Annotated in this window: 39 protein-coding genes, 1 tRNA gene, 2 pseudogenes and 1 riboswitch; of the genes and pseudogenes, 15 read left to right on the top strand and 27 right to left on the bottom strand. The window is 70.2% G+C overall.

Annotated features, from left to right (window positions below; genetic code table 11):
• Positions 1 to 224 precede the first annotated feature (224 nt).
• A complete protein-coding gene (locus AC061S_RS17800; protein ID WP_478686967.1) occupies positions 225 to 1,610 on the bottom strand; it encodes a cystathionine beta-synthase in 1,386 nt (461 codons plus the stop codon).
• A 168-nt stretch (positions 1,611 to 1,778) separates the two neighbouring features.
• Between AC061S_RS17800 and AC061S_RS17795 the strand changes: the two genes are divergently transcribed.
• The 3 genes from AC061S_RS17795 to AC061S_RS17785 all read left to right on the top strand — a co-directional run bounded on the left by AC061S_RS17795 (position 1,779) and on the right by AC061S_RS17785 (position 5,364).
• The gene (locus tag AC061S_RS17795) at positions 1,779 to 2,849 is read left to right on the top strand and encodes an SGNH/GDSL hydrolase family protein (RefSeq protein ID WP_478686922.1); all 1,071 of its coding nucleotides are present in this window, start codon (positions 1,779 to 1,781) and stop codon (positions 2,847 to 2,849) included.
• A gap of 67 nt (positions 2,850 to 2,916) precedes the next feature.
• The gene (locus AC061S_RS17790) at positions 2,917 to 4,137 is read left to right on the top strand and encodes an acetyl-CoA C-acetyltransferase (protein WP_403718934.1); all 1,221 of its coding nucleotides are present in this window, start codon (positions 2,917 to 2,919) and stop codon (positions 4,135 to 4,137) included.
• Positions 4,138 to 4,554: 417 nt separating this feature from the next.
• Positions 4,555 to 5,364 (top strand): hypothetical protein, encoded by an 810-nt coding sequence (locus AC061S_RS17785; RefSeq protein WP_478686921.1) that lies wholly within the window; start codon positions 4,555 to 4,557, stop codon positions 5,362 to 5,364.
• A 1-nt stretch (position 5,365) separates the two neighbouring features.
• Here AC061S_RS17785 and AC061S_RS17780 read toward each other — a convergent pair whose 3' ends face one another.
• Complete coding sequence (locus tag AC061S_RS17780; RefSeq protein WP_478686920.1) at positions 5,366 to 5,755, bottom strand: hypothetical protein; 390 nt, start codon at positions 5,753 to 5,755, stop codon at positions 5,366 to 5,368.
• A gap of 101 nt (positions 5,756 to 5,856) precedes the next feature.
• Here AC061S_RS17780 and AC061S_RS17775 point away from each other — a divergent pair, with 101 nt between their 5' ends.
• Positions 5,857 to 6,087: a DUF4287 domain-containing protein gene (locus AC061S_RS17775; protein WP_243335202.1), complete on the top strand. Its 231-nt coding sequence runs from the start codon at positions 5,857 to 5,859 to the stop codon at positions 6,085 to 6,087.
• A gap of 131 nt (positions 6,088 to 6,218) precedes the next feature.
• Here the strand turns inward: AC061S_RS17775 and AC061S_RS17770 are convergent, their stop codons facing one another.
• The gene (locus AC061S_RS17770) at positions 6,219 to 7,076 is read right to left on the bottom strand and encodes a Bax inhibitor-1/YccA family protein (RefSeq protein WP_478686919.1); all 858 of its coding nucleotides are present in this window, start codon (positions 7,074 to 7,076) and stop codon (positions 6,219 to 6,221) included.
• 190 nt (positions 7,077 to 7,266) lie between these two features.
• Positions 7,267 to 7,348: transfer RNA gene (locus AC061S_RS17765), tRNA-Leu, on the bottom strand.
• 484 nt (positions 7,349 to 7,832) lie between these two features.
• Here AC061S_RS17765 and AC061S_RS17760 point away from each other — a divergent pair.
• Together AC061S_RS17760 and AC061S_RS17755 are read left to right on the top strand one after the other, a co-directional pair.
• Positions 7,833 to 8,597 carry an ABC transporter ATP-binding protein gene (locus AC061S_RS17760; RefSeq protein WP_327257504.1) on the top strand — a complete coding sequence of 255 codons (765 nt, stop codon included), beginning with the start codon at positions 7,833 to 7,835 and terminating at the stop codon, positions 8,595 to 8,597.
• 63 nt (positions 8,598 to 8,660) lie between these two features.
• A complete protein-coding gene (locus AC061S_RS17755) occupies positions 8,661 to 11,213 on the top strand; it encodes an ABC transporter permease (RefSeq protein ID WP_478686918.1) in 2,553 nt (850 codons plus the stop codon).
• 38 nt (positions 11,214 to 11,251) lie between these two features.
• Here the strand turns inward: AC061S_RS17755 and AC061S_RS17750 are convergent, their stop codons facing one another.
• The 3 genes from AC061S_RS17750 to AC061S_RS17740 all read right to left on the bottom strand — a co-directional run bounded on the left by AC061S_RS17750 (position 11,252) and on the right by AC061S_RS17740 (position 15,651).
• The gene (locus tag AC061S_RS17750) at positions 11,252 to 12,694 is read right to left on the bottom strand and encodes an RNA-guided endonuclease InsQ/TnpB family protein (RefSeq protein WP_478686966.1); all 1,443 of its coding nucleotides are present in this window, start codon (positions 12,692 to 12,694) and stop codon (positions 11,252 to 11,254) included.
• A gap of 69 nt (positions 12,695 to 12,763) precedes the next feature.
• Positions 12,764 to 14,083 (bottom strand): class I SAM-dependent methyltransferase, encoded by a 1,320-nt coding sequence (locus AC061S_RS17745; RefSeq protein ID WP_478686917.1) that lies wholly within the window; start codon positions 14,081 to 14,083, stop codon positions 12,764 to 12,766.
• 185 nt (positions 14,084 to 14,268) lie between these two features.
• Positions 14,269 to 15,651, bottom strand: coding sequence for an NAD(P)/FAD-dependent oxidoreductase (locus tag AC061S_RS17740; protein WP_478686916.1), 1,383 nt, complete (start codon positions 15,649 to 15,651; stop codon positions 14,269 to 14,271).
• A 441-nt stretch (positions 15,652 to 16,092) separates the two neighbouring features.
• Between AC061S_RS17740 and AC061S_RS17735 the strand changes: the two genes are divergently transcribed.
• Complete coding sequence (locus tag AC061S_RS17735) at positions 16,093 to 17,250, top strand: DNA polymerase III subunit beta family protein (protein ID WP_478686915.1); 1,158 nt, start codon at positions 16,093 to 16,095, stop codon at positions 17,248 to 17,250.
• Between the two features lie 68 nt (positions 17,251 to 17,318).
• Complete coding sequence (locus tag AC061S_RS17730; RefSeq protein WP_478686914.1) at positions 17,319 to 17,483, top strand: hypothetical protein; 165 nt, start codon at positions 17,319 to 17,321, stop codon at positions 17,481 to 17,483.
• A 74-nt stretch (positions 17,484 to 17,557) separates the two neighbouring features.
• On the opposite strand, the gene AC061S_RS17725 is transcribed toward AC061S_RS17730, so the two are convergent.
• From AC061S_RS17725 to AC061S_RS17685, 9 genes and pseudogenes are all read right to left on the bottom strand, one after another.
• Positions 17,558 to 18,499 carry a Ppx/GppA phosphatase family protein gene (locus AC061S_RS17725; protein ID WP_478686913.1) on the bottom strand — a complete coding sequence of 314 codons (942 nt, stop codon included), beginning with the start codon at positions 18,497 to 18,499 and terminating at the stop codon, positions 17,558 to 17,560.
• On the bottom strand, positions 18,496 to 19,056 hold the full coding sequence (locus AC061S_RS17720; RefSeq protein ID WP_478686912.1) for a DUF501 domain-containing protein: 561 nt from the start codon (positions 19,054 to 19,056) through the stop codon (positions 18,496 to 18,498). Before AC061S_RS17720 ends, AC061S_RS17725 begins: the two co-directional genes overlap by 4 nt.
• Before the next feature lie 40 nt (positions 19,057 to 19,096).
• Positions 19,097 to 19,585: an FtsB family cell division protein gene (locus tag AC061S_RS17715; RefSeq protein ID WP_478686911.1), complete on the bottom strand. Its 489-nt coding sequence runs from the start codon at positions 19,583 to 19,585 to the stop codon at positions 19,097 to 19,099.
• Between the two features lie 119 nt (positions 19,586 to 19,704).
• On the bottom strand, positions 19,705 to 20,997 hold the full coding sequence (eno, locus tag AC061S_RS17710) for a phosphopyruvate hydratase (RefSeq protein ID WP_478686910.1): 1,293 nt from the start codon (positions 20,995 to 20,997) through the stop codon (positions 19,705 to 19,707).
• A gap of 367 nt (positions 20,998 to 21,364) precedes the next feature.
• Positions 21,365 to 22,069 carry a transglycosylase family protein gene (locus AC061S_RS17705; protein WP_478686909.1) on the bottom strand — a complete coding sequence of 235 codons (705 nt, stop codon included), beginning with the start codon at positions 22,067 to 22,069 and terminating at the stop codon, positions 21,365 to 21,367.
• 2 nt (positions 22,070 to 22,071) lie between these two features.
• Positions 22,072 to 22,243: riboswitch (cyclic di-AMP (ydaO/yuaA leader) on the bottom strand.
• A 276-nt stretch (positions 22,244 to 22,519) separates the two neighbouring features.
• Positions 22,520 to 23,650: a LysM peptidoglycan-binding domain-containing protein gene (locus AC061S_RS17700; RefSeq protein ID WP_478686908.1), complete on the bottom strand. Its 1,131-nt coding sequence runs from the start codon at positions 23,648 to 23,650 to the stop codon at positions 22,520 to 22,522.
• A 143-nt stretch (positions 23,651 to 23,793) separates the two neighbouring features.
• Positions 23,794 to 23,937 (bottom strand): annotated as a pseudogene (locus tag AC061S_RS17695) (cytochrome P450); the annotation flags it as partial.
• A complete protein-coding gene (locus AC061S_RS17690; RefSeq protein WP_478686907.1) occupies positions 23,922 to 25,604 on the bottom strand; it encodes a recombinase family protein in 1,683 nt (560 codons plus the stop codon). The gene AC061S_RS17690 and the pseudogene AC061S_RS17695, both read right to left, overlap by 16 nt.
• Positions 25,605 to 25,787: 183 nt before the next feature.
• Positions 25,788 to 27,077: a cytochrome P450 family protein gene (locus AC061S_RS17685; protein ID WP_478686965.1), complete on the bottom strand. Its 1,290-nt coding sequence runs from the start codon at positions 27,075 to 27,077 to the stop codon at positions 25,788 to 25,790.
• 223 nt (positions 27,078 to 27,300) lie between these two features.
• On the opposite strand from AC061S_RS17685, the gene AC061S_RS17680 reads away from it, so the two are divergent.
• Entirely contained in the window at positions 27,301 to 28,485 is a 1,185-nt protein-coding gene (locus AC061S_RS17680) for a globin domain-containing protein (protein WP_478686906.1), read from the top strand.
• Positions 28,486 to 28,513: 28 nt separating this feature from the next.
• On the opposite strand, the gene AC061S_RS17675 is transcribed toward AC061S_RS17680, so the two are convergent.
• Both AC061S_RS17675 and AC061S_RS17670 read right to left on the bottom strand, forming a co-directional pair.
• A complete protein-coding gene (locus AC061S_RS17675) occupies positions 28,514 to 29,512 on the bottom strand; it encodes a nucleoside triphosphate pyrophosphohydrolase (protein WP_478686905.1) in 999 nt (332 codons plus the stop codon).
• A 45-nt stretch (positions 29,513 to 29,557) separates the two neighbouring features.
• Positions 29,558 to 30,178 carry a SurA N-terminal domain-containing protein gene (locus tag AC061S_RS17670; protein ID WP_478686904.1) on the bottom strand — a complete coding sequence of 207 codons (621 nt, stop codon included), beginning with the start codon at positions 30,176 to 30,178 and terminating at the stop codon, positions 29,558 to 29,560.
• A gap of 176 nt (positions 30,179 to 30,354) precedes the next feature.
• On the opposite strand from AC061S_RS17670, the gene AC061S_RS17665 reads away from it, so the two are divergent.
• Positions 30,355 to 32,847: a YfhO family protein gene (locus tag AC061S_RS17665; protein WP_478686903.1), complete on the top strand. Its 2,493-nt coding sequence runs from the start codon at positions 30,355 to 30,357 to the stop codon at positions 32,845 to 32,847.
• A 66-nt stretch (positions 32,848 to 32,913) separates the two neighbouring features.
• On the opposite strand, the gene AC061S_RS17660 is transcribed toward AC061S_RS17665, so the two are convergent.
• From AC061S_RS17660 to AC061S_RS17630, 7 genes are all read right to left on the bottom strand, one after another.
• Positions 32,914 to 33,387 carry a hypothetical protein gene (locus AC061S_RS17660; RefSeq protein WP_478686902.1) on the bottom strand — a complete coding sequence of 158 codons (474 nt, stop codon included), beginning with the start codon at positions 33,385 to 33,387 and terminating at the stop codon, positions 32,914 to 32,916.
• Positions 33,388 to 33,459: 72 nt separating this feature from the next.
• Positions 33,460 to 44,055 carry a LamG-like jellyroll fold domain-containing protein gene (locus tag AC061S_RS17655; RefSeq protein ID WP_478686901.1) on the bottom strand — a complete coding sequence of 3,532 codons (10,596 nt, stop codon included), beginning with the start codon at positions 44,053 to 44,055 and terminating at the stop codon, positions 33,460 to 33,462.
• Positions 44,056 to 44,313: 258 nt separating this feature from the next.
• Positions 44,314 to 44,928, bottom strand: a complete 615-nt coding sequence (locus AC061S_RS17650; protein ID WP_478686900.1) for a BMP family ABC transporter substrate-binding protein — start codon at positions 44,926 to 44,928, stop codon at positions 44,314 to 44,316.
• Positions 44,925 to 45,293 (bottom strand): hypothetical protein, encoded by a 369-nt coding sequence (locus AC061S_RS17645; RefSeq protein WP_478686899.1) that lies wholly within the window; start codon positions 45,291 to 45,293, stop codon positions 44,925 to 44,927. Before AC061S_RS17645 ends, AC061S_RS17650 begins: the two co-directional genes overlap by 4 nt.
• A gap of 116 nt (positions 45,294 to 45,409) precedes the next feature.
• Complete coding sequence (locus AC061S_RS17640; RefSeq protein WP_478686898.1) at positions 45,410 to 46,918, bottom strand: protein kinase domain-containing protein; 1,509 nt, start codon at positions 46,916 to 46,918, stop codon at positions 45,410 to 45,412.
• Positions 46,915 to 47,496: a hypothetical protein gene (locus AC061S_RS17635; protein WP_478686897.1), complete on the bottom strand. Its 582-nt coding sequence runs from the start codon at positions 47,494 to 47,496 to the stop codon at positions 46,915 to 46,917. The genes AC061S_RS17640 and AC061S_RS17635 overlap by 4 nt, the downstream gene beginning before the upstream one ends.
• A 164-nt stretch (positions 47,497 to 47,660) precedes the next feature.
• On the bottom strand, positions 47,661 to 49,862 hold the full coding sequence (locus AC061S_RS17630) for an N-6 DNA methylase (RefSeq protein WP_478686896.1): 2,202 nt from the start codon (positions 49,860 to 49,862) through the stop codon (positions 47,661 to 47,663).
• Positions 49,863 to 50,008: 146 nt separating this feature from the next.
• On the opposite strand from AC061S_RS17630, the gene AC061S_RS17625 reads away from it, so the two are divergent.
• Positions 50,009 to 50,713, top strand: a complete 705-nt coding sequence (locus tag AC061S_RS17625) for a hypothetical protein (RefSeq protein ID WP_478686895.1) — start codon at positions 50,009 to 50,011, stop codon at positions 50,711 to 50,713.
• 82 nt (positions 50,714 to 50,795) lie between these two features.
• Here the strand turns inward: AC061S_RS17625 and AC061S_RS17620 are convergent.
• Positions 50,796 to 51,053: pseudogene (locus AC061S_RS17620) on the bottom strand (HNH endonuclease family protein); the annotation flags it as partial.
• 77 nt (positions 51,054 to 51,130) lie between these two features.
• Here AC061S_RS17620 and AC061S_RS17615 point away from each other — a divergent pair.
• The 4 genes from AC061S_RS17615 to AC061S_RS17600 are packed head-to-tail and all read left to right on the top strand — an operon-like array spanning position 51,131 to position 57,091.
• Positions 51,131 to 52,624 carry a tyrosine-type recombinase/integrase gene (locus AC061S_RS17615; RefSeq protein ID WP_478686894.1) on the top strand — a complete coding sequence of 498 codons (1,494 nt, stop codon included), beginning with the start codon at positions 51,131 to 51,133 and terminating at the stop codon, positions 52,622 to 52,624.
• Positions 52,621 to 54,429, top strand: coding sequence for a hypothetical protein (locus AC061S_RS17610; RefSeq protein ID WP_478686893.1), 1,809 nt, complete (start codon positions 52,621 to 52,623; stop codon positions 54,427 to 54,429). Before AC061S_RS17615 ends, AC061S_RS17610 begins: the two co-directional genes overlap by 4 nt.
• On the top strand, positions 54,426 to 56,561 hold the full coding sequence (locus tag AC061S_RS17605; protein ID WP_478686892.1) for a hypothetical protein: 2,136 nt from the start codon (positions 54,426 to 54,428) through the stop codon (positions 56,559 to 56,561). Before AC061S_RS17610 ends, AC061S_RS17605 begins: the two co-directional genes overlap by 4 nt.
• Positions 56,558 to 57,091: a hypothetical protein gene (locus AC061S_RS17600; protein WP_478686891.1), complete on the top strand. Its 534-nt coding sequence runs from the start codon at positions 56,558 to 56,560 to the stop codon at positions 57,089 to 57,091. The genes AC061S_RS17605 and AC061S_RS17600 overlap by 4 nt, the downstream gene beginning before the upstream one ends.
• A gap of 26 nt (positions 57,092 to 57,117) precedes the next feature.
• Here AC061S_RS17600 and AC061S_RS17595 read toward each other — a convergent pair whose 3' ends face one another.
• Complete coding sequence (locus tag AC061S_RS17595; protein WP_478686964.1) at positions 57,118 to 57,606, bottom strand: hypothetical protein; 489 nt, start codon at positions 57,604 to 57,606, stop codon at positions 57,118 to 57,120.
• Positions 57,607 to 57,671: the final 65 nt, after the last annotated feature.

Genomic DNA, 57,671 nt, shown 5'->3' with positions numbered 1-57,671 from the left:
GCGGTCCGGGAGCCGCTCCGGAGGTGCGCCGACGCCGTTCGTGTCGCCGGCCGGGTTCCCGGTTTCCCGGGCTTCCCTGCCGACAACCACCACTGTGCCGGAGCCGTGTTAAGCGGGTGCTGCCGTCACGTGTCGGGCCCGTACCGTTTGCGCGTCGCCCGCGCACGCACCCGTACGGCCCGCACGCCCCGTACCGACTGCACGGGCCGTACGGGCCGCAGCGGCTACTTGGCGCCCTTGGCCAGGAACGCCAGCAGGTCCTGACGGCTCACCACACCGGTCGGCTTGCCCTCGACCAGCACGATCGCCGCGTCGGCCTCGCCGAGCACCGCCATCAGCTCGGAGACCGGCTCGCCCGAACCGACCTGCGGCAGCGGCGCGCTCATGTGCTTCTCCAGCGGGTCGCCGAGCGAGGCGCGCTGCGCGAACAGCGCCGCCAGCAGCTCCTTCTCGACCACCGAGCCGATGACCTCGGCCGCCATCACGTCAGGGTGACCGGCGCCCGGCTTGACGATCGGCATCTGCGAGACGCCGTACTCGCGCAGCACCTCGATGGCCTCGCCGACGGTCTCCTCGGGGTGCATGTGCACCAGGGAGGGGATGCCGCCCGACTTGTCCGCGAGCACGTCCCGGATGCGGGCGGAGGGGCCCGCGTCCTCCAGGAAGCCGTGTCCGGCCATCCACTCGTCGTTGAAGATCTTGCTGATGTAGCCGCGCCCGCTGTCCGGGAGCAGGACGACCACCACGTCGTCCGGGCCGAGGCCCTCGGCCGCCCGCAGCGCGGCGACGACCGCCATGCCGCAGGAGCCGCCGACGAGCAGGCCCTCCTCCTTCGCGAGGCGGCGGGTCATCTGGAAGGAGTCCTTGTCGGACACCGCGATGATCTCGTCGGTCACGTTCGGGTCGTAGGCTGTGGGCCAGAAGTCCTCGCCGACGCCCTCGACGAGGTACGGGCGGCCCGAGCCGCCGGAGTAGACCGAGCCCTCGGGGTCCGCGCCGATGATCTTCACGCGGCCGTCGGAGGCCTCCTTGAGGTACCGGCCGGTGCCCGAGATCGTGCCGCCCGTGCCGACGCCGGCGACGAAGTGGGTGATCTTCCCGGCCGTCTGCTCCCAGAGCTCGGGACCGGTGGTCTCGTAGTGCGAGCGGGAGTTGTTCGGGTTGCTGTACTGGTCGGGCTTCCAGGCGCCCGGGGTCTCGCGCACGAGGCGGTCGGACACGTTGTAGTACGAGTCCGGGTGCTCGGGGTCGACGGCGGTCGGGCAGACCACGACCTCGGCGCCGTACGCGCGCATGACGTTGATCTTGTCCGCAGACACCTTGTCAGGGCAGACGAAGATGCACTTGTAACCCTTCTGCTGGGCCACGATGGCGAGTCCTACACCCGTGTTGCCGCTCGTGGGCTCCACGATGGTGCCGCCGGGCTTGAGTGCTCCGCTCTGTTCGGCGGCCTCGATCATCCGCACGGCGATCCGGTCCTTCACGGAGCCGCCGGGATTGAAGTACTCGACCTTGGCCAGGACGGTGGCCTGGAGGCCTTCGGTCACACGGTTGAGCTTCACCAGCGGGGTGTTGCCGACGAGGCTGATCATCGAGTCGTGGAATTGCACCATGTTCTCCAAGGAGGGGACTCCACGGGTTCTCCGGGAGGCACCGCCAGACTATGCGGAAAGGGATTGGCCGACCGGCAGTACGGGGCAGGTAGGTCAACAGGACGGGCACGGACGGCAGGTACCGCGCAAAGATCCGGCCGCGGGACCAAGGAGGTGGCTTGAAGGGTGTCCAGGGCGAGGACGGCCCGCCGCATCGCGGCGGGAGCGGCGTACGGCGGTGGCGGGCTCGGGCTCGTCGGGGCCGCCGCGGTGGGTCTGGTGGTGGCGGAGATGCAGTTCGCGAAGCGGACGGTCGGCACCGGCCTGCCGGATCCGCCGCGCGCGGACGGGCTGTACGGGAGCGAGTTCGGCGGCCTGGAGCTGAGTCCGGGCCCGCTGCGGTTCGGCGTGCTGGGCGATTCCACGGCCGCCGGGCTGGGGGTGCGGCGGGCCAGACAGACCCCGGGCGCCCTGCTGGCCTCGGGGCTGGCCGCGGTGGCCGAGCGGCCGGTGGAGCTGCGCAACGTGGCGCTCTCCGGTGCCATGTCGGACGACCTGGACCGCCAGACGGGGCTGCTGCTGGACGGGGACGGCCCGGCCCCCGACGTGTGCGTGATCATGATCGGCGCCAATGACGTGACCCGCCGGATGCCGCCCACCCAGTCGGTGCGGCTGCTGACCGCGGCCGTACGCCGGCTGCGGCTCGCGGGCTCCGAGGTGGTGGTCGGCACCTGCCCGGACCTCGGCACCATCGAGCCGGTGTACCAGCCGCTGCGGTGGCTGGCCCGCCGGGTCTCGCGCCAGCTCGCCGCCGCCCAGACGATCGGGGTGCTCGCGCTGGGCGCCCGTACCGTCTCGATCGGCGACCTGATGGGGACGGAGTTCGCGGCGAACCCCCGCGAGATGTTCGGCCCGGACTCCTACCACCCGTCGGCGGAGGGGTACGCGACCGCCGCCATGGCCGTCCTGCCGACCCTGTGCGCGGCCCTGGGCGTCTGGCCCGAGTCGGACCGGCTGGACGTGTCGCGCAACGAGGACATGCTCCCGGTGGCCAAGGCCGCCTCGGCGGCGGCGGGACAGGCCGGCACCGAGGTGACCGGGGCCCGCGGCCCGTGGGCCCTGCTCAAGTACCGGCGCAGGCGCCGGGTGCCGGGCGAGGACCTGACGGAGCAGACTGGAGGAGCCTCGCCGGCCGGCCCCGGGGGCGGCGCGGCGGATGCGGCCAGAGCGACCGGAGTCACATCGCAAGGGCAGTGACCTCGACGGTACGGGGCGGTAACTTCGCATGCGGTCCCGGTACGACACCACCTCCCTTGGAGCCCCGATGCCCGAAGCCGTCATCGTTTCCACCGCCCGCTCGCCGATCGGGCGCGCTTTCAAGGGATCCCTGAAGGACGTCCGCCCGGACGACCTGACCGCCACGGTCATCCAGGCCGCCCTCGCCAAGGTTCCCGGGCTGGACCCGCGCGAGATCGACGACCTGATGCTGGGCTGCGGCCTCCCGGGCGGCGAGCAGGGCCACAACCTCGGCCGGATCGTCGCGGTGCAGATGGGCATGGACCACCTGCCCGCCACCACGATCACCCGCTACTGCGCCTCCTCCCTCCAGACCTCCCGGATGGCGCTGCACGCCATCAAGGCGGGCGAGGGCGACGTCTTCATCTCCGCGGGCGTAGAGATGGTCTCCCGGTCCGTGAACGGCTCCTCCGACGGCATCCCGGGCACCCACAACCCGCTCTTCGCCGAGTCCGAGGCGCGCACCAAGGAGGTGGCCGAGTCCACCGGCTCCTCCTGGCACGACCCGCGCGAGGACGGCCGGACCCCCGACGCGTACATCGGGATGGGGCAGACCGCGGAGAACCTGGCCCGGCTCAAGGGCGTGACCCGCGCCGACATGGACGAGTTCGGCGTGCGCTCGCAGAACCTGGCCGAGGAAGCCATCAAGAACGGCTTCTGGGCCCGCGAGATCACCCCGGTCACCACCCCGGACGGCACGGTCGTCTCGCAGGACGACGGCCCGCGCGCCGGGGTCACCCTGGAGGCCGTCCAGGGCCTCAAGCCGGTCTTCCGCCCCGACGGCCTGATCACGGCCGGCAACTGCTGCCCGCTGAACGACGGCGCCGCGGCGCTGGTCGTCATGAGCGACACCAAGGCGCGCGAGCTGGGCCTGACCCCGCTGGCCCGGATCGTCTCCACCGGGGTCACCGGCCTCTCCCCCGAGATCATGGGCCTGGGCCCGGTCGAGGCCTCCAAGCAGGCGCTGAAGCGGGCGGGCCTGACCGTCGGCGACATCGACCTGTTCGAGATCAACGAGGCCTTCGCGGCCCAGGTGATCCCCTCCTACCGGGACCTGGAGATTCCGCTGGAGAAGCTGAACGTCAACGGCGGGGCCATCGCCATCGGTCACCCGTTCGGGATGACCGGCGCACGCATCACGGGCACGCTGATCAACAGCCTGCAGTTCCACGACAAGCAGTTCGGCCTCGAGACGATGTGCGTCGGCGGCGGGCAGGGCATGGCCATGGTCATCGAGCGGCTGAGCTGAGCCGGAGCGGCGGGTAGGGGTCGTCCTGAGGCACGAAGGGCGGCACCTGCCCGCCGCGGAGGCGAAGCTCAGCGCGACCGCAAGATCGAGCGGCTCAGCTAGGTCCGGAGCGGGCGGGGCCGTCGGGATTCAAGAGCCGAAGCCAGACGCCGTAAGGGATCTGCTTGATCCTGTACGCCGTACTGACATCGAATCTAATCCTGTCGCGGCCATTCTGTGACCAAATGTCCCCCAGGATGTGACCTAAGTCCTGGGGGATCATTGTTTTCGCAGGTCAGGCGCCTTTCGGGCGGGCGCATCGGGACGAAAGCCCTGTCCAATTCATGACGTAATGCACTGCTGCCCATTCCCAGGACGGGACAAGCTGATGTAGGAAGTCGGGGGATCGAATCAATCAGGAGTTAGTCAGTGAGCGCCATGTCTCTTGCCCTACTGCTGACCACGGCCGCTGCCACGGCCGTCGGCGCTGCTGCGCTGCACGCCGTCCACGGCCTGCGCAAGCAGGTCACCGCACTGCGCGGTGAGCTGACGGTGACGCACCCCCGTGGTGCCACCGTCCCGCACGCCCGCAGCGCCGTGGAGTCCCCCGCCGCCGAGATACGAGCCGCCGTCGCCGAGGCCCTCGCCGAGGAGCGCGAGCGCGAGCTCGCCGAGGCGCGTGCCTTCTGGGCCGCCCAGGAGGCGCGTGACGCCGCCGACGCCCCCTCGCTGCTGGGCGGCCTGTCCGGCCTCGGCGAGGAGGGACCCGTCTTCCTGCCCCGGCAGGCGGACATGGTCGGCCTGGAGCCGCTCCTGGGCGACGACGCCGAGGACTACCAGACCTACCCGGAGGACTCGGCCGAGCTGGCCGCCGCCCGCCGGCGCCACCCCTCGCACCCCGATTTCGTCCCCGTGCAGGCCTCGCACCCCGGCGCCGACCACGAGCGCACGGTCAACCGGCTGGAGGAGCTCGCGGAGGCCCGTACGGCCCTCGCGGACGTCCGCCCGGGCCCGCTGGGCACCCTGGACGTGTACGTCTTCACCGACGGCACCACGCTCTGCATGACCCCGGGCCACCGGGAGACCGCCGAGCGGCTCGCCGACGCCCTGCGCTCGGGCAGCGCACCGGTCCTGCTGGGCGGCTCAGGCATCTCGGGCGCCTACGCCCTGACCTTCTCCTGCGGTGACTCCGAGGACCCGGACGGCAACGTCTACATCCTCGCCGACCGCGTCATCGCATCGCTCTGAGTCAGCGCAGCGCCCCGGCTTCCGCCTGATCCACCAGTCGAACGGCCTCGTCCAGCATCTCGGACGGGGCCTTCGCCGTGTCCGCGCCCGCCGAGCCCGCCGCCGCGGCGTGCAGGGCCTCGGCGAGGTCCAGCCCGGCCACGGCCACCTGGTCGCCGACCACGAAGATCCCGGCGTCGGGCATCGTCCGCGCCGGAGCCGCCCCCGCGCCCTCCCCGGCGGCTCTGCCGTCCGCGGAGGCCGCCTCCAGCCGCTGCGCCCGCAGCGAGAGCTCCCGGGCCAGGTCCAGCGCCACCTCGGCGGCGCCCTGCTGGAGCCGGCTCTGCGGAGCCGCCCGCAGCCGGTCGGCGAAACGTTCCACGGCGGCGGTCAAGGGTGAGGTATCGAGCACCCGGCCGACCTTACGCGCCGCCCCGGCGCCATTGCCAACGGGCGAACTCTCCGGCACGGTGGCGTGAAGAGAGCAGTACGGCGATACCTCCGGAGGCGCCCATGTCCGTCGAGTTCTCCGAGCAGACCCACCGCAACATGATCGACAGAATCCCCCGGGCCACGGGTCGTGAACTCTCCGACTGGCTCCGCACCGTGGACGACGGCCCCTCCCTCGTCCGGTTCGAAGAGAAGGTCAGCTGGCTGCTCGGCGCGCACGAGCTGTCGTACGGCCAGGCCAAGGCGATCATCCACGAGTACGACCTGCGCAGGGCCGCCCGCAAGTTCGGCTGAGCCGGCCCCTGCCCCCGTCCGAAGCCCCCGACTCCGCCATCACCCGATCTGCTGACCCCCGACATGCGGGAAGGCCCCGCGAGCGTGTGCTCGCGGGGCCTTCCTCTGCTCAGCGCATGGCCACAGGGGTACTAGTCGCCCTTGAGGATGGAGATCAGGCGCAGCATCTCCATGTAGATCCACACCAGGGTCATGGTGAGGCCGAAGGCCGCCAGCCAGGACTCCTCGCGGGGGGCGCCGTAGGTCACGCCGTCCTCGACCATCTTGAAGTCCATGGCGAGGAAGGCGGCACCGAGCAGGATGCCGATGACACCGAAGAGGATGCCGAGGCCGCCGCTGCGGAAGCCGAGGCCGTCGCCGCCCGCGAAGGCGGAGAACAGCAGGTTGACGACCATCAGGAGCATGAAGCCGATGGCGGCCGCCATCACGAAGCCGACGAAGCGCCGGTTCACCCTGATCCAGCGCATCTTGTAGGCGATCAGCACGCCGGCGAAGACGCACATCGTGCCCATGACGGCCTGGACGACCGTACCGGGGCCGACGTAGGTGCTCACGGCCGAGCTGATGACGCCGAGGAAGACACCCTCGAACGCCGCGTACGCCAGGATCAGCGCCGGGACCGGCTTGGCCTTGAACGACTGGATCATCGCGAAGACGAACGCGATGAGCGCGGCGCCGATGGCGATGCCGTACGACTTGTTGATGTTGGCCGAGTCGACCGGAAGCGCGATCCAGGAGATGGCCGCCGTCAAGATGACCGTGCCGAGCGTCAGAGCCGTACGGCTCACGACGTCGTCGATGGTCATCGCGTTGCCGCGGACCGGCGCCTGCGGCATACCCGTGGCCGGGTCGGTCGCGTAGGGGTTGGTCGCGTACGGGTTGGTGGCGGTCCCGGCCTGGGCCTGGGGCTGCTGCGTGCCGAAGCCCGCGTTAGCACCGTTGTCGCGGCTGAATCCCCGTCGCGAGAAGACCGGGTTGCTGCTCCTCATCTCACTCCTCCATGGCCACCGTGCGCGGCCTTGGAATCAAGAGTAATGCGAACGCAAAGAAATCGCCCTACTGCTGGAGGAGGATCTTTCCCCACGGGTACGGGCCGCTGCGCGGGACGGGCGGGGGTACCCGTGGCGCCCCCGCCCTCCGCGTGTTCCGGCCTGAAACGGAACGTCCTCAACATCATCGTGCCCGAAGCCGGACTTGAACCGGCACGACCCGAGGGTCAGCGAGGTTTAAGCTCGCCGTGTCTGCATTCCACCATCCGGGCAGGGCGTAGCGGCCCCGTAGGAAAAGCCTTGAACGCTGCGCCGAGCCTATCCGGAACGCCCACGCCCCCACCTGGGCATCTCGCCGATGTTGTCTGATTTTATTGGTGATTGATGGGTCGTCAGGGGGCAGAAGGCGCGGTCGGCACGTTCCGGGCGTCGATCATGGCGGCCACGGGATTGACGGGATTTCGATGGCCCGCGCCACCCCGTACGCCACCCCGTGCGCCACCCCCTCGTACCGGCCTCCGCCGACCCGCCCCGGGACGCCCGCCGGGCGGCCTCCCCGCCCTTCGCCGGGGCGGCTGTCATACCAAAGGAGGAGGCGCACCCCTCCGCGGTCAGACTCCAGTGGACCGGAGAAGGGGCATCACGGCTGATCCGGAGCGGGGGTGGGCGCCGCGACCATGGAAGGGTCCCGCCAACCGCGGACCGTGAGCCCGGTCCGCACGCCCCGCCCCTGACTGGAGTCGCTCCGTGACCACCATGAACTACGCCCCGCACACCACCCAGGCCGTCGCCGCGCGCGCCACCGGCCTCTCCAAGGTGTACGGCCAGGGCGAGACCCAGGTGGTCGCTCTGGACAACGTCTCCGTGGACTTCGCGCAGGGCCAGTTCACCGCGATCATGGGCCCCTCCGGCTCCGGCAAGTCCACGCTGATGCACTGCGTGGCCGGCCTGGACACCTTCTCCGCCGGATCCGTCCGCATCGGCGAGACCGAGCTGTCCACCCTGAAGGACAAGCAGCTCACGCAGTTGCGCCGGGACAAGATCGGCTTCATCTTCCAGGCCTTCAACCTGCTGCCGACCCTGACGGCCCTGGAGAACATCACGCTCCCCATGGACATCGCCGGCCGCAAGCCCGACAAGCAGTGGCTGGACTCGGTGATCACCATGGTCGGCCTCTCCGACCGCCTCTCCCACCGCCCCACCCAGCTCTCCGGCGGCCAGCAGCAGCGCGTGGCCGTGGCCCGCGCCCTGGCCTCCCGCCCCGAGATCATCTTCGGCGACGAGCCCACCGGAAACCTCGACTCGCGCTCCGGCGCCGAGGTCCTCGGCTTCCTGCGCAACTCCGTGCGCGAGCTCGGCCAGACCGTGGTCATGGTCACCCACGACCCGGTCGCCGCCTCCTACGCGGACCGCGTCATCTTCCTCGCCGACGGCCGCATCGTCGACGAGATGATCCAGCCCACCGCGGACGGCGTGCTCGACCGCATGAAGGCCTTCGACGCCAAGGGCCGCACCAGCTGAGGGACGCGCACCCCCTCGCAGCCGTCCGCCCCCGCTGACCCCTTACACCTGGACTCCTCCACCATGTTCCGTACCGCCCTGCGCAACGTGCTCGCGCACAAGGCCCGGCTGCTGATGACGGTGCTCGCCGTCGTCCTCGGCGTCGCCTTCGTCTCCGGCACGCTCGTCTTCACCGACACCGTCGGCAAGGCGATGTCGAACCAGTCCGCCAAGAGCTTCGACGGCGTCGCCGTGTCCGTCACCTCCCACGGCCCCTCCCGCAACGACGAGGGCGTCAAGGAGGGCGAGCCGGGCATCAGCCAGCAGACCCTCGACAAGGTCAAGGCGCTCGGCGGCGTGGACGCCGCCGCCGGCCGCGTCCACGGCTTCGCCGCCGTGGGCGACCAGGACGGCAAGCTGATCGGCAACGGCTGGTCCAACACCGGCGCCAACTTCGTCCCCCTCAAGGACGGCAAGGACCCCCGCTACACCTTCACCGAGGGCAACGGCCCGGCCAAGGCCGGCGAGATCGCCCTCGACAAGGAGACGGCCAAGCGCGGCAACTACAAGGTGGGCGACAAGGTCCGGGTGGCCGACAACGGCCCGGCCCAGGAGTACACGCTCGCCGGCGTCTTCACCACCGAGGACGGCGCAGTCAACGCGGGCGGCTCGCTCGTCCTGTTCGACACCCCGACCGCCCAGCAGCTCTACCTGGAGCCCGGCTACTACGACGAGCTCGCGGTCAGCGCCAAGGCCGGCGCCTCCGCCGACCAGCTGCTCGCCGAGATCAAGCCACTCGTCAGCAAGGACGCCAAGGCCCAGACCGGCGCGCAGCTCGCCGCCGAGCAGGCCAAGGACATCGAGGCCGGCATGGGCAGCATGAACCAGATGCTGCTGACGTTCGCGCTGATCTCGCTCTTCGTGGGCATCTTCCTGATCTACAACACCTTCACCATGCTGGTCGCCCAGCGCACGAAGGAGCTGGCCCTGCTGCGCGCCGTCGGCGCCAACCGCGGCCAGGTCAAGCGCTCGGTCCTGGCCGAGGCCCTGGTCGTCGGCGTGATCTCCTCCGCGATCGGCCTCGTGGCCGGCGTCGGGCTCGCCATCGGCATGCGCTCCGCGATGAACGCCTTCGACGTCAAGATCCCGGCCGGTCCGCTGGTCGTCGCCCCCGTCACCATCGCCGCGGCGATCGGCATCGGCATCGTGGTCACGATGCTCGCCGCCTGGCTGCCCGCGCGCCGCACCGCCAAGATCTCCCCGGTCGCCGCCATGGGCAGCGCCCACCTGCCGGCCTCCTCGAAGTCCCTGGTGCTGCGCAACAGCATCGGCGGCGCCGTCACCCTGCTCGGTCTGCTGGGCATCCTCGGCGGCGCGATGACCGGCAAGGAGGGCAAGATGCTCATCGGCGCCGGCGCCTTCCTCACGATGATCGGCATCATCATCCTGCTGCCGGCCCTCTCCCGCCCGGTCATCGCGGCGGTCCGCCCGCTGCTGGAGAAGGTCTTCGGCGTCGCCGGCAAGCTGGCCGCGCAGAACGCGGTCCGCAACCCGCGCCGCACCGCCGTCACCGCCGCCTCGCTGGCCATCGGCCTGACCCTGGTCACCGCCCTGTCCGTGCTCGGCATCACGATGGGCAAGGCCGTCGACCGGATGACGACGGACAACCTCAAGGCCGACTACAAGGTCTCCATGGGCGAAGCCTTCGGCAGCATGAACCCCTCCGTGCTCCCGGCCCTGGAAAAGGCCCCGGGCGTCAAGGCCGTCTCCCCGCAGCAGGCCGGCGACTTCCGGATCGGTGACGGCGGGCAGTACCACTCCGTCTCCGGCGTCAACCCGGCCACCATCGGGCAGCTCCTCAACATCGACGTGGTCAGCGGGGAGCTCAACAGCCTCGGCAAGGGCCAGGTGGCCGTCGCCGAGAAGACCGCGAAGGAGAACGGCCTGTCGGTCGGCTCCACCCTGAAGACCACCTTCATGGACGACCAGAAGGCGGACCTGAAGGTCGGCGCGATCTTCAAGGACATGGAGGGCATGCTCTCCTCCTACGTGGTCGACTACAACCTGCTCACCCAGCACAGCGAGAAGCCGTACATCCGCGAGGTCTTCGTCAAGATGGACGGCGGCGCCTCCGCGAAGGGCGAGCAGGCCCTCGTCGACGCCCTCGGCAAGAACCCGGCGATCACCTTCGCCACCCAGCAGGACATCCGCAACGAGATGGGCGGCATGATCAACACCGCCCTGAACATCATGTACGGCCTGCTCGCCATGGCGCTGATCATCTCGGTCCTCGGCGTCGTCAACACCCTGGCGATGTCCGTGTACGAGCGGACGCAGGAGATCGGCATGCTGCGGGCCATCGGCCTGGACCGCGGCCGGGTCAAGAACATGATCCGGCTGGAAGCCATCGTGATCTCGCTCTTCGGCGCGGTCATCGGCGTGGCCCTCGGCACCTTCATCGCCTGGGCCGTGGGCGAGACCCTCAAGGGCTCGATCCCGAACTACGCCCTGGTCATCCCCTTCGACCGGATCGCGATCTTCATGCTGCTGGCCGGCATCGTCGGCGCCCTGGCGGCCATGTGGCCCGCCCGCAGCGCGGCCCGGCTGAACATGCTGACCGCCATCAAGACGGAGTGACGATCCTCGCCCCCCGTGTACACGGGGGGCGATTCCCTTCAGCTCGCGTGGGCGGGCTTCGGGGCTTCACGCATCCGCCTCCGGCCGGTGGCCGGGACTCGCACCCTGGGGGCGCTGCGCGTGCTGTTGATGTCCGAGCCACCCGTCCGGCGGGCTCGGGCCTCGATCTCCATCGAGGCGTTGTGGTCGGCGTCGTCCTCGTGCCCACAGTATCTGCAGGCGAACAGCCGGCCGCATCCCTTGCGGGATTCGGGGTCAACCCGGCCGCACACGGCGCAGGTCTGGGAGGTGTGGAACGGCGGGACGGCGACGAGTACAGCCCCGTACATGCGGGCCTTGTACTCCAGTTGTCGGCGCCGTTCACCGGGCGTGTTATCGAGGATCGACCGGTTCAGCCCCGCCTTCTGCCGGACATTCCTCCCCGGCATCTGGACGGTGCCCTTGGCAGACTTACTCATGTTTTTCACGCGCAAGTCCTCGATGCCGATCAGGCCGTGGTTTTTGGCGAGGCCGGTGGTGAGTTTGTGCGTGAAGTCCTGGCGGCGGTTGGCCCGCCGGGTGGTGAGCTTCGCGATCTGGGCGATCGTCGTACGCAGCCGACGGCTGTACTTCCCGCCCTGATGCTTCTTCGCGTAGACGAGTTGGCGTGCCTTGCGCTGCTCCAGCGTTTGAAGCCGCTTTCGTTCGTTGGCGGTGAGGGTGGGCGGCATGAGGCGGGGCGTGGTCTCGGTCGACACGAACGCGGACGCGGTGACGCCGAAATCCACCCCGCAGCTGGGCTTCCCGTTCGGCGCGTCCGGCTCGCGGCCTGTGTGGACGCCGAAGGAGACGTGCCAGCCGTTGCCGTCCCGGGAGACGGTGGCGTTGCGGATCGTCCCCCCGATGGCACGGGAGAGCCTGAACCGAAGCCAGCCGAGCTTCGGCAGACGCACCTCGGCCCACTTGCGGTTCAACTTCCGGAACTCCACCGCCTGCCCGGGAAACGGGATCGACAGGCTATGCCCGCGCTTCTTCCGGGCCGGGAACCGGGCCGGATGCCCGGGGTCCCAGAAGTTGTCGTACGCCCGGTCAAGGCTGCGCAGGATCTGCTGCCCGGCCTGCGCTGGCAAGTCACCGATCCAGTCGACATCTGCACGGGCAGTGGTCAGGTACTTGCACTGCTCGACCGACCGCACGGTGTACCGGCGCTGATCCCACATGTACGTGCGCTGCTCCAAAGCAACGTTCCACAACGCACGTGCCGTATGACCCCACCCGGTCAGGACCTGATCCTGATCCCCGGTGGGGTACGCACGATACTTGCGCCCCGCGTCCGCCTTCACACTGCCACTGTGCCGTTGATCCACCGCCGACATGACCCAGATCCGGGAAAGGCAGGTATTGCCCGGTCGCGATACGCATCCAGTTCGATCGCGCGATGAAACACCACACAAAGTGTTCACCGATGCGCACGTCAGCGGAACCCTCCCTAACAGCGACACGTTCGGCAAGGAACACGGTTGGACCTTGGGACAGGAAGCTCCAAGGTCCAACCCGCCGCAGTACGGTCCCTACGCGCCCCAGGTTCCCCGCCGCAGCGGCATCCCGGAGGCCGACCGGGTCCCGGTGCGCACCGCGAGCACCTGGTTGACCCCGAGCCGGTTGTGCTCGAAGGCGAGCGCCGAGGCGGCCATGTACAGCTGCCAGACCTTGGCCCGCCCGGGCGAGGTCAGCCGTACCGCCTCCTCCCAGTGCTCCTCCAGCCGGGCCACCCAGGCCCGCAGGGTGAGCGCGTAGTGCTCGCGCAGCGCCTCCACGTCGCGGACCTCGAAGCCGGCCCGCTCCAGCTCGCCGACGGTGGTGCCCAGGGGGGACAGCTCCCCGTCGGGGAAGACGTAGGCGTCTATGAACGCGTCGATCCGGTAGGCCTCCTCGTCCGGTTCGGGGCGCCGCGCGATCTGGTGGTTCAGCAGCCTCCCGCCCGGCCGCAGCAGTCCGTACAGGCTCCGGGCGTACGTGCGGTAGCGCTCGGCGCCGACGTGTTCGGCCATCCCGATCGAGGAAACGGCGTCGTACGGGCCGTCCTTGACGTCCCGGTAGTCCTGGACCCGGATCTCGACGAGGCCGGCCAGGCCCTCCTCCGCGACCCGCTTGCGGGCGTAGGCGGCCTGTTCGCGCGAGAGCGTGATCCCGGTGACCTTGGCCCCGTACTCCCGGGCCGCGTGCAGGGCCATCGAGCCCCAGCCGCAGCCGACGTCCAGGAGCCGGTCCCCGGGACCCAGGGCGAGTTTGCGGCAGACCAGGTCCAGCTTGTCCCGCTGGGCGTCCTCCAGGCTCCCGCCGGGGGTCCAGTAGGCGCAGGAGTACACCATCGACGGGCCGAGCACCCGCTCGTAGAACGCGTTGCCCACGTCGTAGTGGTGGCTGATGGCCCGCCGGTCGCTGACCCTGCTGTGCCGGGGTTGCCGGGGGCCGCCGCGGGGGCCGGCCTCCTCGGGCGGCGGGGCCGGCTTGGTCCACGGCCGCGCCAGACCCACGAGGCTGCGTACGGCGGCCCGCGCGCGCGGATCGCGCAGCAGCGCGGCGGGCCCGGTGCGCTCGGCGGCCGGCTCGGGCTCGCGGTCCCGCTCCCAGAGCACGCCGCCGACCCGGTCCAGCAGCTCGAACAGGTCTCCGTCGACGGTGAGGTCCCCGGCCACCCAGGCCCGGGCCAGGCCCAGCTCGCCCGGCTTCCACAGGATCCGGCGCAGGGCGTGCCGGTTGTTCAGGACCAGGATGGGACCGCCGAGCGGACCGGCCTCGCTGCCGTCCCAGGCCCGGATCCGGACGGGGAGAGGGGCCCCCAGCAGGGTTTCGGCTGAAGCGGCCAGCCGCGGCGCGGCGTCGTTCATGCAGGACCCTCCAACAAGCTCAGACAAGTTCCGATCGCACGGCATACCCGGATCCGATCCGGAATATGCCGGAGGGGCCGCCCGCACCACGGATGGCGGGCGGCCCCTCCGGGGACGCGCTGGGTCGTACTGGTCCTGCTGGTACCACTTGGTCCTGCCGGGTCCTGCCGGGTCCTACGGGGTGGTCAGGAGGCCTTGGCCTTCTCGGCCGGGGCCGAGGCGACGGCGGCCGGAGCCGGCTTGGCGGCCTCGTAGAACTCCTCGCGGGGGGTCTCCAGGGCGCCGAGGGAGACGACCTCGCGCTTGAGGAACATGCCGAGGGTCCAGTCGGCGAAGACCCGGATCTTGCGGTTCCAGGTCGGCATGGCCATGCCGTGGTAGCCACGGTGCATGTACCAGGCGAGCCGGCCCTTGAGCTTGATCTTCATCTTGCCCATGACGATCATCGCCACGCCCTTGTGGAGGCCGAGGCCCGCCACCGCGCCCTTGTTGGAGTGCGCGTACTCCTTCTGCGGGAAGCCGCGCATCCCGGAGATGACGTTGTCGCCGAGGACCTTGGCCTGGCGCAGCGCGTGCTGGGCGTTCGGCGGGCACCAGGCGTTCTCCACGCCGGCCTTGCGGGCGGCGAGGTCGGGCACCTGGGCGTTGTCGCCGGCGGTCCAGATGTAGTCCGTGCCCTTGACCTGGAGGGTCGGCTCGGCGTCCACGTGGCCGCGGGGGCCCAGCGGGAGGCCGTAGCGGGCCAGCACCGGGTTGGGCTTGACGCCGGCGGTCCACACGAGGGTGTTGGAGTCGACCTCGAGGCCGTTCTTCAGCACCACGTGGCCGTCCACGCAGGAGTCCATGGAGGTGTTCAGGTAGATCTCGATGCCGCGCGACTCGAGGTGCTCCTTGCCCCAGGTGCCGAGCTTGGGCCCGACCTCGGGAAGGATCTTGTCGGCCGCGTCGACCAGGATGAAGCGCATGTCCTCGCGCTTGATGCTGGAGTAGTACTTCGCGGCGTCGCGGGCCATGTCCTCGACCTCGCCGATCGTCTCGGCGCCGGCGAAGCCGCCGCCGACGAAGACGAAGGTGAGCGCCTTGCGGCGGACGTCCTCGTCCGTCGTGGACTCGGCCTTGTCGAGCTGCTCGAGTACGTGGTTGCGCAGGCCGATACCCTCTTCCACGCCCTTCATGCCGATGCCCTGTTCGGCGAGGCCGGGGATCGGGAAGGTGCGGGAGATGGCGCCGAGCGCGATCACCAGGTAGTCGAAGGGCAGCTCGTACGCCTCGCCGACCAGCGGCGTGACGACGGCGACCTTGCGGTCCTGGTCGATGTTCGTGACCCGGCCGGTGAGAACCTCAGCCTTGGGCAGCACGCGTCGCAGCGGTACGACGACGTGCCGAGGCGAGATGCTGCCTGCGGCCACTTCGGGGAGGAAGGGCTGGTAGGTCATGTACGAGCGCGGGTCGACGACCGTGACGGTCGCCTCGCCGTAACGCATCTTCTTCATGATGCGCTTGGCTGCGTACAGGCCTACGTACCCACCTCCTACAACGAGGATCCTGGGACGCTCCGTGGTGCTCATGGAACGAGTATCCAGCACCCCAAGGGGTGACGCTCGTGAGCCCCTTCACAAGGACCCGAAGACCCTCTGCTACACTCCGCGGCCCACGTGACCGAGGTCATGGCGCGAAATGGGAACCAGGGTGTAACGGGAGTCGTTGAACACCAGTCCCGACCTGGCCTCCAGGCCCTCAAGCGGAGTAGACCACAGCCTTCGTGGATACCTACCGCCAGCGGCTCGCGGCGGCCGCCAATCGCACGAACGCGAGCGAAAAGAAGGCCCGAGGGGCTCCCGAGTCACCCAAAAGGCTCCTCCAGAGCCCCCACAGGCACCTTTTCCTTGTGAAGAACTTCACGAAGTTCATGTGGACGACAGGACCTAAGGCCCCCGAACGGCCCCCCGGGGCCGCTTTCGACCCCCGCTGTTGACCCTCGACCTGGTCGAGGGACCAGGGTTCAGGGCGTGGAGAACGAGATGCGCAGTATCGGCGAGACGGCCCGCGACAGCGGCCTGAGCGTGAGTGCCCTGCGGTTCTACGACGGGGCCGGCGTGCTGGTTCCCGTCCGGGTGGACCCGGCGAGCGGGTACCGCTGGTACGGCCCCGAACAGGTCGAGGAGGCCCGGCTGCTGGCCCGGCTCCGGCGGACCGGAATGCCGGTGGCGGACATCCGGCTGGTGCTGGCCGGCTGGGCCGGCGCGGACACCGACCTGGTCCGCGGCCTGCTCCGGGCGCACCTGCTCCGGCTCGAACGGGGCCTGTCCGACGCCCGCGGCGAGTTCTCCGCGATCCGCGCGCTGCTCGAACGCAGGGAGAACCCCATGATCACGTCCACCGGCCCGTCCACCAGCCCGTCCAACGGCGCGTCCGCGAGCACGCCCCGTGCCACCGCCGCACCGACCGCCCGGCTCACCGTGTCCGGACCCGAGCTGGCCGCCGCGCTGGACGCGGTCCGGTTCGCCGTCGCCGCCGACCCCGAGCTGCCGATGCTCGGGGGCATCCTGTTCGACATCGAGGGCGGGGCGCTGCGCGTCGTGGCCACCGACCGGTACCGCCTGGCCGTCGCCCGCGCCGGGGTCACCGGAATCACCGGTCCCCGCCTGCAGCTCCTCGTACCCGCCCCGCTGGCCGACGCGATGCGGGCGCTGCTGAGCGACGACGGTCCGGTCCTGCTCACCGTGGACGGCGACCGCGTGGCCCTGGAGACCGAGGCGGCGGACCGCCAGGCGGCCGGCCGCTGCCTGGGCCACGAGTTCCCCGACTACCGCCGCCTCGTCAGCCTGCCCGCGGGACGCCGGATCCCCGTCGACGTGCAGGCCTTCCGCGAGGCCCTGGAAAACGGCCCGGTCCGCCCGGCCGAGCGCGAGCAGGACGGCGCGACCGGCGACGTCAGCGTGCTCAGGGTGACCGCCGAGGGTGCGGTGTCCCTCGGCGACGACGGCGACGACGACGACCCGGCCGACGTCGGCCTGAACCGCGCGTTCCTGCTGGACGCCCTCGCCGCCGGAGCCCGGAACCGGCTGATCCTGGAGCTCGGCGCCCCCAAGGCCCCCGTGGCGATCCGCCGGCCCGACGACGAGGAGGCGTTCTCGCTCCTGATGCCGGTCCGGCTGGACGGGTAGGCCCGGGCGGCCAGCGCCTTGCTGTGGTTGGCGCCGCGCGTGCACACAGCCGCGTGCACGCTGGGGTCATGAGTGAGAACGCTGACGAAGGGGCAGCCGACGAGCTGCTCGGCCGTGAGGCCGAGGCCGTACTGGCCGAAGGCGGGTCGACCGTGAGCATGGCGGAGCTGCTGGCCGACCTGTTCGGCGAACGGGGTGACGGCGCACCGACGAGGAGGCCTTCTCGTCCCTGATGCCGGTCCTGGAAACGACGGCGCCCCCGGCGGGATCCGCCGGGGGCGCCGTGTCGTGCGTTCGAGCCGGGCCGTCAGGCGATGGACCAGGCGATTCCGTCGAGGATGTCGTGCTCCGAGACCACGACCTCCGAGGCGCCGACGCGCTCCATGATCGCCAGCAGGACCAGGGCGCCCGCGCCGATCACGTCGACCCGCCCGGGGTGCATCACCGGGATGGCCGCGCGCTCGGCGTGCGTCAGCGTCAGCATCCGCTCGCTGACCTCGCGGACCGTCTCGTACGGGATCCGGGAGTGGTGGATCCGCGCCGAGTCGTACGCCTCCAGGCCCAGCGCGATCGCGGCGACCGTGGTCACCGAGCCGGCCAGGCCCACCAGGGTGCGCGCCTCGGCCAGCGGGACGGTCTCGGCGGCCAGGTCCAGCGCCGCCTCGATGTCGGCCCGTATCGCGGCGATCTGCTCCCCGGTCGGCGGGTCGGTGACGACCCCGTCCACCGTCAGGTGGCGCTCGGTCATCCGGACACAGCCCACGTCGACGGAACGGGCCGCCCCGACGTGCTCGGTGCCGACCACGAACTCCGTGGAGCCGCCGCCGATGTCCACCACCAGGAAGGGGCGCTCCAGGTCGGTGCGGCCGGTGAGCTCACCGGTGGCGCCGGTGAAGGAGAACTCGGCCTCCTGGTCCCCGCTGATCACCTCGGGCTCGACGCCCAGGATGTCCAGGACGCCCCGGACGAACTCGTCCCGGTTCTCGGCGTCCCGGGAGGCCGAGGTCGCCACGAACCGCACCCGCTCGGCGCCGAGCTCCTTGATGACCGCCGCGTACTCGCGGCAGGCCGTGAAGGTGCGCTCCAGCGCCTCCGGTGCCAGCCGGCCCGTCTTGTCGACGCCCTGGCCGAGCCGGACGACGATCATCCGGCGGTCGAGCTCGATCAGCTCGCCGGTGGCGGGATCGAGGTCCGCGACGAGGAGCCGGATGGAGTTCGTACCGCAGTCGACGGCCGCGACGCGGGTCACGCGCCCGCCTCCGCCGCCGCGTTCTCGTCGGCCTTCTTCTCGCCGCACGGGGTGACGCAGGCGCCCTTCGCCCACCACTCGGGCAGCATCGCCAGGGCCTCGTCGCCGAACGGGTTCACGCCCGGGCCGGCGGCCAGGGAGTGGCCGACCAGCACGTGCAGGCACTTCACCCGGTCCGGCATGCCGCCGGCGCTCGGGAAGCCCTGGAGCACCTCGATGGCGTCGCGGCGGGTGATGTAGTCCTCGTGCGCGGCCCGGTAGGCCGCGGCCAGCTCCGGGTCCACGGCGAGGCGGGCCTGCATCTCCTTCATCACGCCGTTGGCCTCCAGCGTGCCGATCGCACCGGCGGCGCGCGGGCAGGTCAGGTAGTACAGCGTCGGGAAGGGGGTGCCGTCGGGGAGCCGCGGGGCGGTCTCCACCACGTCCGGCTGCCCGCAGGGGCAGCGGTGCGCGATGGCGCGGAGCCCGCGCGGGGGGCGGCCGAGCTGCTGTTCGAACGCCTCGATGTCGGCGGCGGTCGGCTCGGTCCGGTCGGTCTGGGGCGGGGGCGTCTGCATGCCTGGAGGAAGTCTTTTCGTTCTCGTGGATGGGTGGGACTCAGTCGCCCGGGCGGTCGGCCTTGTCGACGCCGTCCCAGACGTTGGAGTACCAGGGCCGGTCGGTGGCGGCCTGTCCGCCGCGGCGCTGCTCTCCCGCGGCGGCTCCGGGGTCGGTCATGATGTAGCTGATCTCCCCCGGCCGGACGAAGTGCAGGTGCTTGCGCGCCTGCTGCTCGGCGTACGCGTTGTCCTGCCAGCGGGCCTTCTCGTCGCGCAGCCGTTCCAGCCGGTCCCGCGCGGAGACGGCGTCCTTCTGCTGCTTCGCGATCTCCGAGCGCTGGGACACGTACTGGCGCATCGGATACGCGAGGGCGACGACCAGGGTACAGAGGACGAGGACGAGCAGCGCGGCCCGGCCGGTGAGCCGGCTGCGGCGGACCTGCCTGCGGGACTGCGAGCGGTACACGTGCGCCGCGGTCCGCTCACCGAGCTGCTTGAGCCTGGTCGCGGTCGAGAACGTGGCGAACCGGTCCCGGTTCCCGGCCATTGATCCGCCTCCCCTATATGCGCACGACGCACTACGTCCCCGCACACGGTACGGGACCGAGTGCGGGGACGTAGGGAGGCTTGCACCCTAAAGGACTGATCAGCCCTTACTGTGTTCGATCAGTTCGCAGGGCGAAACCGCGGGAACGCGCTGCGGCCCGCGTACACCGCGGCGTCGTCGAGGATCTCCTCGATGCGCAGCAGCTGGTTGTACTTGGCGACGCGGTCCGAGCGGGCCGGGGCGCCGGTCTTGATCTGGCCGCAGTTCACGGCGACCGCGAGGTCGGCGATGGTGACGTCCTCGGTCTCACCGGAGCGGTGCGACATCATGCACTTGAAACCGTTGCGCTGGGCCATCTCGACGGCGTCCAGGGTCTCGGTCAGCGAACCGATCTGGTTCACCTTGACGAGCAGGGCGTTCGCCGAGCCCTCTTCGATGCCGCGGGCGAGACGCTCGGGGTTGGTGACGAAGAGGTCGTCGCCGACGATCTGGACCTTGGCGCCCAGGCGGTCGGTGAGGGTCTTCCAGCCGGCCCAGTCGTCCTCGAACAGCGGGTCCTCGATGGAGACCAGCGGGTACGCCTCGACGAGCTCGGCGTAGTAGTCGGTCATCTCGGCGGCCGAGCGGGACTTGCCCTCGAACTCGTAGTTGCCGTCCTTGTAGAACTCGGACGCGGCGACGTCGAGCGCGAGCGCGATCTGGGTGCCCGGGACGTAGCCGGCCTGCTTGATGGCCTCGACGATGAGGTCCAGCGCGGCGCGGTTCGACTCGAGGTTCGGCGCGAAGCCGCCCTCGTCGCCCAGACCGGTGGAGAGGCCCTTGGTGTGCAGGACCTTCTTGAGGGTGTGGTAGACCTCGGCACCCCAGCGAAGGGCCTCGGAGAAGGACTCCGCGCCGATCGGGGCGATCATGAACTCCTGGATGTCGACGTTGGAGTCGGCGTGCGACCCACCGTTCAGGATGTTCATCATCGGAACGGGCAGCAGGTGCGCGTTCGGACCGCCGAGGTAGCGGAACAGCGGGAGGTCGGAGGCCTCGGACGCGGCGTGCGCGACGGCGAGGGAGACACCGAGGATGGCGTTGGCGCCCAGGGAGCCCTTGTTCTCGGTGGCGTCCAGGTCGATCATCGCCTGGTCGATCAGGCGCTGCTCGGTGGCGTCGTAGCCGACGAGCTCCGGGCCGAGCTGCTCGATGACGGCGAGGACGGCCTTCTCTACGCCCTTGCCCATGTAGCGGTTGGGGTCACCGTCACGGAGCTCAACGGCTTCGAACGCTCCGGTGGAGGCGCCGGACGGGACTGCAGCACGGCCGGTGCTGCCATCGTCGAGGCCCACCTCGACCTCGACCGTGGGGTTGCCTCGGGAGTCCAGGATTTCCCGGGCTACGACGACGTCGATGGACGGCACGAGCATCTCCTTCTGGGATGTGACGCTGGGTGTGCGGTGGCGTGTCAGGCCGTGGGATGGCCTTGCCGCTTAGAGCCTAACCGCCTCTGGGCACTCGGCCAGCCGACCGCCCGGGTCCTGGGACGAAAAAGGGCCTGAATGCCCCTCTTACAGGACATAGGGCCCTTGATCATCGGCTTTCCGGAGGCTCCGTCAGGCCGGAGGCACCCGCACACAGCACCGCCCGGCGCGAAGGGGGTTGCGCGCCGGGCGGTGGGATTGCGTGGTGGAGCTAGGTGTGGAACTAGGTGTGGAACTACTGCGTGTCGCAAAAGCGGCCACGACCGTTCTCACAGGTTTCAGCCGGGGTTCAGCTCCGGCCTCACCTTCGGGTTCAGCTGAGCTTCAGCTTCTGGCCCGGGAAGATCAGGTCGGCGTCCGAGACGATGTCCTTGTTGAGCTCGTGGAGCTTCTCCCAGCCACCGGACACGTTGTTCGCGTCGGCGATCGCGCCCAGCGTGTCGCCGGACTTGACCTCGTAGGAGCCGTTGCCCGTCTTGGGGGCTTCGGTCTTCGGCGCGGCGGCGGCCGGACGGTCGGAGCGGGTGGTCGGAGCCTCGACGCGCTTGGTCTCCTTCTTCGGCTCGGCCTTCTTCTCCTGCTTCGGCGCGGGCTTCGGCTGGGTCTTCGGCTTGGCCGGAGTCTCCGCCGAGCCGCCGGTGTAGGAGGAGTTCGACAGGCCCACGCCACAGGACGGCCAGGCGCCCTTGCCCTGGCCCTTGAGGACCTTCTCGGCGATGGCTATCTGCTGCGACTTGGAGGCCTGGTTGGCCTGCGAGGCGTACGCCTTGCCGCCGTACGCGGCCCACGTGGAGGACGAGAACTGCAGGCCGCCGTAGTAGCCGTTGCCCGTGTTGATGGACCAGTTGCCGCCGGACTCGCACGAGGCGACGCGGTCCCACTCGGAAGCGGTCGCGGCCGAGGCGGTGCCCGCGGCCATCAGCGGTGCCGCGACGACGGCACCGGCGACACCGGCGAGCGTGACGATGCGGACGGCCTTGGAGCCGCGACGGTGCTTGCCCTTGCCCGAAAGCAGCATGGAGTTCTCCTCACCGACGCCTACGAGGTGAGCTGTCGGGTTCGGGCGAGTGAGTGCCCGGCCGAGCGACCTAGCGCTTGGCTTAACCCCTAGCCGGTTCCGTGACCGTCTCTCAACGGCCGGTTCCGGCGCCTACCTTGGTTCCCCCGCTCCTGCCTTCGGCGCTTTACGCGACGAGTGTTCCCTCCGTCCGCCGGCAGGATTCGGCGATGCGGTCGAAGGAGCCCGCGGTGGCGAGCGATTCAGAAGGTAGACAGGTCTCCCCCCGATGTTCAACGAGGGACATCGGGGGGAAACAGTGCCTACTTGCGCTCCCCCAAAGGGTGTTTGCGCAGGTGAGAGCGGGGTTTGCAGAACCCTCCGGACCGGACACGCCAGTTGACCCAGAGAGACACATGTCTCACTTACAGAAAACGGACAATCAGCCGGTTCCGGGCGCCTTAAGTGCCCTTATTGATGCGTTAGATCCAGGTTCTGACCAGGCTTGATCAGGTCCGCATCGCCGCCGATGACCTGCTCGTTGGCCTCGTAGAGCCCCTTCCAGCCGCCCTTCACTCCGTTGGCGTCCGCGATCGCGATGAGGCTGTCGCCCGCCTTCACGGTGTACGTCGGGTCCGACGCGGCGTCAGGCGCGGCGGGCGTTTCGACGGCGGCCGGGCCGCGGTGCTTGCCGCTGCCCTCGGCCGCGCCGGGGGCAGCCGGGGCGCTCGGGGCGGTGGATTCGCCGGGTGCGGCCGGAGCCGTCGGGGCGGTGGGATCAACCGGGTTGACCGGGTTGAGCGGGTTGACCGGATTGGTCGGGTTGGCTTGGTTCTCCGAATTACCCGGGTTCGTCGGCTTCGTGGGGTCGCCCGGGTCGTTCGGGTTCGCCGGAGCCGTCGGGTCCACCGGTGCGGTCGGGTCCGCGGACGGCGGCGCCGGAGCCGTGGGGTCCGCCGGAGTGGCCGGGGCCACGGGGGCGGTGGGGTCCACCGGGCTCGTGGGAGCCGTCGGGTCGCCCGGGAGTCCGGGAGGCGGCGCCTGGAGGTCCGGCGAGGGCATGACGGGCAGTTCGCCGGGCACGCCGATCGGATAGTCGGGCAGCGGCGAGTCCGACGGGGCCGGGCCCTGCTGCGTCGGGGCCCCGAAGTCCGTGGACGGCTTGCCCGAGCCCGTGTGGGGCACGGCGTCGTCCGGGCGGGACGGAGTGGGGGCGACGGACCCGGATCCGGCGGGCAGGCCCGGGTCCACCTCGGCGGCGGGCGCGTCCTGCGTCAGACCGGCCGGCACCCCGCACAGCGGCCACGCCTGGGGGCCCTGGGAGGCCAGGACCCGTTCGGCCACGGCGATCTGCTGGGAGCGGCTGGCGAGGTCGGCGCGCTCGGCGAAGTCGAGCCCGCCGGCCTTCCTCCACTGCTCCTGGCTGAACTGCAGCCCGCCGTACGAGCCGCTGCCGAAGTTGGCGCTCCACGTACCGCCGCTCTCGCACTCGGCGACCTTGTCCCACGTGGAGGTCTCCGCGGCGCTCGCGCCGGTGGCGGCGAGCAGCGGCAGGGCGAGGGCGGTGCCGGTGACTCCGGCGGTGACGACAAGTGCGGGCACTTGTCGGGGGCGTCTGTGGCGGCCGTTCCCGGAACGCATGAGGCTGCACCTTTCGCATAACGGCGGGGTAACGGCAGAACCTAGCGGCCTTCGAACGCCGGTCACAAGTTTGGGCAGCGAACTGACTTCCGGTCAGGCCGGTTTCAGGCGTTTTGGTGGGTGATTTCGGCGGTGAAGCGGACCGGGAGCGTCCGCAGCCCCCGCATGATGAGCCCGCCGCGCCAGCGCAGCTCCTCGGGAGGCACGGCCAGTTCCAGGTCGGGCAGCCGCGTCAGCAGGGTCGCGAGCCGGACAGCACTATCAGGGACTCGGCCACGCGCACCGTCACTCGCAGCGGCGGGATGTTGGGGCGGACGTACACGGGCGTCCCCGCGCGCCGCTCGTTCAGCCATGCCACGAGCAGGGGCCATGCCCCCTGCTGCCACCAGGAGAGCTGCCGCTCACGGATGCGCTGCGCCGGCCCGAACTCCACGGGGATCTCCTTCCAGGTGATCCCCGTACGCAGACGGTGCAGCATGCCGTTCAGCGCCAACCGCAGGTCGATCTTGGTCTTGGTGAACGAAGCAGGCGGGTAGATCGCTTCCAGGATGCTCCGCAGGCCGGCCCATTCCTCCTCCGCCACATCGGCCGGTACGTCCCGCTTCGCAGCCACGTGCCACTGCGTCACCGGGCAGCGCGCACCGGCCTTCTTCTTGAAGCGGTGGTTCTCGGCCTCGACGTGGACATCGAACAGCCTGAACAGTTCCGCCTTCTCTTCCAAGCCGGGGGTACCCGGGCGCAGCCGCGTCCCGAGAACCCGCTCCCTGAGGTACTCCTCGCCGAGGAACTTCGTGAGCTGTTCCCAGACCTCGTTCTCGACCTCGTCTGCGTGCAGGTACACGTCGTCACACCCACCGGCAGTCCCCTTGCAGCGGTACAGGCGCGTCTCGGGGCCTCGCACGCCTCCGCCGGTGTAGGCCTCACCGCAGTTGCCCTTGATCCGGGTGGAGAGCGGGTACAGGGAGTTCTCGCGACGACATTCGATGCTGAGTCCTTCCATGGCGGAACGGAGCTGCGCTCGACGTGCCGCGTCGAAGACCTCCGGCATGGGGATCTTGACGGCATCTCCGTACTTGCGATGTCCGTCCTCGTCGACCGCTGTCTTGCCGCCGTCCTTCCGGTAGGTGACGCAGAGCTCGAGGACGGGTTCACTGCCGAGACGCTTGATGAGGTTCGCGACCGTCCAGGGACGCCCGCTACGGGTGAACCTGCTGTTGTCGTTGAGGTGCCTGCAGCTCTCGGAGTAGTTCAGTTCAAGATCGATGAGGCAGTGCGCTGCCATGCCCAGAGTCCGGACTTCCTCCTCGCACAGAACGATGGCCGATCCGCTCCGCCCCTTGTTCAGCAGCTCGAAGCCGTACGGCGGGGGCCCACCTGGCCAGCCACCCGCTTGGAGCTTCCACTCCCGGCCACTCCAGGTCCTCGAGAAGATCAGCTCGTGTTCCAACTCGGCCAGGTACGCCAAGCTCGGCATGGCGACCTTGAACTCCAGGTTGTCGTCCGAGTCGATTCGGCCGTCCGAGGTGACTACACGAGTCCCCTTGTCGACCATCTCCCGGACCCAGTCACCGATGATCCGGGCGGTGCGGCCGTACCGGTCGAGTTTCTGCGCAATGGCCAGATCGACCTTCCCTGCACGGACAAGGCCTTCGATGAGCGCCTTGTCGTCGCGCTGATCGAGCTTCCCGGAGACACCGTCGTCCACGAAGACGCCGACGATTTCGTAGGGGGTGTCTCGCAGGTGGCTGTCGAGCCACGACCGGCAGTCCTTCTCCTGCTGCTTGAGTCCGGACTTCATGATCTGTGCCTTCGTCGACACCCGGAGGTAGATGACGACCTGAAGGGCACCGTTCCCGGCCTTGCCGGACCTGATTCCGCTTGCGTTGCTCCTCTTGGGCAGGGTTGAATCACGCACGGTCAGTCCTTCCCGACTGGCAAGTCAGACCCTGGAGCCTTCTTAGCGGGACGCTCCGGGGTCTTGGCGTTTTTCAAAGCGTAGGCGCCTCGAAAGGCGTCCGTGGGGGAAACCCGTCCTTCGCCCGCCTGCTACTCCGCTGCCCGCCACGACGCCACTGCCCAGCATCTCGGCGAGAACCCGTCAGGGCGCTTTCGTCGTTCCCAGGGCAGGACTCGGGGTGAATCGGACGGGCAGGGTGCGCAGGCCCCGCATGATGAGCCCGCCGCGCCAGCGCAGCTCTGAGGGGTCTACGGCAAGTTCCAGATCGGGCAGCCGGGTCAGCAGCTCGGCGAGGGCTGTCTGGCCCTCGAGGCGGGCCAGAGGGGCTCCCAGGCAGTAGTGGATGCCATGGCCGTACCCGAGATGCTGGTTGTCGCTCCTGGCGAGCTCAAGCGTGTCCGGATCGCCGAACCGTTCCGGGTCGCGGTCGGCAGCGGCGAGGACGACGAGGACAGGATCGCCCGCCGGAATGTCCTGGCCGCCTAGAGTCATCGGCTCCGTCGCGTACCGCCAAGTGGCCATTTCCACGGGACCGTCGTAGCGCAACAGCTCTTCGATGCCCGTTTCCAGCAGCTCGGTCTCTCCGGCAGCGAGGGAGGCCTGGAGGCGTTCGCGCTGGTCCGGGTTCCGCATCAGGGCATAGGCCCCGTTGCCGATGAGGTTGATCGTCGTTTCGAAGCCGGCGAAAAGAAGCACGAAGCACATCGCGGCGGCCTCGTTCTCGGTGAGGTGTTCGCCGTGGTCGCTCGCCCGGATCAGCCCGGAGATCAAGTCGTCGCCCAGATCGTCGCGCTTGCGGTGGATCAGCTCGACGAGGTAGCTGCGGATCTGCTTGACCGCGCGAGCCACCCCGCCGCGCGGGCCACCCGCGTGCCGGATCATCATGCCCGCCCAGTCGCGGAAGTCGTCCTGGTCCTCTCGCGGTACTCCGAGCATCTCGCAGATGGCGTAGATGGGGAGCGGGAAGGCGAACTCATGGATGAGGTCGGCCTCGCCCTTCTCGCAGAACTGATCGATGAGGTGGTCGGTCAGTTCCTGCACCCTCGGGGTGAACTCGGCGACCCTGCGCGGGGTGAAGGCCTTCGAGACCAGCCGGCGCAGCCGGGTGTGGTCCGGCGGGTCGATGTTGAGGAGGTGGGTCATCAGCTCCGCCTTGCGCTCCCCCGGGATCCCGGTCCGGCCCTTGGCGTGCGCGGAGCCCTCGTGGTGGGCCGGGTTCTTGCTGAGGCGCTGGTCGGCGAGGGCCTGGCGGGCGTCGGCGTACCGGGTGACGAGCCAGGCCTCGACCCCGCTGGGGAGCGTGGTGCGGTACACGGGCGCGTGCTCGCGCAGCCAGGCGTACGCCGGGTACGGGTCGGTCGCGAACTCCCAGTCGAACAGGGTCGGCGGCGGGGCGGACCCGTCCGCGGAAAGTTCCACGGACTGGTCCACGGACTCGTCGGCGGACTCGTCGGCGGACTGGTCGGCGGCGGGCTCTTCGGGGGCTGCGGGGGTCTGCTCGTGCACCCGGAGACCGTATCCCGCCCGCCACCCATCACCCCATATGGGCTATTTATCGCGGCTGTCCGTAGATCGGCCCTGGCTTGACCTCACGTTCCCCGGCGTTCCTACTTTCGGTTTTGTGGATGTGAGGATCTTGAAAAGCAGCTTCGCGGTGGTGGAGAGACGGGCCGAGCACGCGGTCAAGTTCTTCTACTCCCACCTGTTCTGGCACAACCCCGGAGTCCGTGATCTCTTCCCGGCCTCCTTCGAAGACATGGAACGACAGCGGGACCGGCTCTTCGCCGCGCTCACGCACGTGATCGCCCACCTGGAGAACGAGACGCTCGTCCCCTATCTCCGCGACCTCGGCCGCGACCACCGCAAGTTCCTGGCGGGCCCCGAGCACTACGCGGCCGTGGGCACGAGCCTCATCGCCGCGCTCGCCGAGACCTCCGGATCCGCCTGGCACCCCCAGGTCGAAAAGGCCTGGTCAGAGGCGTACCAGGTGATCGCCGACGCGATGATGGCCGGCGCCGCCTCCAGCGACGACCCACCCTGGTGGGACGCGGAAGTCGTACGCCATCTGCTGTACGGGCAGGACATCGGCGTCCTCACCCTCCGCCCGCACGCCCCCTTCCCCCATCTCCCGGGCCAGTACACGAGCGTGAGCAGCGACCGGGTGCCGACGACCTGGCGCACGTACTCCCTGGGCAACGCGCCCCGCGCCGACGGGACGCTCGACCTGCACGTCAGCCGGATCGAAGGGGGCCGTCTCAGCACCGCCCTGATCCGTGAGACCCAGCCCGGGGACATGCTGCGGCTCGGCGCGGCCGGCGGGCAGATGACCTTCCGCCGCGAGGACCGCCCGGTCAGCTTCATAGCCGCCGGCACCGGCTGGGCCCCGGTCCGCGCCATGCTGGAGGACCTGGCGGAACACCCTCCCGATCAGGACGTACGGCTCTTCGTGGTGGCACGGGACGCCGCCCACCTCTACGACCGCCCGCTCATCGACGCGTACGCGGCCTCCCTCGGCTGGCTGAGCGTCACCTACATCACGCCCGCCCCCGGTCAGCACCGCAACCAGGCCACCGACCGGCTCGCGACCGCGCTCAGCAACCGCGGGCTCTGGCCCGACCAGGACGTCTACCTCAGCGGTCCGCCGCAGTTCATCCAGGAGACCTCGTACCTCCTGGAGGAGCTCGGCGCGCGCCCCGACCGGATTTTCTACGACTCCGTACCTGCCAGTGGCAAAGGCCACGAGCAGGGAAACCGTCCGATGGGCTTCGGGGAGTGGTTCCTGAACCGGCCCGACCCGCACTGGCACAACCCGTCCGGCCGCGCGCCCCGGGAGTACTGACGCAGTCGCGGCCTCCCGCTGCTGAGGGCTATTCGCCGACGCCCTCGGCCGCACGGATCGCGTCCCGGTAGGTCCGGGCCGCCGCGCGCAGCGCGGTCTCGGGGTCGGTCCCCGCCGCCTCGGCACGCGCCGCCAGATCCAGCAGTTCGTACCCGACCCCCTCCCCGCGGGGCAGTTCCACGGGCACCGCCCCCGCACGGGCGCGGCCCGCCAGCTTGGCCGCGAGCGCGAGACCGGGCTGGCCGAGCGGGATCCCGTCGGTCACCGACTCCCGCTGCTTCTCCACCTGCTTGGTGCGCTGCCAGTGCGCGTGCACGTCCTCCGGGGTTTCCGCCTTGGCGTCGCCGAAGACGTGCGGGTGCCGGTGGATCAGCTTCTCGACGAGGGCCCCTGCCACGTCGTCGATGGAGAACGGCTCGTCCTCTTCACCGGGGCCGCCCTCCTCCGCGATGCGCGCGTGGAAGACCACCTGGAGCAGGACGTCCCCGAGCTCCTCGCGCAGTTCCTCGCGGTCCCCGGCCTCGATGGCCTCGACCAGCTCGTAGGCCTCTTCGATGGCGTACTTCGCCAGTCCCTCGTGCGTCTGCTCCGAGGTCCAGGGGCATGCGCGGCGGACCTGGTCCATGACCTGGACGAGGTCGAGCAGGCGTGCGCCCGGCAGATCGTACGAGCCCGGCAGCAGCTCCAGGTCCGGCACGGCGACCCGGCCCGAGCCCGCGAAGCGGGCCAGCCCGTCGGTGAGCCGCCGGTCGCCCTCGCCGCTCAGCAGGACGACGACCGTGCGGCCGCCGGCGCACTCCTCGATCAGGGCCTGGGCGTCGGGGGTCTCCAGGGCCACCTCGACGCCCGCCTCGCGGAGGTAGGGGAGCTGGACGTGGCCCGGGTCGGCGCACAGCACCCGGTGCGCGGCGTGCAGGGTCTGCCAGGCCGGCCAGGACAGCACGCCGGGGGCCACCCGGTGGCTCGTGGTCAGCAGCACGATGCGGCCGGTGGGCTCGGAGGGCTCGGAGGGCACGTCGTCAGTCACCCTCCGAACCTACCTCCCCCGGGGGACGGGCCGGGCCCGGGCGGCCTACACCCCGGCGGGGGGCTGCTCGGGCCGGGTGACCTGGGTGATCCAGGGCGTGGTGTGCTCGCCGAGGGTGACCCGCTGGGGGTCCCAGACGCCGTAGCGCGGGTTGACCTCGATGCCGAGCGCGGCCGCGGCCTTCGCGGCGGGCTCGGCGAGCTTGCCCTCGCCGTACTTGGCGTTGAGCTTCTCGAAGAGCACCTGGTCCCGGACCCAGCGCTCGATCTGGTCGGGGGCGACGGCGGCCTTCTGCAAGATCGCCTCCTCGAACGCCGCGGCCCCGCGGTTGCCCTCGTCGTAGGCCTTGCGGGCCTCCTGGAGCTCCTTGGGGGTCACGGTGACGCCGGCGTCGGCGGCCATCCGGTCGAGGATCCGGCTCTGCAGCATCGTGCTGAGCTTGACCCGGTCGAGCTGCGGGACGGCCGCGATGAGCTCGGCCGCGCGTTCGGAGCGGTTCTGTGCGGTGCGGACGTCGTTCACCTGGGCCTGGAGCGCGGAGGTGGTGATCCGTTCGCCGCCGATCACGGCCGCGGTGCCGGGGCGGGCTTCGCCCGAGCACGCGGACAGCAGAGGGGCCGCCAGGAGCAGGGCGGCGGAAACGGAGAGCGCTGTGCGACGGTGCAAAGGAGCCTCCAGGGCCGGGAGATTGTGCTTCGGTGCACAAGGGCCGTGCGGTGATCGATGTTATGCAGTCGAGGTGATCAGAGCCACCGGTTCGACCAACGATTCCGGGGGTGTTGGGGTTCGCGTCCACCGATGGCAACCCTTCGGCCCACCGGGAGTGCCAGGGTCGGCCCACCATGTCGACACCGCACCGCTCCCCGCGCCGCCCCGGTCTGCTCGGTTCGGCGCTCGCCGCCCTGGTCACGGTGGTGGCCGTGTGCGCCGGAGACGCCGTGGCGCGCGTCTTCCCGTACGGGCCGCGCCACCGCAGCGTCAACGACCTCGGCAACCAGTTCGTGCCCTTCCACGCTCACCTGTGGGACCTGCTGCACGGGCGGGCCGGGGGCGGGCTGCTGCTGAACTGGCAGTCCGGGTACGGGACCAGCTTCCTGCCCGACTTCGGGACCTACCTGGCCAGCCCGTTCGCGGTCCTGGTGGGGCTGTTCCCGCGCCAGGACATCGACCTCGCGGTGTACGTGGTCACCGTGCTCAAGACGGCGGCCGCCGCGGCGGCGATGGCCTGGCTGCTGCGCACGCAGCGGCGCGGGCCGGCGTGGGCGGCGGGGCTGCTCGGGGCCTCGTACGCGCTGTGCGGCTGGTCGGTGATCGAGGCCTCGTACAACCCGATGTGGCTGGACGGGCTGATCGCCTTCCCGTTCCTGTGTCTGACGGGTGAGTGGGCCCTGCGCGCGCGCCGGCCGGCAGCCGCCGTCGTGGTGGTGGCGCTCTGCTGGACGGCGAACTTCTACACCGCCTACATGGCGACGCTGGGCGCGGTCCTGGTGCTGCTGGTCCGGCTGCTGCTGGTCCGCTGGGGCACGGCCCGGTCGCTACGGGTCCTGGCGCGGGCCGCCCTGACCACGACACTGGGCGTCGCCCTGTCGGCTCCGGTGCTCCTCCCCCTCTTCCTCAGCTCGAAGCAGGCGTACCCGGGGTGGTTCAAGCCGTTCGTGCCGGTGGCGACCGAGGACCTGCTGGTCCGGCTGCTGCCCGCCACCTACTCCTTCTCCTCCCCCGCCCTGTTCATCGGCACCGGGACCCTGCTGCTCGTGGCGGCCCTGCCGTTCCACCGGGCGGTGGCGGGGCGGGAGCGGCTGGTGTGGACGGGGCTGGTCCTGCTGGTGCTGCTGTCCTTCCAGTGGATGCCGACGCACCTGGCCTGGCACCTCTTCGCGACGCCCAACGGCAGCCCGTACCGGCAGACCTTCGTGCTGGCCGGGATCGTGGTGATGGCCGCCTGGGCGGGCCTGACGTCGGCCGGCCCGCCGGGGGCGCGGGCGCTGGCGGGCGGCGCGGTGACCCTGGCGGCCGCGCTGCTCGCGGCCAGCGGGAGCCCGCTGGCGACGACGTGGGGGCTCGCCCTGTTCGGCGGCGGGCTGGCCGTGGCGGGGGCGGCCTGGTGGGCGGTGCGCCACGGGGGGCGCGGGGGCGGGGGGCGCGGGGACGGGGGTGCCGGCGACGTTGGTCACGGCGACCGTGGGCGCGGCGGCGGGCGGCCCTACGGCCCCGGGCGCGGCCGTCGGCGCCTCGTGCTGCCTGCGCTGGGTGCGCTGGCTCTGATCCTGGTCCTGGTGGCCCAGGCGGCGGCGACCACCGCGTACGGGCAGAAGGGCAAACTGGCGGGCCTGGACGACTACCCGGTCTGGGGCGCGGCGCACACCGCGCGGGCCGGGGCCCTCGCGACGGCCGGGGGCTGGCCCGCGTACCGCACGGACGCGGGGCGGCCGGCGCTGACCGGCAACGACCCGATGCTGCTGGGCGGGGAGGGCGGCGCGTACTACAGCAGCCACACCCCGGACCTGTTCACCCGGACCATGGTGGCCCTCGGGGCGGGCTGGACCTCGCGCGGCCGCAACGTCCAGAGCCTCGACAACCCGGTGACGGACGCCGCCTTCTCGGTCGGCGCCCGCCTGCGCCCCGACGGCACGATCGCCCGCGCGGAGGTCCCGCCCCTGGTCACGGTCCGCCCACCGGGCCCCGAGCCGGCCTTCGGCCCATCCCCCTTCGCCAACCAGGAACTCCTGCTGGGCGCCAAGGCCTACGAAGCCCCGCTGTCCCCCGGCGTCTGCCGCGCGGGCACGGAGGCCTTCCTGTGGGCCCCGGAGTACAACGCGACGGCCCGCCTCGCGGACGGCCCGCCCTTCCGCCTGAACGCCAACCCCCCGCGCAACAGGGCCGCGCTCCAGCCGATGGGCGTCTCCCAGGGCCCGGCGTCGGCGCTGGTCTTCGACGCCCCCGCCCCAACCCACTGGGAACTCTCCTGCCTGGACCGCCCCCGCCTGACGACGGCGGTAGCGGCGCTGCGCGCCTCGGCGGCGGTGTCGGTCCGGGTCGACTCGTCGGGGATCCGCGCGGTGCTCCCGCCCGGCAGCACGGGCACGGCGGTCCTCTCGGCCCCGGCGATCGCAGGCTGGACCTGCAACAACCGCCCGGCCGCCGCCCGCCTCGGTCTGGTCTCGATCCCCTTGGACGGTCACACCACCACAGTGACCTGCACCTTCCGCCCGCCGGGCCTCGTCCCGGGCCTGGTGGTCGCGGGAGTGGGTCTACTTGGGGGCCTCTTGCTCCTCCGGACGACCCACCCGGCACTTGGCGGCCGTGGTCGCGAACACCAGCACCGCGGCGGATAACAGAACTGCCCCTTGCCGCACGGATCTCTCCGCACGACAAGGGGCAATCGTTCAACAGCGATGCACCTAGGAAGATGCGACGTCTACACCGAAAGCGATCCCATACCGGGCGCCTACGAAGGATCGCACCTTGACCATCACTGCCTTTCCCAGGTTTTCGACAGCCGCACTCAACTCAATATCATTGGCCACTTCTTCATGCAGAGTACACTCCCATTCCCCTACCCCTCCGACCGCCTCATCGGAGTCGGATCGAATGGCTACAATCGCCCTGCACGAAGATTCTCCGACTAGGATGCTGGCGACAATATCGATCTCTTTACAGTCCTCAAAATCAAGGCCGACCGAAACCGTGAAGCGATGCAGGGTTGTAAACTCTACCGATTCCTCGACAGGATCGATAAGGATTTCGTGAACCAGCTCGACATCATTGCCGAAATGATACTCCCGAAGAAGCCTGCGAGAGATTTCAGTAAGTTCTTCATGAAGCTTCCCTAGGCTTGCCAGGGTTCTGGTCACACCGTGCTGAACCTGCATCACCTGAAGATCTCCTGTAAGTACTGCGACGCTGACCCTCGAAGGGGCCAGCGTCGCACACATCGGGTGGTGCACCTACGAGGCTGTGACCGTATATACGATCCATGAGCCCTTGTGGCCGTCAGTGCCTCCGTCTATGCGCCTGATGACTACATTCAGGCTATATGCATCCGAGACATTCCCATGCTTGTCAGCAACTCGACCAATAGGATTGGCGAACGTTTTACTGAGCTTTCTTTCAGCACCGCGACGATTCGTAGTAGCCCACCGAGTTAGGTTCACTCCAGAAATCACAGCATCAATGCTTGCCTGCGCAGTTCCTGGCGTCAGGCTCGACGCCTTTCCATTCAAGAGAGTAGGCGCCCTGTCTATCAGGGCCTGATCCGACAGACCCACATGATCCCTTGCGTGCCCCTCAGCGACATCATAGTCCTTGTCGAGGTTTCCACAGTTGTGGACGAGGACTGGGGTCGCGCCCGCCAGCACATGGTATGTGTGCAGGCCCTCGACGCTCAGGTCGTAGGTGACGCGTTCCGCGGTGTAGGACTTGACCTCGACGATGGCGGTCAGCTCGCCGTCGCCGTTCTGGAGCTGCTGGCCGGGCTTGAGGTCGCCGGCCTGGGTCCAGGCGTTCTGCATGGCCTCGTAGAACTGGTGGTGCTTGGTGGTCTGGATCGTCTTCGGACCGTCCTTCGTGGCTACGACGACATCGACGTAGTCACGGTCGGACTTGGTGACGATCACTTCCTTGACCCGGTGCTTCTCCTTCTCCTTCTTGCCGGGTTCGGCCGTGAGGACGTGGTCCCCGGCCTTGACCTCCGCGATCGGCTTCGTCGAACCGTTAGCCAGCAGGACGACTGTCGTGCCGGTGAAGCTGTGCGGGGTCCGCACGCTGCAGGTACTCGGGCCATCCGCCTCCGGACCCGCCTTAGGCTTCGACTTCGGGCCGCGTGCGCTTCCCGCCGCCCCGAAGATGCCGCCCATCGCCGCACCGACCGCTGTGGCCTTGGCCGCACCGCCGACGCTGCAGCCCTCAGGGCTGTTGATGCAGGAGGTCCCGTATACGACTGCGCCGGTGGCTGCGCCTTCCGTCGCGCCTCTGGCCCCTTCGGAGAGGATCCGGCCGGCAGTGCCCCTGAGCAGGCTCCCGGCCGCGCCGGCGGCGAAGCCGCCCGCCACGCCGCCGATGACACCGGTCACGGCTCCCACGCCGACCGCCATGGCGAACCCGCCCAGCGTCTTGGGGCCGTCGCTCATCATGTAGCCGACGCCGTTGGCCGCCGCGCCCGCGAGGGCGGCGCAGCCGATCGCGCCAACGCCGGCCGTGATGGCCGTGCATCCCGCGAAGACCGCTACACCGACCGCCACCGCGGCGATGGTCGAGGCGTGCTGCTTGACGAAGTTGGCTGTGGCCTTGGCTGCCTTCTTGACGGCCTTGCCGACCTTCCTGGCTGCCTTGACCACCTTCTTCGCCACGTGCTTGGCAGCCTTGGCGACCTTGCGGACCTGCTTCTTTACGTGCTTGACGACCTTGTGGGCGACCTTCTTTACGGCCTTGTAGGTCCGTTTGACGTATCTCTTGACCTTCTTGACGCTGTCGTTGACCCAGCGCACGGTCTTCTTGACCGCCCGGTACGTCCGGTACACGGTCTTCTTGACGGCCTGCTTGACCTGCCGTGCGGCCTGCTTGACCACCACGGCGGCCTTATGGACGGTCGCGACCGTCGCGTGCCAGGCAGTCGAGACGGTGTGCGTGACCTTCTGCGTGACCTTCTTGGCGATCTTCTTGAACCAGTCACCCCAGTGACCCGTCGGGTCGGTGACGGTCATCGGGTTGGCGTTGGCGTACGCGTAGCTGTTCGCGGTCACCGAAGCCGGGAGCGGGTTCTGTGCGACCGTGTCACGGCTGTTGAACTGGCCGGTCTGCGGCGAGTACCACCGCGCGGCCATGTTGACCTTGGCCGTCTCGGGATCGGTCCAGCCCGACTGGTAGCCCAGCTGACCGACCATGCCCTGGGTCGAGACGACCTTGCCGAACGGCGAGTACGTCGTCGAACCGGCCAGTGCCTCGCCCGTGTCGGTGAACTGCCCCACCACATCGGTGTGGAGGTCCGTCAGTGCCAGGACCGACGACACCCCCGTCTTGATTCCGACCAGCGACCCGTCCGTGTCACGGCTGTAGGTCGCCAAGCCGTCCGATGCAACGTCATTGCCGGTGCCGCTGTACTGGAACGAGAACAGCTGACCCGAGCTCGGGGTGCTCGCGCTCAGCACCCGGTCCAGGCCGTCGTACGCGTACGTACGGTCACCCTCGTTGATCACCCGGTTGAAGGCGTCGGCCTTGATCGAGGTCGTCTTGCCGCCCTCGTCCGTGACCGAGCTCATCGTGCCGCGCGTGGTGTACGCGTACGAACTGCGTCCGTCCGAGGTGAGGCGGTTGCGGGCGTCGTAGGTGTACGTGTCACCGCCGACGCGCGTGCGGTTGCCCGCCCCGTCGTAGCCGTAGACCTCCGTCGTGGTTCCGTTGTTCCAGGAGGACAGCCGGTTCGCCCAGTCGTACGTGTAGGTGTTCGCGGACGAACCCGCGAGACCGGCCGTCGTCTTCGACGTCTCGTTGCCGTTCTCGTCCCAGCCGTAGGTGATGGACGACAGCTGCGCGCCCGAGGGCGAGGTCAGCTTGTCGTTCGTGACCCGCTGCAGGGCGTCGTACGTGTACGAGCGCTTCGCCTTGCCGGCGCCGTAGTCGATCAACGTGACGTCGCTGTTGACGTTGTAGCCGTAGGTCAGCGTGCTGCCCGTGGCACCGTCGTTGACCGTCTTCAGCCGGCCGGCGGTGTCGTAGCCGAAGCTCGACGTGCCGGAGGCGTCAGTCCTCGAAGTCATCGCCCCGTCGCCGTTCCAGGCGAAGGAGGAGGCACCCGAGGGTCCTGCCGCGGACATCAGCAGACCGCGGTCGTCGTAGGCGAAGGTGTTCTTGTCGGTATCCGTGCCCGCGACGGCCGTGATCCGGTCGTCGGCGTCGTAGTCGTAGGTGCGGGAGATCGTGGAGACTTCCGCGCCCGTACCGGACTGGGTGATCAGCCGGCCCTTGACGTCGTACTCATTGGTGGCGACCACACCACCCGGGGAGCGCTGCTCCTTGGGCCGGCCCGCACCGTCGTACACCGTGGTGAAGGTGCGGTCCGCCACGTTCGGGTGGGTCGGGGTGGAGGGCTCGATGACCGATTCCGGCATCCCCCACGTGTTGTAGGTCGTCAGGAAGGGGTTGCCCCGGCCGTCGGTGAAGCGCGTCCGGTTGCCCGCCGCGTCGTAGCCGAAGGTCGTGGTGATCGACTCGGTCGCCGAGACCGGCTGGACCGCCTTGGTGATCAAGCCGGTCGCATCGTTAGTGAAGGTGGTGGTGTGTCCCCGGGCGTCGGTGAGAGACACCGGGTTGCCCGACCGGTCGTACGCGGAGCTGCTGCTGCGCAGCACCGTTCCGTTCGTGTCCAGGTCACTCGTGGTGGTGGGCTGACCGAACCCGTCGTACGTGTTCTTGGTGCTGGTGCCGTCCGGGTCCGTCGCGGTGAGGACCTGGCCGTCCATGTTGTAGGTGAAGTTGGATTTGCTGCCCGCAGAGTCGGTCACCTCGGTGACCTCGCCCACGTTGTTGTACTTGTAGGACTGTGTGATTCCGGTCGGGCTCACCGTCCGGGACAGGTTGCCGCCCGGAGCGTCGTACTCGTTGATCGCCGTGAACGCGCGCTGCGTCGGCTGGCGCACGATGTCCGTACTGGTGAGCGGACGTTCCAGGTAGTCCCAGGTGGTCTCTTCGCGGGCGCCATTCGGCCGGGTGGCCGACAATTGGTCGCCGTTGGTGTCGTAGACGTACTTCGTCGTACCGCCGCCCGGGTCCGTGACCGAGGCCAGATCACCGAGCTGGGTGTACGTGTAGGTCCTGCGGGCACCGAGCGTGTCGATCTCCGCCGTGACCTGGCCGAGCTTGTTGTACTCGTTCCAGCTCGTGGCGGTGATCGGGGTCGACGCACCCGGCGCGGTGTAGTTCGGCATCGTCGTCGAGGACTCCTGGCCCTCGGCGTCGTACGCGGTGACCACGACGTTGCCGAGCGGGTCGGAGGACTCGGTCGGCTCGCCGAAGGTGTTGTAGCCGGTCATCGACACGGGACGGACGGAGACCGGGGTCCCGCCGTTCTGTTCCGTGCTGACGGTCGGCTCGGTGACCGTCGTCTGCTGGCCCGCTTCGTCGTAGCCGTAGTCGGTGGTCGCGCCGTTGGCATTGGTCACCGACAGCGGCAGACCCCGCTGGTCCAGCCTCCAGGTGTTGGTGCGGACGGAGCTGCCCGCTGCCGGGAGCGTGCCGTCCTTGACCCCGGCGATCTGCGCCGCGGTCAGTGCCTCGCCGTAGACCTGGACGTCGTCGATGCCGCCCTTGAAGTTGCCTCCGTAGCTCGACGCGGTCTTGTGACGGCCGATCTGGAGCGGGCCGGTGGCCTCCCAGGCCGACGTGAAGGGGTCTTCCTGCGCGAGCGTGCCGTTGACGTAGAGGCGGATCTTGCCCGCTTCCTGGTCGTAGACGCACGTGAGGTGGGTCCAGGTACCGGCGGTCGCCCCGCCGATGCCCGACACGGCCCGCACCAGGGTGTTGGGCTGGACGTCCTGCGTCGGTAGCGCGCAGGTCCAACCGGCGGTGGTGGAGAAGTACAGCGCGAAGCCGTACGCCGACTTGCCGTCCTGCGCGAGCACGGTGCGGTTGATCGTGAGGTCGTCGAGCTTCGCCCACGTCGACACCGTGAAGCTGCCGGCGGTGTTGACGACCGGGCCCGTCGTGCGCCCGTAGGAGTTGGCGTCGCCGTCGAGGACCGCGCTGCCGCCCCGGTCGGTGCTCGCGCGCATCCCGGTGCCGCGGGTGACGGTGCTGTTGCCGCCCGAGGAGTCGGCGGAGGTGGTTCCCGTCGTCTCGTCCAGCTTGAAGCGGGCCACGGGGGCCGTCGTGCCGTCGTGGACGGTCTTGCCCGTGACGTTGCCGAGCTGGTCGTAACGGGTGTCCGCCGTGGAGACGTCACCCGTCGCCGGGTCCTTCTCCGATTCCGAGACGACGTTGTCGTCCGGGTCGTAGGAGACCGTCGTCGTCCGGGCGAGCCCGGCCGGGTCCAGTACCGACTTCGTCGTGCGGTCGGCCGCGTCCACCGTGAAGGTGGTCGTGGTCTTGCCGTCGTTGGTCACCTGCTGGATGAGGTTTCCGGCGGCGTCGTAGGTGTTGGCCTGCTGCGTGAAGGACTTGCCGTTCTGCGGGTCCTTGCGGACCACGGTGGCCGACAGGCCGTCGTCGGTGTAGGTGTACGCCGTCACCCAGCCCATCGAGTCGGTGATCGACGCGAGGCGGCCGGCGGGGTCGTAGGCCCGCGACTCCTGGACCAGGGTGGCCGGTGACGACGGGTTGTGCGGGTCGCCGGTGTGGTTCAGGAGGCTGGTGGTGAGCGGGCGGTTCTCGCCGTCGAAGGTGTAGGTGTTGACGTTCCCCGCGGGGTCGGTCTCCTTGACCTTGTTGCCGTAGCCGTCGTACTCGAACGACGTGGTGTCGCCGCCCGGGTCGGTGCGGCCCGCGAGGCGGTTGTACGGGTCGTACGTCATGGTCGTCGTGCGCGCGGCGTCGCCGCCGGTCACGTCCGAGACCGTCTGGGACAGGATGTTGCCGTCCGCGTCGAACCCGGTGGTGGTCCTGGCCTGGTGCACCGCGCCGGTGACCCGGTTGGTGATCGCCGGGCCGGTCTCGGTGAGGACCTGGTCGTTCTTGTCGTACGTCTGGGACGTGACGAGTCCGGCCGGGTTGGCGTCGGATATCTCGGTCCGGGTCAGCTGCCGGCCCAGGTTGTCGTACGTGACCTTCGCCTTGGCGCCGTTGGCGTCGGTGATCTCCGCGAGGTCACCGTTGGCGAAGTAGCTGTACGCGGTCTTCTTGCCGCCGGCCGTCGTGACCTGGTTGACCAGGCCGGCCGGGGTCACGGCGGTGCCGCCCTCGGCCGCCGGGGTGGTGGCCGTGGTGTAGGTGGTGCTGGCGGTGCGGCCGTTCGGGAAGCCGGGCACCGGCGGTGTGGTCACCGCGGTGAGCTTGCCGCCCGTGTCGTAGGTGTAGCTGGTGAGATAGGTGTTGTCCGTGGGGCTCGCGGAACGGCCGTCGCGCTCGGTGAGGAGCAGGTCGTTGCGCAGGTCCATCGGCGGGAACGCCGTGGTGGCGTCCGGGTAGTAGCTGTAGTACGCCGTGGAGCACTTGTTGGCGGCGGTGTCCTGGCAGACGGTCTGGGAGACCGTGTTGCCGCGGATGTCGTGGCCGGTGACGCTGCGGTTGCCGTTGGCGTCGGTCACGGTGTGCAGGAAGCCGGACGTGTCGTAGCCGTAGGTGGTCCGCTTGCCGTCGGTGCCGACCGTCGCGAGCATGCGGTTGCCCAGCTCGGCGTCGTACACGTACGTCAGCGTCTTGTTGGTGGGGTCGGTGAGCGTGACCGTGCGCACCGGGGCGACACCGGAGGACGCCTTGTACGCGGACCAGTGCTGGCCGACCTCGGCGTCGCTCAGGCCCTTGGCGTGGACGGCGACCTCGGCGATGGAGCCGTTGAAGTAGCTGACGTCGCCCGGGGAGCTGAACCACTTGCTGAAGCCCGCGCCGATGAAGGTCCGGGTCGTGCGCTGGTCGTCCGGGGCGCCGGTGCAGGTGGCCTGCTTGGCGCCGTCGAGGTAGAGCGTCTGCGTGGTGCCGGTGGCCGAGAGGACCGCGTGGTGCCAGGCGTTGTCGGTGACGGTCGCCTTGGAGGCGACGTCCGCGTTGCCGTTGCAGGTGGTGCTCCACCAGTGGCCGCGCAGCTTGTTGTCGGCTCCGACGTAGAGCAGGTCGCTCCAGTCGCCGCTGACGCCGGCCGGGTCGTTCGGTGCCTTGGACTGGTCGCTCATGATGACGCCGGGCTTGGTGGTCTTGAACCACAGCTCGACCGAGCGGTCCGCCTTCGTGTGCAGCGGCCCGTAGGGCACCTCCACGAAGGAGCTGGTCCCGTTGAACTGGGCCGCGCTCACGTCACCGGCGCCGAACGGTCCCGCCACGCCCTGCGTGACGGAGTTGTACGTGCCGAATCCGGTGTGCAGCTCGTTGGCCGCCTGCGCCGCGCCCTGCGTGTCGTCCAGCCGCCAGTAGCCGCCGGGGGCGGAGCCCATCACGGCCGAGCGGTAGACCTGCGAGGAGCCGGTGACGGTGGCCGGGTTGAGCTTCCAGGTGCCGCCGTTGCCGTCGGTGGCCTGCTGGACCAGGTCGTCGGTGGTGCCGTAGGTGACCGACGCCTGGGTCTTGCCGCCCGGGGTGGTGATCTTCTGCAGCAGACCGGCGGACCGCTTGGCGGCCTGGTACTGGGCCGCGATGACGTCGGGGGTGAGCGGTTCGGTGTAGATCGCGGCCTCGGCCAGTTGGCCGGAGAAGTGGCCGAGCTGGTCGTTCGCGTTCATCGCGGGCCAGCCGCGGTTGTTCACGCCCGCGCCCAGTGCGATGTACGGGGTGTTCCAGTCCTTGATCTGGCCGGTCTTGGAGCCCTGCGCGACGCCGTCCAGGTAAAGGGTCTGGGTGGTGCCCGCACCGGTGAGGGTCGCCTGGTGCCACTGTCCGTCGTTGACGGAGGCGGCCGAGGTGATCGTCGTGCCGCAGGAGCCGGTGGCCAGGCAGCCGCGCAGCTTGCCGTCGGTGCCCACGTAGAGCGCCGGGGTGTTGTACAAGGTGTTGGGAACCGGGTCGGTGATGCTCAGCGGCTTGTCACCGTAGTAGAAGAGGACGCCGCCGGCCTGGGTGGTCTTGAACCACAGCGAGATCGTCGTGTACGAGGGCGTCGCGCCGGGGGCGCTCGGCATCTCGACGTACGAGGTCGTGCCGTTGAAGGTGGCCGTCTTCTGGGTCGAGCCGGCCAGCAGACCGGCGCTGCCCAGGGTCACGTTGCGGTACAGGGCGTTGTACTTGCCCTGGTTGGTGTCGACCGTGTCCTTGGTGACGGTCGCGCCCGAGGCCTCGCCGAGCCGCCAGTACGCGTACGGGTCGGCGTCCAGCACCGTGGTGCGGTGGTGGTTGCCGGTGGCGTACGTGTACTGCGTGCACTTGGACGGGTCCGCGGGCGGGCACACCGTGGCGAGCTGGTCGCCGGTGTAGGTGTACTGCCAGGTCTGGGCGCTGCTCGGGTCGATCAGCACCGACGGGTCGGTGTACACAGTCGCCACGTGCGGGACGGTGGCTCCGGCCGGGGTGGCCCAGGTCAGCCCGAGCGAGCGGCCGGCCGTGGTGTTGGTGATCTTCGTCAGCTGCTTGGAGGCGTTGTAGGTGAACGTCTCGCCGCGGCCCGCGAAGTCCACGATGCCGGAGATCGCGTAGACGCCGGTCTTCGCGGTCGCCTGCGTGAAGGAGTAGGCCGTGAAGTCCTTGTCGGTCAGCTTGTAGCCGCCGCTGACCGTTTCCAGGCGGGCGTAGCGGCCCAGCGGGGGCACGAAGCTCCCGTCGGTGTTGCGGCCGAAGGCGACCTGCTCACCGCCCGGGTAGGTGATCGCGACGCTGGTGACCGTACCGGCGCCGTCCTTGGTCTCGACCGCCTTCATGTCGACGACCGTGGACCAGCCGGCGCCGAAGGCGCTGTCGATCCGCGGGTCGATGCTGTTGTACGAGCGGTCGATCTGGAGGGACGGGCCGACGACGGGTACGTCCGCGTCGGTGTCGTCGGTGGTGTAGTTGCCGTCCGACGGGTCGAACTCGTGGCCGTCGTTGTTCTGGGCCAGGCGCGAGGTGACGGGCGGCTGCGGCACCGCGGTGGAGAAGCGGCTCGCCGAGTACATCACCGAGTCGTATCCGTCGGTGACGCTCACGTACCAGTTGTAGTTCTTGCTCCAGCTGAGCTTGCCCGCCGGGATCTTCCACCCACGGTCGGCCGTCATGCCGGACGTGGCGACGGCGGTCGTGCTGGTGCTGTCGGCGTCGTACACCTCGAAGGAGTACGTCAGCGCCCCGGGCCAGTTGTCGGCGTCGCTCGCGTTGACGAGCAGCTCCGGCTGGAGGGTGTGCGCCTGGAAGTTCTCCGGCGGGTACTGGGCGTCGACCTGCGGCTTGGTGTTGGGCGAGTAGGTCAGTTCCAGGGCGGGCCGCCAGCCGGCGGTCGCCGAGTTGTCGGAGTGGAACTTCTTCCAGTGCAGGGCGTCGCCGGTCGGCGCGGTCAGCGCCAGGCCGTGGTTGGCGCCGCCGAGTGCCACCTGGTCGAACCAGGCGGTCTGGAGCGGCACCGGCATCTTCACGCCGACGGTGGTGGCGCCGGTGGTGTTGCTGCAGGAGGCACCGGGCGCGGGCGTGGCCGACCCGATGGCCGTGCCGTAGCTCGGGCCCGGGTAGCTCGTGACGCCGGAGGGCGTCCACGACTGCGTGATGTGGTTGACGGAGAACGACGACGCGGTGCAGGTCGAGGACCAGAGCGCGTACACGTTCAGCGTGGCGGCGGTGACCCGCTGCCCGGCGAGCGTGCTGCCCAGCGAGGAGAACTGCAGGAAGGAGTTCGCCTTGTTGGTGCCGGAGTCGTACGAGCCGACCTTGATCTGGTTCTCGGTGGAGTGGTCACCGGAGATCGTGTTCTGGGTGTACGTGGAGTTGCTGGCGGTGACGGTCGGGTCGACGGTCACCGGGTAGACCCGCTCGGGGGCGTCCAGCCAGGCGCGGTCCGCGGTCATCCGCAGGGCCGGCTTGCCGTCCACCTCGATCAGCTCGTAGGTGACGGCCCGGGACTGGGCTGCGTCGCCGGAGCGCGGATCGATCTTGGAATCCTCCATGAACGCGTGCGGGATGGTGGCGGTCACCTTGCCGTCGGCGGCGGTGAACTCCACGTCGCCGTCGGCCGCGATCCGCGGCGTCAGTCCCTTGGTGTCCAGGAGGAAGGTCCAGGAGTTCGCCGCCTTCGGGGACCGCAGGACGAGGTTCTCCTTGAAGCCCTCGCTGAGCGGCACCAGCTGCACGTCCGTGTCGGGCAGGGCTCCGGCATAGGTCACGGTGCCGTTGTCCGCCACGGTGGGCGTGGCCTTCGCGGCGCCGCTCAGCCCGTACGCGAGGGAGCGGCCGGAGCCGAAGTCGATGGAGGCGAGCTGCTGGTCGGCGGCGTTCGGGGCGAACTCGACGTCGAGCGAGTTGGCGCGCTCCTGGAGCCGGCCGTCCTTGTCCGCGACCAGCGCGGTGTCGATCTGCTTCCAGGTGCCGTCGGCGTCCTTGAAGTTGCTGCGGCCGGAGAAGTGGCGGACGGTCGTGGAGCCGTCGGCGTTGACGTAGTGGTCCGACGTGGCCGTGGACTTCTTGGCGTCCCGCTTGCTGGTCCGGGCGTCGAAGCTCTTGGCCGTTCCCTTGGCCGTGCCGGTCGTGGCCGTGCCGGGCTCGTCGGTGAACCGCTCGTACGGAGCGAGTTCGCCCTTGCCCTTGCCGGGCTGGCGGCCGGCGCCGCCTTCGGCGCTGGTGTCGTCGGCGGAGGCCTTGTGGCCCTTGCCGCGGGCGGTGCCGCCCTGCTGGTCCGGTGTGTCCAGCGGGGACGTGCCGGCCCAGCCCATCAGGCCGGACAGGGAGAATCGGGGCATGCTCAGCGCCGGAAGCGTGACGCCACTGGCAGCCGCGGTCTCGGTGGTGAGCATGCAGGAGAAGGAAATCAGGACGGAAAGAGCGGTGGCTCTCGCTCTTCGCCTACCGGCACGACCCGGTGGGAAGAGGCGCGAGCTACGAACCCTACGAACAGGCATGGGCGAGCCTTTGCTTAGGCGAAACCGATAAAAGCTTCGCGAGACTGCCCGATCACCGAACACGCGCACGAGGCGGGGTCGGTGGTTTTACCTCACCTTTACCCGCTGCACGAGAGCGTCGCTTGACCGTTATGCGCCCATACGTCTATACGCCTATGTGCCCGACGCCTTGACGGCCTGCCGGACGGCCTCCGCCACGGCATCCTTGAGCCCGTCCCCGGACTTGACCACCGTGACGTTCCCGGCCGCCCCCGAACCGTCCACCACGACGAAGCGCGCCTTGGGATGGTCCTTCGCCCCCGCCTGCGCGGCCTCCACCTGGGAAGCGCCGACGGCCAGCACCACATCGCACTTGCGCTGCATCAGGCTGTTGAAGAACGGCCGGGCGTCGGCGGCCGACGGCTCCCCGACGACCGGGACGTACGTGACGCGCGCACGGGTCTCCAGCGAGGCCGTCTGCATGCCCTCCCACACCGGAGCGGCGGGCGCGCCGGTCACGATGCCCTTCTCGTCCGTCAGCAGACAGGCGTCGAACTCCTTGTACTGGCGCGCCCTCGGGTCGGGCGGGCCGTCCTGCCCGCCGCCGGCGAACACCCACACGCCCACCAGGGCGAGCGCCAGCACGGCCGCGCCGCCCAGCGTCCATCCCCTGCGGCCGCGCAGCACCCCGCTCACCGCGGCCAGCGCGGCCGGCACCCGGACGCGGAGCGTCCCGCTGCCGGATTCCGGGTGGTCCGCCCGCTTCCTCCACGTACGTCGTGTCTTCATCGCGACTCCGCCGCCACTCTCCTGGCGAACAGGCGCTTGGCGAACAGGCTGTGCAGCGCGGCGCCCGCCGTGGCGAGGAACAGCAGCAGCAGGTCGGCCCCGAACTGCCAGCCGTGGGTCTCCTCCGGCGTGAGCGCTATCTGGAACCACCAGGCGACGGTCGCGCAGCCGAAGAGGAGCGCGGCGAGCCAGTCGGTGCGCGCACCCCGACGCCAGGCGATGACCAGCGAGGGCACCGCGCCGAGAACCCCGAGGCTCAGCACCGGTACGGCGGCCAGCAGGGCCCTGGGAAGGATCCCGGGCAGGGTCCTTTCCCGCGGCGGGGCCGCACTCTGGACGGCCGCGGTGGCGGCGGTCTCCTTCACGATCGACTACCTCTCGGGAGCGCATTGGCGCGTACGGATGGGGACGGGACGCCGTACGGTACACCGCCGTCCGAAGGCCCCCGTTCCCGGGTCCGTGATCGCGGAGCCCCGCTCCGTCAGCGCACCTGGCCCAGCCACTGGAGGGTCCGCCGGACCTCCGCCGAGAAGGGGTGCGCCGGCCCGTGGAGGCGATCCGCGTCGAAGAGGAGGCGGACCAGGGTGTCGTGGGCCGCCGGGCGGTCGCCGAGGGAGAGCAGCAGGTGCGCTATGCGGCGGCGGACCTCCAGCGGGAGGCCCGGGTCCGGGTTCGCGTAGTGGTTCTCGAAGAGCGGCAGCAGCGCCCGGTACTCCGCCAGGGCCGCGGCCGGTTCGCCGAGCTGCTCCAGGCACTGGGCCGCGTCGTAGCGGAAGCGCAGGGACTGCGGGTCGCCCGCCGGGAACTCCTCGGCGAGCCGGCGCAGTTCGGGCAGGGCGCGGCGGTACTGGCCGTCGTCCATCAGCGTGGCCGCGTACTGCTTGCGCAGGGAGCGGACCACCGGCGAGTGCGCGCCGTGCTGTTCGGCCGCCGCCGGGAGGATGCCGCCGAGGATGTCCACCGCCTGGGTGAGCATGCCCTGGTCCAGGAGCTTCTTGGCCTCCTCCACGGCCGCCGGGACGTCCGGCCGCGGCCGTGCGGGCGGGGTGGCCGGCCGGGGCGGGATCACGGTGGCGCGGTCGGGCCAGGGGGCCTGCGGGCGCAGGAAGGGGCGGGTCGGGTCGAGGGGGCCGGTGGGGGCGCCCGAGCCGTGGTGGGGCAGCAGGGGCGCGAGGGACGCGTACACCGCCTGCGCGGAGGCGGGCCGGTCCTGCGGGTCCTTGGCCAGCAGGTTCAGGAGTACGGCTTCCAGCTGCTGCGGGACCTCGGGGCGCAACTGGCGCACCGGGAGCGGGGGTTCGTACAGGTGCCGGTGGAGCACCCCGAGCGCCGTGGAGCCGGCGAAGGGAACGTTGCCGGACAGCAGCTCGTACAGGACCACGCCGAGCGCGTAGAGGTCGGTGTGCGGGCCGACGGCCCCGCCCATGGCCTGTTCGGGGGCCATGTACGCGGGGCTGCCGATCGGTGAACCGGTGCTGGTGAGGCGGGTGGTGTCGGTGTCCATCACGGAGGCGACACCGAGGTCCAGGACCAGTACGGTCCCGTCGGGGCGGACCATGACGTTCCGCGGCTTGAGGTCCCGGTGGACGATCGGCACCGCGTGCACGGCCGACAGCACCGAGCACAGTTGGGCGATCACCGAGACCGCCCACGGCCACGGGTACGGATCGTGCTCGGCGAGGTGGTCGGCGAGGTCGGCGCCCTCGACGTACTGCATGACGAGGTACAGCTCGTCGCCGTCGCTGCCGGCGTCGTGCACGGTGACCAGCCCGGGGTGGTCCACCTGCGCGGTGACCCGGCATTCGCGCACGAAGCGGCGGCGCAGCTCCTCGGCGACGGAGCCGGGGCCGGCCACCTTGTCGGGGCGCAGCAGTTTGACCGCGACGCGGCGGTCCAGGCGCCGGTCGTACGCCGTCCAGACCTGGCCCATGCCGCCCTGGCCGAGGATGGTGGCGAGCTGGTAGCGGTCGCCGATGAGCCGGTCCGTCACGTGCGGGGGCCCTCGTGGTGCGGCGGTTGCTGCTGCTGCTGGCGCAGGAGCTCGCTGAGCTCGTCGAGTTCCGCGCGGACCTGACCGATGCGCGGGGGCGGCGTCGGGGCGGGCTCGGGCTCGGGGGCCTGCTGGGGGGCGGGCGGGTAGCCGTACGCGGGAGCCCGCGGCTGCTGCTGCGGCGGTACGTACGGCGCGGGCGGCGGCGGATACCAGGCGGCGGGCTGCCCCGCCCTGCCCACCGCGTGGTGACGGATGTCGGCCGCGAGGAAGTACGCGGTGACGCTCAAGCCGGTGAGGATCGTGAGGGAGGCACCGACGTTGGCCTGCCAGCCGCTGTTGTCGGGGGTCGGGTCGAGCCCGCTCAGCAGCACCCAGAAGAACTCGGTGACCACGGACGCGCCCATCAGCCACCAGTCCCTGCGCCGGCGGGTGACCAGCGCGAGCCGCAGCATCGTCCCCCAGGCGAGGAGTCCGCAGCTCAGGACGGGGAGCAGCGCGAACAGCACGCGGAGCGTCACCACGCTCCCGGTGCTGGGCTGGTGACCGTGGGGCGGCGGGGTGCCGGGGCCGTGCATCGCTGCTCCTGACGGGCCGTGCGGAGGAAGGGCGGAGAAAGGACTGAGAAGTGCGGAGGATTCCGGGTCTGAGCGTATACAGCGTTCCCGGCCGGGAGTGAGGGGATGCGCTCAACCGTTGTACGGTCGCAGCCCGGCCGGGGCCGCCACCCCGGCCCGCGCGCTCATTCCGGCCGGACCGTACCGTCCGACAGCCCGTCGTACAGCCCCTGTACGAGCTGCTCCCCGAGCCGGGCGGCCAGCCGCAGCGCGTCCTCGAACTCGGCGAGCGCCCGGAACCGCGCCCCGTAGACCTCCTGCTCGGTCCGCGGCAGCCGGGGCAGTTCGAGGCGGCGCACGTCGAGCCGGGTCGTGGTGGAGGCGTGGCTGCTGGCGCGGCGGTTGTTGGCGGTGGCGCGCAGGAAGCCGGCCAGGAACCAGGGGTCCAGCGCGTCCGGGTCGGGCCGCAGGAGCTGCAGGCCCCGGCCGAGCGCCGCGCCGGCGGTGGCCGCGTCGACCACGCGGGCCACGCCCGCGCCTCCGGTGAGGGGGACGACCACGTCGCCGGGAGCGGTGAGCAGCGGCTGCTCCGCGCCGGCGGCCAGGGTGCCGGAGGGTCCGGTGCCGGCGCTCACGTCGTACTCGGTGAGGACGGGGGCCCGGCCCTCGCCGCTGCCGGTGCCGGTGTACAGGAGCAGGGCTCCGGCGCGGGAGAGTTCGCCGATGGTGGTCAGCGGCGGCCGGGCCGGCGGCGCGGCGGGCCGGTCCGGGGAGGCGGTGGGTGGGGCCGGCGGGGTGAGCCGGGCCGCGCGGGTCAGCGTCGAGTCCAGCCGGTCCCGTACGGCGGCCAGCTCGGCCACGCCGCCGCCCGCGGCGGGCGGCGGCAGGTGGCGGGCCGGGGTCAGGTCCACGTCGTCGTCGAGCAGGTCCACGACGGGCACCACGCGGCGCACGCCCGGGACGTCCGGGGCCGGGCCGCCGCGCTCGTACGCCGTCCAGGCCTCCTCCACCGCGCTGTGCACGGCGGCCCAGCCGGCCCGCCCCGGCCCCGGTCCGGGCCCGTCGGCGAGTGCGGCGGTGTCCACGAGGAGCAGCCCGGCGGGGGGGGCCGCGTGCGGGGCGGGCCTGCGCAGCACCCACAGGTGCAGCGGGATCCCGTACGGCGGTGCGGCGCCGGCCGGGAGGGCGACGACGGCCCGCAGCGCGCCCCGGCGCAGCAGGTCGGCCCGGATGCGGCGGCCGGAGCGGCGGGCGGCGGCGGCGGGCGGCATGAGCAGGACGGCGGTGCCGCCCTCGCGCAGGTGGGACAGGGCGTGCTGGACCCAGGCGAGTTCGGATTCGGCGCGGGCCGGCAGCCCGTACTCCCAGCGCGGGTCGTAGGCCAGCTCCTCGTGGCCCCAGTTGCGTTCGTTGAACGGCGGGTGGCAGAGGACGGCGTCGACCGGTTCGGCGGCGGGGCGCCCGAAGGCGTCGGCGCGCAGGCTGTCGGCGGCGGCCGCGCGGACCGGGGCGTCCGACTGAAGGGCGAGGCGCAGGGCGGCGAGGGAGGCGAGCTCGGGGGAACTGTCCTGCGCGTAGCGGGTGGTGGCTCCGGGGACGGCCCGCAGCAGGGTGCCGGTGCCGCAGGCCGGGTCCAGGACCGTGAAGGGCGCGGCGCCGGCCGCTCCGCTGCTCGCGCCGGCGGGGGGTCCGGCGAGGGCGGCCATGAGGGTGGCGAGGCCGTCCGGAGTGAGCGTGTACTGGCGGGGGTTGGCTTCGAGGTGGCGGCCGAGCAGGAACTCGAAGGCTCCCCTGGTGCCGAGTTCGGCGGCGAGCTCGGCGGCGGCCCGCAGGAAGGGCACGGCGGCGGGCTGCAGGGCGCCGGTGACTCCGAGCGGGTGCGCGGGCCCGAACCGCAGGGCGAGCACCCGGTCGACGGCGGGCGCCAGCAGGATGGCCATCCGCTCGTCGGAGACGGCCGAGGCCTCCAGCCACTCCATGGGCCGGTCCCGTACGAGCAGCAGCGCGCTCCCGGCCTTGACGAGCGCGGCCACGGAGCCGCCGGGGTGGGCGGCGACGTACTGCCAGACGCGTTCGCGCAGCGGGACTTCGGCGAGCTTGCCCTGGGCCCGGAGCCAGTCGGTGACGTCCGCCAGCGCGAAGGAGGGGCTGGTCTCGGTGCCGCCGACGGGGCGGGGGAAATCGGCGTGGCGGCGGCGCCAGTTGCTCACGGCGGCGCGGCCGACGCCCGCGAGGCGGGCGATCTCGGCGGCGGTGACTTCGGGGGTGGCGACTTCGGCGGCTTCGGCGGCTTCGGCGGCTTCGGCGACAGGGGCGTTCGTGGGCGTGGGCGTGGGCGTGGGGGTGGGGGTGGCGGGGGCCTCGGTGGGGGGCTTCTGCTCCGGCATGTGCGCGAGCATACCGCTGCAAAGAGGAGAGACCCATTCACAGCGTGAATTTAACAATCCCCCAGAAACTCGTTGACTCGGTTCACAGGCTCTGCTGTGATGATCGCACCGAACAGGACGTCAGATCAGGCAGGAGCCACACACCCATGTCCCACACCACGCACACCAGTTGGACCGCCCGAACCACCCGCAACAAGGTCCTGGCGGGCTGCGGCGCGGCCCTCGCCCTCGCGACGCTCACCGCGTGCGGCGGCACCGACACCACCGCCGACAAGGGCGCCGACGCGGCCGCCTCGAAGCCGGCACCGGCGAGCAGCGCCCCGGCCCCCGACGCGGGCAAGGCGAAGTCGGCCATCAAGGGCAGCGGCACCTTCCAGATCGGCTCCGACGTCCAGCCGGGCCTCTACCGCTCGACGGGCAACACGGCCAACGACAACTGCTACTGGGAGCGCGCCAAGGACTCCAAGGGCGAAACCGACTCGATCATCGACAACGACAACGCCGTCGGCTCCACGTACGCGGCCATCGCCGCCACCGACAAGATCTTCAAGACCGAGGGCTGCAAGGGCTGGGAGCTCGTGGACCCGAAGGCCGCCGGCACCCCGAAGGCCGAGATCTCCGGCAAGGCCGGCATGCTCAAGGTCGGCGTCGACGTCGCCCCGGGCACCTACAAGTCCGCCGGCTCCACCGACGACGGCTCCGGCTGCTACTGGGAGCGCACCAAGGACGCGTCCGGCAGCGTCGAGACGATCATCGCCAACGAGAACCCCGAGGGCCAGGCCGTCGTGACGATCGCCGCCGGTGACGGCTTCTTCAAGACCGTCGACTGCCAAGACTGGAAGAAGGCCTGATCCAGGGCCTGATGCACGGCCTGATGCAGGGGGTGGTCCAGGGTCGGCCCGACGGGCGGCCCGGGACCCGGCCCAGGGGTGGTCAGCGCAGCCGCTCCGGCGGGCGGGTGGGATTGCCCCCGGTGGGCAGGCGCTCCTCGGGGCAGCCGGTCAACACCCGCTTCATCGCGTCGCGCTCACCGGCCGTGACCCACAGACCGTACTTCCGCTTGACCGCGATCTGGGCGGCGACGTAGCGGCAGCGGTACCCGCGGTCGGGCGGCAGCCAGGTGGCCGCGTCACCGTCCCCCTTCTTCCGGTTGGCCGCCGCGTCGACCGCGAGGAGGTTCAGCGGATCGTTTATGTCGGCACCCGCAACTGTCTCACCGACCTCCCCGTTATGTGTGCGTACAGCTTGTCTCACACGGGGAGGGCGACTTGCGCACGACGAACCCAGAAGAAGCCGGTGCCGGTTCGGAAGCGACGGTGCTGCTGCACAGGACGGCAGGCGGAGCATCGCCCGCCGACTCGCTCCCCTTCGATGGGGACTCCGTACTCCGACGAGCCGGCGCTGACGATGGCAGGCCCTTCATCCTCGGCCCGGACGGCAGTTATGACTTCCATCTGAACCGCTTCCTACGCGACCTGGAGAGCTGGGGCGTGCGAGCGGAGAACAGCCGGATCGCCTACAGCACCGACGTCATGCTCTACTGCCGGTTCCTTCACGAGTCCCGGGGTGGCAAGTCCATCTGGGACACGGACGGTGCTGACCTCCGTGCGTACAAGGCCGTACGGCTGCACGGCGCCGGTCCGGGCAAGGTGTCCGCGGCGACCTGGAACCGCTCCATCGCCGCACTCGACAAATGGGTGCAGTGGTCGCTGTACGAGGAACTGCTGTCTGCAGAGCCGTTCCGGTACGTCGACAAGACCGTGGTGTCCCCACAGGGACCGAAGCGGGTACGGGTCAACGCGGACGCCGAGCCCGACGTGCCCCAGCAGCCGATCAGATTCCTGTCCCACGAGGACTTCATGCTCTGGCGCGACGTCGGCCTCCAGGGGCTGCTGCCGAACGGCTCACCGGACGCCAAGTGGCAGGGGCGCAACAGCGAACGCAATGCCCTCTTCGCCGATCTCCTGATCTGCACGGGCATGCGCCTGGGCGAGGCGGCCAGCCTGCTGACGACGGAACTGCCGCCGGTCACCGGCAGACGCGTGATCGGCGACATCACCGTCCCGGCCGCGGTGGCGAAGCGCAACAAGGCGCGGACGGTGTACGCACGCCCCCGGGTTGTCCGCGACCTGCACCACTACGTCGGTATCGAGCGCGACGAGCTGGTGCAGCGGCGGCGTGTCCAGGGCGTGTACGAGGCGCGTACGGACCGGCTGCCGGTGCGCCGGGCGAACCGCCACGCCTTGGCGATCGAGGGCGGCACCACCTGGTCGTACTCACGGATCGGCACAGCGGACCGGGCACGGCTCATGCGGGTCGACGCTCAGGGAGTCGCGGACGGCCCCCTGTGGCTGTGGCTGGGAGAGACCGGGCTGCCACTGCGGAGCAGCACCTGGCAGTCGGTCTTCCGGCGGGCGAACGAGCGGTGCGCGGAATTCGGACTGGACTTCGACGTCCACCCGCACACCCTGCGGCACTCCTTCGCGGTTCACATGTTGGGCCTGCTGCTGCGACAGACCGTCCGGGCGCTCGGCATGCGGGAGGACCGCCGGTTCACGCACGCGGAGGTGAAACGACTGCTCATCGGCAACCCCTTGCGCAAACTGCAACTGCTGCTCGGCCACCGTCACGAGGCGACGGTCTACACGTATCTGGACGTGCTGGACGAGGCCCAGGAGATCGTGCTGGCGGCTCTGGGCGACTGGGACGAACAGGCCGCCGCCCTCGAACAGGTCCGCCTGGACGCGGAGGAGGACCGGTGAGCCCGCGCCGCGTCCGCTTCCCCACCGCTGTCGACAACCCTGCCGCAGCAGACCCCGTCCCGTCGATCGGCCCAGTGGTCTTCACTGTGGATCTGAACGGGAGCCCCGAACACATCGACCTGTCCGGACTTCCATGTCCGCGTCTCACTCGTGCCCTCGCCACCGCCCTCGCCGAAGTCATCAGTGATCCCGGCACGCTGCGTGACCGCAACGGCGTCCGCTACGTCGTCAAACGCGTCCGGGAGTTCGTCGAGTTCACGGCTGCGGCTCTCCCCGAATCCGCCGCCGATCTACGCCTGGGCGACCTGGAGCCCGACCTCCTGGATGCGTTCGAGCTGCGTCTGATCGCCCAGTACGGGGAGACGAGCAAGGAGCCGTACCTGGCCATGACGTACCTCGTGCGGCTGCTGAAGCTGGTGCACGACGCACACCCCGACGCCTTCGACACCTTGTTCCATGCTCGCTTGGGATTCACCTCGGCATCGGCCAACCGGGCAACGAAACCGCTCGACGCCTATCCGTTCCCGGTGCTCGACGCCTTGGAGGACGCGGCCCGAGACGATGTCGCCCGGATCCGAGACCGGATCCTCGAAGGCGAGAGACTGGCCTCCACGGGCCGCGACCCTCATCAGTACGGATGGGACCGGCTGGAGAACGTCCTGTGGCACATCCTGAACCACGGCCCGCTGACCGCCGACGATGTCTCGTACAAGCTCCTGCGTCCCTGGGGCGGCAGGAAGGAACTCAACGGTCGCCTCCACCTCACTCCCCGGGACTTGGTGCCCTTCCTCGTACTGCTGGCCTGCCAGACCGGGATGGAACCGGAGTGCATTCGACAGCTACGGTCCGACTGCCTGGCCAGTCCTGCACGCGGCTACGTCAGCGTCGCCTACGTCAAGAAGCGTGCCGCGGGCTCCACTCACAAGACGATCAGGGTCTCCGATGGCGGCTCCCTGCGCTTCCCCGGCGGCGTGATCCGGCTGGCTCTGCGCCTGACGAAACGCACCCGTGAGCTGATCGGCAGGGACGCACTGTGGTGCGACGTCGGCGGTCATGGACAAGCTCGTGCGCCCTTTGATGGTCCGCACGGCTGGTCGGCCGTGACCCGGCAGTGGATGTCCGAGCGTGGCCTCGACCACCTCGCCGACCGCGACGGCAGGCCGGTCGCCCTCGACCTGCGGCGGGTGCGCAAGACCGTCAAGTCCCGTCAGTACCTGCTGGCCGGCGGAGTTCTTGAGGACTTCACCTCCGGCCACACCCGGCCGGTCGCCGCGAAGCACTACGCGGACATCGACGCCCACCAAGAGACCCACGAGCAGGCGGTGGAGGCGGGCCTTGAGCAGGCGCTGGGCGCGGCGCTGGCCCCACCGGTAGTGCTGTCGGACGACGGCGCCCGGCTCGACGACGGCCAGGCCGCGCTGACCGCGCGGGAGATCGAGTCGGCGCTCTCCGGCGAGCAGGACGTATGGCTCGCCTCCTGCCGAGACTTCTTCGCCTCGCCGTTCGCGCACAAGCCCGGGACTGCCTGCCCCGTCCCGGCCTGGGGGTGCCTGGAGTGCCCGAACGCGGTGTTCACCAGCCGCCACCTGCCGAGTCTGCTGTCCTTCCTGGACTTCCTGGAACGACAGCGCGAGGAGTATCCCGCCGCTGAGTGGACCGCGCGGTTCGGTCTCGCGTGGAACCGAGTCGTCCACGGTGTCGGCGCCCGCTTCAGCACGCGCCAGATCGCCATGGCGCAGGCCATCGCCGAAGCCGGTGGCGATCGACTGCTGCTGCCCCCGTCGTTCCTGGAGGTCATCGCATGACTGCCGTCCCCAAGCCGCGAACCGGTGATCACAACCTGTCCTCGGCCTCGGAGTACGTGCTCCCGGAGCGGCTCACGCGGGGCCTGCCGAGCCGAGGCCCGCTCATGGCCGAGGACGTCTGGGATCTGCGGTGCGTGCTGCCCCGCACCTGGCGGACGTGGCGGCTCGACTTCACGCAGATCGGCGATCCGGTGACACGGCGCACAGCGAAGGAGTACGTCGCCTCCCGCCTCCACCGTGGCTCCCTGGGCCTCAGCCCTTTGAAGGCCACGGCAGCAGCCGGGGAGCTGCGCGTCTTCATCGCCGTGATGAAGGACCTGCGGGAGGTGGGTGCCCCACGGTTGTCCGCCGTCGGCCGCACGCACCTGGACGCCGTGCTGACGAGATGGAAGCCCAGGCCGGGCAATGCCGTCCGTAACATCACGCTTCTCAAACACCTGGCGGCGCACGGGCCGTTCCTGTCCCAGGACCGGCTGGACGTCCTCCCCTGGAACGGCCGCAGCGCCTACGGCGTCGCCGGGATGCAGCGGGTCAGGGGAGAGAACGTCACCCCGCGCATCCCCGAGGAGACCCTCGCGCCGCTGCTGCGGGCCGCAGTCTTCTACGTGGAGAAGGCCAGTGGCGACATCCTCACCGCCCAGCGGGAGGTCGCCGCGCTCGAAGCAGCACGCAAGGGCCAGGACCTCGGCCCCGGCCAGGCGCGCGAACGGGTTCTGGCCTTCATCACCGAGCGCCGCGCGGCCGGGCGTGGCATCCCCGCGCTCCCCCGCGAGACCGCGCACACCGTGCCCGACTCCGTCACCGTCGACGGCGTGCCGCAGAGCCCAAACCACCGTCTCATCTCCCTCCTGACCGGCTGCGGCAAGGCCGCACACCTGCGACCGCTGATAGCCGGGGCCGGCGAGGACATCGGCTACGAGGAGGGTGGCCTGGACACCCTGATGTCCGAGTGGCCGGCCACCGGCAGGCCGTGGCGCCCGCGGCTCAGCCCCTTCACGTTGGCCAACGAGCTGTCGTTCCTACGAACGGCGTGCTGGATCGTGATCGCCTATCTGTCGGGAATGCGGGACGCAGAGGTTCGTGAGCTGGACCGCGACTGTGCCGCCACCGAAACCGGAGCCGACGGGCGTCCCCGGTACAAACTCCGTGGACGGGTCTACAAGGGGAAGGACCGCAAGCTCAGCGGGGACGAAGCCGAGTGGGTGGTCCTCGACGTCGTACACCGGGCCGTAGCCGTTCTCAGGGAGATCAACGACGACCCCGGCCACCTCTTCGGCTACGACGGCGGCGGCCGCAACGGGTACGTACTCCTCAGCAACATGCCCCGGCGCATCAGAGCCTTCCGCTACCACCTCAACGAGCTCTTCAGCACGGCGGATGAGCTCTACATCCCGCTGACGACGACTTCCCCGGACACACACTCCCCGGACGAGGAAGACGAGGTCGAGGAAGACGCGCCAGAGCCCACGGCGCTTCCCTGGGCCTTCGACACCAGGCAGTTCCGGCGCACCCTCGCCTGGCACATCGCCCACCAGCCCTTCGGGGTGGTCGCGGGTGCCCGCCAGTACAAACATGCCGCGATCACCATGTTCGAGGGATACGCGGGAACCTCCGCCTCCGGCTTCGCCGACGAGGTCGCCGCCGAGGAGGCCGTCGCCAAACTCGACTACGTCGAGGACCTCTACCACGACTGGAACGAGGGCGGACGCTCCGCCGGCGGCGCCGCTCAGCGCATCGAGGCCGAGTTCGACCGCATCCGCAGCGAACTCGGTGACCTGCCCGGTGTCGTGGCCAGTACATCCCGACTCCGGACGCTGCTGCACCACCTGACAAAGACCCTGCACCCAGGCGTACTCAACGACTGCTTCTACCAGGCAGCGACGGCCGTATGCCGCAAGCGCGCCAAGCCCCTGAGGCGCCCCGTACCCATGCTCGACATGTGCATGCGCTGCCCCAACTCGCGTCGCTCCGCCGTCCACCTTCCCCGCCTGGAACGGGCGCACGACATGGCCCGAGCCGAATTCACCGACACCACCGGCCTACCGCGACTCCAGCAGCTCGCCATCACCGAACACCTGGCCACACTCACCCGCCTGATCGCGGAGATCAACCACGAGGAAAAACGCCGATGACCGACTCCACCGACGAGACCCTTCAAGCCGTCCGCACGGCCTTCGCCTGCCTGGCCCGGGAGAACCCCGGCCTGACCGACATCGACCACAAGATCATGCGCGCCTTCGAGCAGCTCATGCTCGGCCGCCCCGAGATCACCGACGGCCGCACGTCAGCGGTGAACATCTGCGCCGAGGCCAGCGTCTCCCGAGCCTCGTACTACCGCTCACCTGTCTCAGCGGCGATCAAGGAAGTCCTCGGCGCCCCGCAGGCCAAGCGGCCCGAGGCCGACGAACTCAAGCAGGAGATCGCCAAGCTGAAGAAGGCCCTGCAGGAGCTCCGCAGCGACAAGGCCGCCGAGGTCCGGGAGCTGCGATCGACCGTCACGGCGTACGCGAACCAGATCCAGATCCTCACGCTCAGGAACACCGAGCTGGAAGCGGACTCCCGTCGCCTACAGTCCCGGATCGCGGAGGGCCAGGACGGTGTGGTCAGGCAACTTGAGCGCAGGCGCGAACCCGCTCCATCGTCTCCGCCGGTTCAGACGTGACGCGCCCACAATCCGTCGGCCGACTATCAGCGCTTCGGCACTCCCACTGGCCGCGTACTCAGGAACTGCTTCGCGGCCTCGACCGCTTCCCTGTTGAGTTCCTCAATGGAGATGCCCCAGCTCTCCTCCCAGCCGTCCAAATTGTGCGCGCAGTGGAGGAGTGGTTCGAGGTCTTCGGGATAGCGGAGGCCGTAGGCGACGTCCGTCCAGATGAGATACGTGCCAGCGGCAGGATCGATGGATCCGTCTGCAATCTGACCAGCGATCCAGTGGGCCATGGCCCACTTTGCAGCCGTGGGGTCGGCAGGCGGGCGGAAGAGTAATCCCAGCTCCTCCAGCACGTGGTCGAAAAGCTCCGGGGCTTCGGGCTCTTCGCTCCGCAGGAGGCCTGCCAGCATGGCGAGCGAGGGACTCTCGATTCCGGTGATCAGTGCGTCCAACCCCGCCTGGATTAGTGCGTTGTGGCAAAGGGAGTCCCTGTTCGATGAGCAGGGGCTTCTTCGTGTGCGGGGCATGACCGGGGCGGGGTAGGGGCAGGCAGCGGACGGCTTGTTGTGGATCGAGGAGGGTGCGATGCCGT

It is taken from the genome of Streptomyces sp. CA189 (genome assembly GCF_056428985.1).
The sequence above is the reverse complement of the archived record's forward strand: the minus strand, read 5'-3'. Positions and strand labels throughout refer to the sequence as shown.

Coding starts and splice junctions, on each gene's coding strand:
- AC061S_RS17625 (WP_478686895.1), top strand. CDS start 50,009: ATGTCCCACACCACGCACACCAGTTGGACCGCCCGAACCACCCGCAAC.
- AC061S_RS17760 (WP_327257504.1), top strand. CDS start 7,833: ATGAACTACGCCCCGCACACCACCCAGGCCGTCGCCGCGCGCGCCACC.
- AC061S_RS17650 (WP_478686900.1), bottom strand. CDS start 44,928: ATGAAGACACGACGTACGTGGAGGAAGCGGGCGGACCACCCGGAATCC.
- AC061S_RS17665 (WP_478686903.1), top strand. CDS start 30,355: ATGTCGACACCGCACCGCTCCCCGCGCCGCCCCGGTCTGCTCGGTTCG.
- eno (WP_478686910.1), bottom strand. CDS start 20,997: ATGCTCGTGCCGTCCATCGACGTCGTCGTAGCCCGGGAAATCCTGGAC.
- AC061S_RS17770 (WP_478686919.1), bottom strand. CDS start 7,076: ATGAGGAGCAGCAACCCGGTCTTCTCGCGACGGGGATTCAGCCGCGAC.
- AC061S_RS17790 (WP_403718934.1), top strand. CDS start 2,917: ATGCCCGAAGCCGTCATCGTTTCCACCGCCCGCTCGCCGATCGGGCGC.
- AC061S_RS17745 (WP_478686917.1), bottom strand. CDS start 14,083: ATGAACGACGCCGCGCCGCGGCTGGCCGCTTCAGCCGAAACCCTGCTG.
- AC061S_RS17635 (WP_478686897.1), bottom strand. CDS start 47,496: ATGCACGGCCCCGGCACCCCGCCGCCCCACGGTCACCAGCCCAGCACC.
- AC061S_RS17655 (WP_478686901.1), bottom strand. CDS start 44,055: ATGCTCACCACCGAGACCGCGGCTGCCAGTGGCGTCACGCTTCCGGCG.
- AC061S_RS17730 (WP_478686914.1), top strand. CDS start 17,319: ATGAGTGAGAACGCTGACGAAGGGGCAGCCGACGAGCTGCTCGGCCGT.
- AC061S_RS17785 (WP_478686921.1), top strand. CDS start 4,555: ATGTCTCTTGCCCTACTGCTGACCACGGCCGCTGCCACGGCCGTCGGC.
- AC061S_RS17775 (WP_243335202.1), top strand. CDS start 5,857: ATGTCCGTCGAGTTCTCCGAGCAGACCCACCGCAACATGATCGACAGA.
- AC061S_RS17705 (WP_478686909.1), bottom strand. CDS start 22,069: ATGCTGCTTTCGGGCAAGGGCAAGCACCGTCGCGGCTCCAAGGCCGTC.
- AC061S_RS17605 (WP_478686892.1), top strand. CDS start 54,426: ATGACTGCCGTCCCCAAGCCGCGAACCGGTGATCACAACCTGTCCTCG.
- AC061S_RS17715 (WP_478686911.1), bottom strand. CDS start 19,585: ATGGCCGGGAACCGGGACCGGTTCGCCACGTTCTCGACCGCGACCAGG.
- AC061S_RS17755 (WP_478686918.1), top strand. CDS start 8,661: ATGTTCCGTACCGCCCTGCGCAACGTGCTCGCGCACAAGGCCCGGCTG.
- AC061S_RS17740 (WP_478686916.1), bottom strand. CDS start 15,651: ATGAGCACCACGGAGCGTCCCAGGATCCTCGTTGTAGGAGGTGGGTAC.
- AC061S_RS17630 (WP_478686896.1), bottom strand. CDS start 49,862: ATGCCGGAGCAGAAGCCCCCCACCGAGGCCCCCGCCACCCCCACCCCC.
- AC061S_RS17595 (WP_478686964.1), bottom strand. CDS start 57,606: ATGCCCCGCACACGAAGAAGCCCCTGCTCATCGAACAGGGACTCCCTT.
- AC061S_RS17720 (WP_478686912.1), bottom strand. CDS start 19,056: ATGCAGACGCCCCCGCCCCAGACCGACCGGACCGAGCCGACCGCCGCC.
- AC061S_RS17600 (WP_478686891.1), top strand. CDS start 56,558: ATGACCGACTCCACCGACGAGACCCTTCAAGCCGTCCGCACGGCCTTC.